The sequence below is a fragment of the Paraferrimonas sp. SM1919 genome (assembly GCF_010993985.1).
GTDB lineage: Bacteria > Pseudomonadota > Gammaproteobacteria > Enterobacterales > Shewanellaceae > SM1919.
Window position 1 is genome coordinate 1 of record NZ_WINH01000025.1, and the last position, 56,739, is coordinate 56,739.

Below are 56,739 nucleotides of genomic sequence, written 5' to 3' on the forward strand. Positions count from 1 at the left end.
CCGTTATTGGTCACTAGAAGTATTTAAGAAGACTCTCCACTATGCTTTTTCTGCCGCGAAGCGGCTTCGTTCAACAAGTTACTCAAAAGGACGCAAAACGCTTGGCTTGTGCTCCTTCGTCGCTAATTTTAGCCAAGCATTTATGCGCCCATTAGTAAGGCGTTAGGTGACTAAATGGCATTACCTCAGACTAATATGGAAGTGCAAAAGCCTTATAGAAAAAAGCCAAAAGTTGGCGATATCTTTAGGCTTAAATATTCTGGTTGTAGGTATATATTTGGTCAGGTCGTTTCCTTAACCGCAGATACGGGTGGCTTTGAAAACTGCATAAAAGTTAACGTATTCGACTTCGTAACTAGTGACCCTGAAAAAGTAAACGAAGATGAATTTAATGAGTTGATGTTTGCACCTTTATTCATTAATCGCCTAGGCTTCTCGCGCGGGTATATGCCAATTGTGGCTAACAAGCCCTTAATGAAACTCACTACAAAATATTGCTATTTTGATGTGCCTTTTAAAAAGTACATAGATCCAGATGGTGATGAAATTCCAAACCCAGTAGGGTTGGTTGGAACGTGGGGGTTAAGCAATTACTTAGTACTTGATGATCTGGTAAGTGAAAAATTGGGTATTCCTTGTATAGATGATATTTAAACGTCACCTAACAAGGCCATTATGGCAAATTGGACGCAAAACGCTTGGCTTGCGCTCCTTCGTCGCTAAGTTTAGCCAAGCATTTGTGCGCCCAATATGGCGGCGTTAGCTGTAAGAGGGACTATGGTGCAAGGATATAAAAAATTAGCTGCAACTTTGGCAATGCTTTTGGCTAGCATCACTATTCATGCAGAAAACCTTATCAAAGTTACTCTTGATGGAACTACTATTTGCTATCCAGCAAGGTATTCACCGGATACTTCTTTTACCGACGCTCTTTTAGCTCCAGTAAAAGACCAACTAGACGAATCTCATGGTGAGCAACTTGTGTATATTCCCGCTACTGACGTGGCTAAGCTGGTTCAAGGCTATGTTGAGAGTCATGCAAATAAATATAATCCAGCAGTGCCTCACGATATTAGAGGCATTGTCTATCCTAAGTCTTCTTTCTCTGATCCTCATGCTCTGGCCAAAAAGGCTTGGAACATCTATGGCGAACTCAAAAAGCCAGTCATAGAAAAAGACGAAAAAACAGGCTTATACAAAATCTATCACTTTGAAAAGGCCATAGGCCCTTGGCATTTTGTTATGAGCCCGCCTGAAAGAACCCCCAAAAATGGTTTTGAGCCATCGTGGTATGTTGGCCATTGCGGCGAGCTTGTAGGCAGCTACGATTGTCAGATAGATCTTGATTACAAAGGTATTCGTTATCAATATAAAGTCAGTGAATACAACATGGCTCTTAGGGCAAAAATCCACGATGCAGTAAAATCACAAATCCAATCATGGGAGTCCAGTTGTGGCCACAGCTAACAAGGCGCTGCTGTCGGACAAATTTTCCGCTGCGCTCCAAATTTGCCGCAGAGCGCGGCGTTACCTCTCAAATCGTAAATCATTTTTGTCCATTTCCAAGCTAGGCAGTCTAACTCGGAAGTGCCCCTTTCCGAGTTACGAGTAGCGAGTGACGAGAGCGGGCTTCGCCCTTCTAGGGATGAGTTAGAAGCATATTGGGAACAGGTCGGTATTTATACAGGTATAACCGTTCTGGCGATTACGGTGTTACAAACAGAGCCAAAATTGTCTCTTTTAAGGCTCGATAATCTTCCAAAATTTAACTAAGTCTCTGATTAACTTAAAAGTAGCCGAGGGATGTAGGGAAACCCTACATCCACGGTCTCGTTTTTGCCGATCATGATTTTCAGTTTTTCTTATCTTGGTGAGAAATTTGTACTTTATTTCAACAGTTTCAAGTGACATATTATTTGTAAGTTAAATTTTGTGTGGAAGATTATCGAGCTTCCGCTTAATAAGCTGTTATGCATGAGGAGAGTATGAGCAAACATTCAGAACATTCTTCATATCGAGAAAAACTCATCGAACATTTATTTATTGGTGAGCTACTTAAGTTGTCTTGGCAGAATGGTGACTGTCAACTTGAGGTAGGAAAGCCAGAAGTTGATAACTCAGGCTACGACGTGATAATTGAAGCTAATCGTATAGTTAGGCACGTCCAACTAAAGGCTTCTTATATTGGTGGAAAAACTTCACGTCAAAAAGTGCATGTAAAATTAGCTGACAAACCATCTGGGTGTGTGGTCTGGATTTACTTTGATGAAGAGACTTTAGAATTAGGGCCTTTTCTTTTTTTAGGTGGTGAGCCAGGTAATCCACTTCCTCCAATCCATGAAGCAAAAGTTGCTCGTCACACTAAAGGTGATCAAGATGGCTATAAAGCTGAGCGACCAAATATTAGAGAATTAAATAAAGGTGATTTCACAAAGTACGATACAGTACGTGATATTTATAAAGTGTTGTTTGGTGCAGGCAATGCATAACAAGCGGCTGCAATCTGACCTACGGCCACTGTCACCTTTTTTGCATAAACCCGCAAAAAATGCGCCAGTAGCCTCCGGCAGTTGAGCCGGGCGTTACCACCTCAATTTATAAATCGTTTTTGTCCATAAATGAGTTGAACAACACTTGATTGATAACTCCCAGCTACTCAATTTACCCCTTCATTCTGCGCTTAATTTGATTGAGTTAATAGAGTTGCTAGGCATGGATGCCTAGTAAGAACTGTTGGAGGCAGGACGCCGAAAAGTTTGTCTGGAACAAACTTTAACAGCTTTAGCTGGCCCGCAGGGTGGAGGGCAGGATGCCCGGAATAATCCGCCGTCTGCGTAATGACGATTGAGAATTAAGATAAAGCAGATTGTGGGGGCAGGAGGGGAGTCCACAAAATTGTCTGGAACAATTTTGAACCTCTTTAGCGGGCCCGGCGGGTGGAAGGCAGGATGCCTGGAATATTGGGGAAAACTGGTTTTCCCTTCTGGGTGCTGTCGGCACCCCGACAAGTCCGTGGATGTACTAGAACAGTTAAGCGCAGCTTAAACAGAATCAAATTTCAGCACCGCGACATAAAACTCAAACAGCCAAGCGCAGCTTAAAATAAAGCCCCCACTGCTGTAGTGACACTGTCACGTCCTGTAGCTGCGCAGCAGCGTGCCGTAGCAGCAGCGTGCCGTAGCGCAGCGTCCTAACCTATTAATCTTCGCCAATAAATCCGCCGGATTGGCGCTTCCATAAAGAGGCGTAAATGCCATCTTGAGCGAGTAGTTGCTGGTGGCTACCAAACTCTACTATCTGGCCTTTATCAAGCACGATCAGTTTATCCATTGCGGCAATGGTGGATAAACGGTGGGCTATGGCAATCACGGTTTTGTCTGTCATGAGTTGATTTAAGCTCTCACCGATGGCTTGTTCAATTTCGGAATCAAGGGCTGAAGTGGCTTCATCCATAATGAGTATTGGTGCGTTTTTGAGAAGAACTCTCGCGATAGCGATGCGCTGACGTTGTCCACCAGAGAGTTTAACGCCGCGTTCCCCCACCTGGGCATCGAAGCCTTTATTACCTTGTTCATCTACTAATTCTTGAATAAACTCATAGGCATGGGCATTTTTAGCAGCGTCTATTAGCTCTTGCTCACTGGCCTCAGGGCGGCCATACAGAATGTTTTCTCTAATACTTCTGTGAAGCAACGAAGTGTCCTGGGTAATCATACCAATATGTTGGCGCAGAGTTTCCTTGGGCACATGGATAAGATCTTGATCATCAATGCTAATGCTGCCATGTTGCAGAGGATAAAAGCCAAGTAGAAGGTTAACTAATGTCGATTTTCCTGCTCCCGATCGACCCACTAGACCAATTTTCTCTCCAGCGGCAATTGATAAATTCAGTCCATCAATGACTTTTGAATTAGTATCATAACCAAAGCGAATGTCTTTAAAGCTGATTTGACCGCCATTAACCGTTAATGTTTTCGGTGTTTTAGGTTCTTGGGGCAGGGGCTTGGTCAAGGTTTGCATGCCATCAGCCACAGTACCTATGTTTTCAAACAAGCTTGATACCTCCCACATGATCCAGTGAGCCATACCATTCAAACGTAGAACTAAAGCAAGTGCTGCTGCGATAACACCACTGCTGATAGCGTTATCTAGCCACAGCCAGATAGAAATGGCTCCAATAGCGAAAACTAATAAATAATTCACTAATTCAACCCAAAAGTTGAGTCCGGTGACGAGTCGCATTTGCTTGTGAACGGTGACTAAAAATCCATCCATGGCGGATTTAGCATAATCGGTTTCTCGTTGGGTGTAGGAAAACAGCTTGACGGTCATAATATTGGAATAGGTATCCACAATGCGGCCAGTCATGACAGAGCGGGCATCCGCTTGATCCATTGAGACTTTTTTAAGTTTAGGAATGTAATAAAGTTGAATACAAACATAAGCGATTAACCATAGCAGCATCGGCATCATTAAGCGCCAATCACTGCTTGCCAACACCACGATAATGGCGCTCATATAGACGATGGCATAAACCGCCACATCTAATAGCTTCATAATGGTTTCACGCACGGCGAGGGCGGTCTGCATGACTTTAGTGGCAATACGGCCTGCAAAGTCTGCCTGATAGAAGCTTAAATCTTGTTTTAATAGGTAACGGTGGGCATACCAACGGATAGACATAGGATAATTACCCAGTAAAGATTGATGGGTAATTAATGAATGTATAGCGACTAAAATGGGCACCCCAATTAACATGAGTAAACCTATGTTAATTACATCATCGAGGTGCTGCTGTTTAAAAGTCTGCACATCAGTACGACTAAGCAAATCGATTAAATGACCAACATAGTTAAATAACGACACTTCGATGATGGCTACTAGGGCACTAATGATACCCATGATGATTAATGGTAAGCCAAAACCTTTAGTAAAGGACAAGCAAAACTTGATAAGCCCCTGAGGTGGGGTAGCGGCATCGGTAGAGGGAAAGGGTTCCGTCCAACGCTCGAATAATTGATAGAGGGATTTCATAATACTCCAAAAAGAAAAAGGCGCCTTAAGGCGCCTTTAGTTTAACAGGGTTTTTACTTACTTGCTGATATGAGCAACTAAGTCTAGAACCTTATTAGAGTAACCAATTTCGTTGTCGTACCAAGAAACTAGCTTAACAAAACCATCCGTTAAGGCGATACCAGCTTTGGCATCGAATACTGAAGTTTGAGTTTCACCGATGAAGTCTTGAGATACCACTTGATCTTCTGTGTAACCAAGAACGCCTGCGAGTTCGTTTTCAGAAGCGCGCTTGATTTCAGCACAAATTTCTTCGTAGCTAGCAGGGTTCTGCAGGTTAACAGTTAAATCAACAACCGATACGTTGGCAGTAGGAACACGGAAAGCCATACCAGTGAGTTTACCGTTTAGCTCTGGGATCACTTTACCCACTGCTTTAGCCGCACCAGTAGAAGAAGGAATAATGTTTTGTGATGCACCACGACCACCGCGCCAATCTTTCGCTGAAGGACCGTCGACTGTTTTTTGAGTTGCAGTGGTAGCGTGAACAGTCGTCATTAGACCTGACTCGATACCCCACTTATCATTAAGGACTTTAGCAAGAGGGGCTAAACAGTTAGTGGTACAACTCGCGTTAGAAACAATGTCCTGGCCGGCGTATGAATCATGGTTAACACCCATTACAAACATAGGGGTATCATCTTTAGAAGGGCCAGTTAGAACGACTTTTTTAGCACCTGCAGTAATATGCTTACGTGCAGTTTCATCATTAAGGAATAAACCAGTAGCTTCAGCAACAACATCAACTTGGATGTCATCCCACTTAAGTTCCTCTGGGTTGCGCTCAGCGGTTACGCGAATAGTTTTACCATTAACCACTAGATTGCCATCAACCACTTCAACAGTGCCATCAAATCGGCCATGAGTAGAGTCATACTTAAGCATGTATGCCATGTACTCAACATCGATAAGATCGTTAATGCCTACAACTTCTATGTCGTCACGATTTTGTGCGGCACGAAATACAAAACGACCGATACGGCCAAAACCATTGATTGCTACACGAATAGTCATGTTAATTCCTTAAAGTCTAAAAATTCTTTCTAACACAGTTATGGTAGTAAAATTACCAAATATGGGTGATTAGTCAAGTTTGAATTGGGCTAAAACCCGACAATCAGTTAAATATTGAAATAAAATTACGAAATAAACAAACCAAAATAGGGTTTCACTGACTTGCTGTTTCAGCATATGTGCGGAATTATTAGTGAATGCAGTCGATTTTGCAAAGAATGGGGAGTTTACTGTTACTATTTTGTGATCAATTCGATTTTGAGGACGAATTTTGCGCAGTTGAATTTAATTCATGGCTTTTTTGCTGGTTTAAGTTTTCATTATTTTGCTTGTGAGTCTGTTACATTTGCCTTTTTGTAATCCCTTTGAAGGTTTTTTACGAAATTATCCCTCAGATGTTTAATAAAACCGCCCGAATTGCTAATTTTATTACATTTATGCTCGCTCAAAGCCCCCTAGAATCAGGGGTTTAAGTTATCTACAATAGCAACAACTGACCACTACAGGTCATCGTAAATTATTGTAATCAAGGATATCCTCTAATGAGTTCTGATAAGCACCTACAAAGTTGGCAAGAAAGATTTGAATTAGCTGAAGCGATGCAACCTTTAATTGGTAAGTTGTATCGTAATCAAGGCATCGAGTTAACTGTTTATGGTCGTCCATTACTTAATTCTTCTACTATTGAAATTGTAAAGTCGCATCGTGTTGTGCGTCATCATGAAGGTGACAAACTGCGTTTAAGACAAAGCTTTCCATTTATTATTGCATTATCTGTCCTTGATGTTCATCACGCTAAAATTGATATTGGCAAAATCGCTTATCAGTATTGGCAGACGCATAATGACGAATCAAATGTAGATCAATTCTTGAAAGAGCAACTTAGCGAATTGATTGCTGGAAGCGCCAAAGATCTTAAACCTCGAGATGTGGTACTTTATGGTTTTGGCCGTATTGGTCGTTTACTTGCACGCCTACTTATTAATAAATCAGGTGCTAACAACCTAATGCGCTTAAAAGCGATTGTTGTTCGCGGTAAAGGTAAGGAAGATTTAGAGAAGCGTGCAAGCTTATTACGCCGTGACTCTATCCATGGACCGTTTAATGGTTCGGTCTACATCGATGAAGAAAATTCCGCGCTAATTGCGAACGGTGCTTACATCCAAATTATCTATGCCAATGATCCAAGTGAAATTGATTACACGGCCTACGGTATTAAGGACGCTTTAGTTGTAGATAATACGGGTCGTTGGAGCGATGAAGAAAGTTTAAGTCGTCACTATGACGCTAAAGGGGTGGATAAAGTACTGTTAACCGCTCCAGCTAAAGGCGATATAAAGAACATCGTTTACGGTGTGAATCATCAAGATATTGTTCCAGAAGACAAAATTATTTCAGCGGCGAGTTGTACCACAAATGCGATTACCCCTTCGTTGAAAGCCATTAACGATAAATACGGCATTGAGCTTGGTCACGTTGAAACGGTGCACTCTTACACCAATGACCAAAACCTAATTGATAACTACCATAAAGCAGATCGTCGTGGTCGCAGTGCGCCTATGAACATGGTGTTGACCTCTACAGGTGCGGCTAAAGCCGTGGCCAAAGCCTACCCAGAACTTAAGGGTAAGCTAACGGGTAATGCGATTCGTGTTCCAACACCAAATGTGTCGATGGCAATCATGAATTTAACTCTGAAACAAGAAGTCAGTCGTGAAGAGCTCAATCAGTTCCTTCGTGAAACGGCGTTGTTTTCTGAGTTACAAAACCAGATTGACTTCACTGAATCTACAGAAATTGTATCAAGTGATTTGATTGGTTCGAGCTTTGCCGGTGTGATTGATTCTCAAGCGACAATCTGTCAGGGCAAGTCGGCGATTGTTTATGTATGGTATGACAATGAGTCTGGTTACTCGAACCAAGTTATTTCAGTTATGCAAAAAGTATTGGATATCGAACCTCAACACTATCCTAAATAAAGAAACTTGAGTAAACTTAAAGGCACGTTTCAGTGCCTTTTTGTATTTATGCTGAATTTAATTTTCAAAGCGCTTAAGTGGCTGGTTTTTATCTGGCTGGTAATTGAATTAGGTAGCTTTGTTAGAAGTATCCAGTCTCAACCTCAGGTTAATGATTTATCAATGCTAGAAGGGCGATGGCTGCAATATCCTAAGAAAGACTTTGAGCCGCAGGTTGTCTATTTTTTTGCACCATGGTGTCAAGTCTGTAAAGCTTCCAGTTCTAACCTCCAATTACTGCAAGAGAATGGCGTTGATATTTTGCTGGTGGCGTTAAGTTATTCTAATTTTCAAGAAGTTCAAGACTACGCCAACGAGCAACAGTTAAGCATGCCTATCCTTTTAGGGAGCCCATCATTGGCAGACAAATATGGCATAATTGGCTATCCAACCTACTATATAGTGGATGAAAATAATCAATTGGTGGCTAAACAAGTGGGCTATTCAAGTTTAGCCAGTATGTCATTACGGCTTTTTATAGTGCATATGTACGGGAAATATAATGAGAATTAATCACTTTTTTGACGGCGCCAACATCGATGTTGTTGCAATTGAAGATCCACAAAATATCCAATTAAAAATTAAGCCAGATGTAGGAAACGAATTTTTCCAGTGGTTTAACTTCCGTTTTGAAGGCCAGGTGGGAAAAAGCTACAAACTTAACATTATTAATGCTGGTGAAGCCTCTTACGTGGAAGGCTGGGATAATTATCAGGCCGTGGCTTCTTATGATCGAAATCACTGGTTCCGCTTACCAACGGTTTATGAAAATGGCGAGCTAAAAATCAATCTAGAACTTGAGTGCGATTCTATTCAGATTGCTTACTTTGCCCCTTATAGCTACGAGCGTCATCTCGATTTGATTGCCGAGGCGCAAACCCATCCGCTAGTCTCTCAAGAGTTCCTTGGTCACACCTTAGACGGTCGTGATATGACCTTACTTAAAATTGGTGATGGCGATGAGTCTAAGAAAAATCTGTGGGTGATTGCCCGTCAACATCCTGGCGAAACCATGGCCCAGTGGTGGGTTGAAGGCTTCTTAAATTCTTTGTTGGATCATAACGATGCTAATGGCCGCTCATTATTAGCAAAAGCCAACATTTATCTGGTTGCCAATATGAATCCTGATGGTTCAGTCAGAGGCCACTTAAGAACTAACGCGGCGGGCATCAACCTGAATCGTGAGTGGTTAGAGCCAAGCATGGAAAAATCACCTGAAGTATTTTTGGTACGCCAAAAAATGCTTGAGACTGGGGTTGATTGCTTTTTAGATGTTCATGGCGATGAAGCAATCCCATATAACTTCCTAGCAGGACCAGAAGGCGTGCCAAGGTACGACAGCATCATGGCAGAGCGTCAAAAAGGTTTCTCCGATGCATTATTGGCTGCCAGCTCTGATTTTCAAACCGCCTATGGCTATGATGTGGATGATCCAGGGCAAGCAAACTTAACGGTGGCAACCAACTGGGTGGCGCAGCAGTTTGGTTGTTTAGCCAATACCTTGGAAATGCCATTTAAAGATAATGACAATATGCCAGATTTTGTTTCTGGATGGTCGCCAGAGCGCAGTGCGTTATTAGGTCGCAGTTGTTTAATTGCTTTGAATAACATGATGGCAAAATGCTGATTTTTACATCAAAAAGTTGAATTAGATAAATAGATCCTTGTTGTTATAGCGGTAATTTTGTTACTGTAACTCATCATCAGCTAGATGGCACAAGCTGCCGAGTTTGTAGGTGGCCAATGACAATAACAACAAGGATATTATTTTGGAGTTTATTAATAATTTGTTGCTAACCTTAGATGGCTTTTTAGGTTCAGCAGCATACTTTCCGTTTATACTTCTTGGGGTAGGTTTATTCTTTACTTTCTACCTTGGCTTTCCTCAAATTCGCTTTTTCAAGCATGCTTGGGGAGTGATCACAGGTAAATTTACAGATAAAAACGCCCAAGGTGATACCAGTCACTTCCAAGCTTTATCGACAGCATTATCTGGCACCGTAGGCACGGGTAATATTGGTGGTGTCGCTTTTGCGATTTTCTTAGGTGGCCCCGCAGCACTGTTTTGGATGTGGATGACCGCATTTTTGGGTATGACCACTAAGTTTGTGGAAGTGACCCTATCTCATAAATATCGTACCGTAACCAAAGATGGCACCATGGCCGGCGGCCCAATGTTCTATATGGACAAAGCGCTAAATATGAAGTGGTTAGCCGTTATTTTTGCAGTCGCGACGGTGGTTTCATCATTCGGTACCGGTTCTATGCCGCAAAGTAATAATATTGCCGTTGGTTTACAAGATACTTTCGGTATTGATCCTTACGTTACTGGTGGGGTGCTATCGATTTTACTCGCACTGGTGATTTTAGGAGGGATCCGACGTATTGCTTTGGTGACCACAGCATTAGTGCCAACCATGTCGGTGCTTTATGTTATTGGCGCGTTTTCGGTGTTAGCTTTCAATTATGAAAACGTGATCCCATCTTTTATGACAGTGTTGTCTGATGCCTTTAATGGCTCAGCTGCGGTCGGTGGTTTCCTTGGGGCAACGTTTGCATATGCATTTAACCGTGGGGTTAACCGTGGCTTGTTTTCAAACGAAGCGGGTCAAGGTTCTGCACCAATTGCCCATGCTTCAGCTAAAACAAATGAGCCGGTTGCCGAGGGTATGGTATCAATTTTAGAGCCTTTTATTGATACCATCATTATTTGTACCTTGACTGGTATGGTGATCCTTAGCTCTGGTGTTTGGCATGAAAAACATGAAAATACTTTCCAAAGAGCGGATATGACCTTTGTGACAGGTCAGTACAATCAAGATTCAGAGCAGCAGACTCAAGAGCTGTTCAAACTGTTAACCAATCAACAATCGAGCGTGACCAAATTCAGTGGTGAGTTCGAGGTGGAAAATGGGGTGACGGATTCACAAGCATTTACGCTAATTGCGGCTCGCTCCATTGCTGAAGATATTAAATTTTCAATTGATGGTTATCCATATTCTGGATTAGTTCAAGTTGAAAATGGTCGTTTGGTAGAAGATGCTATTGATGTCAGTGGTTTATCGCTTATTCACTCCACTAAGTTAACCACCGAAGCCTTTACCCGTGGCTTTATGGGGGATTATGGTAAATATGTGGTATCCATTGGCCTATTGCTGTTTGCGTTTTCAACGGCGATTGCTTGGTGTTACTACGGTGATCGAGCCATTATCTACTTGTTTGGTGAACGTGGTGTGATGCCATTTAGGGTGTTCTACGTTGCAGGCTTTATGCTAGCAGCAGTGAGTGATACCACCGTAGTATGGAACCTCGCGGCGGTGGCAATTGTGATGATGACTCTGCCTAACTTATTCGGTATCGTCATGCTGGCAAAAGACATGAAGCAGTCGGTTGCCGATTACTGGCAACGCCATAATAGTAAATAATAAATTTATGCCCTCGTAATGAGGGCTTATTTGTAAGGAAATGCACAATGCTTAGGTTAGGTTTATTGTTAATCGCTGTTTTTTTTAGTGGTCAAAGCTTAGCTTGTGGCAAAGTGAGCTGGGCATTACAGGCGATTATGGCCACGGCAAAGCAGGATAAAGGTCCAATGGCGCATTTCTCAGAACAAGACCTTTATCAGTCCTTAGCAAAAGTAGGGGGAACTTGTCAGCAATTAACAGATGACCAGCCAATAGAAAATCAACAGGCGCTGTTAAAGCTGTTGCTAGACCCTAAACAACAAATTTGGTTAGAGCGTTATGGTCAGCAGCTGTTTGTCGCCTTCGATTGCTTAGACAGAGTTAAACAGCAAGTTGGCTTTCAACAGGTTTACCAACAGTACCAATCTGATCGTTGTCCAGAACAGTCTCGCCTGATTGTAATAAGTCACAATGGCGCTAATTTAAGAGCTGAACCGATAATAGCCAACAACAAACTGACCGTGTTGCCTAAGAATACGGTCTTGAAACCCATCGCTAAAAAAGGCGACTGGTATCAGGTGGAAGTGCTTAAATATAATCACTTTTTCACTCCAGAATGTAAATTTAAGACACCCTGTAAAATCGGCTATGTGCACCAAGACCTGCTGGAATGATGTGGCGAATTAGCGACTTGTCATATATGCAGAGTTTGTAATCATAAAAAAAACAGCTAACGGTAGAGTTAGCTGGTTTTTTGTATGGGCTAAATTTAGCCCTTAAAACTGCATTTCTGGGACACTCTTTGGTACCACGAGCTTGCCCGCAGTCTTTTGCTTAATTTCTTCAATACTTACCCCTGGCGCGCGTTCAATTAAGTGGAAGGCGCCGTCTTTGATCTCTAATAGGGCTAAGTCGGTGATTACGGTGGTAATACAGTTAACGCCAGTAAGGGGCAGGGTACAACTCTCTAATAGTTTAGAATTACCGTGTTTATCAGCGTGGGTCATGGTCACAATAATATTATCGGCACCGGCTACTAAATCCATAGCGCCACCCATGCCTTTTACTAGTTTGTTGGGGATCATCCACGAGGCAATGTTGCCTGACACATCCACTTCAAAAGCACCCAATACCGTTAAGTCCACATGACCACCGCGGATCATGGCAAAGCTTTCGGCGCTAGAAAAATAACTGGCACCTATGGCTTCGGTCACCGTTTGTTTACCGGCGTTAATTAAGTCGGCATCCACGGTTGCTTCCGTTGGGAATGCGCCCATGCCTAACAGACCATTTTCCGATTGCAGCATGACCTCCATATGATCAGGTACATAATTAGCCACTAGAGTAGGGATACCAATGCCTAGGTTAACGTAATAGCCATCTTTTAGTTCTAACGCAATACGCTTTGCAATTTGTTCTCTGGTTAAGGCCATGATTAAGACTCCGCTAGGGTAAGTTTTTCAATGCGCTTTTCAAAGCTGCCTTGAATAACACGATCGACATAGATCCCTGGGGTATGAATAAAATTAGGATCTAGACTGCCAACTGGCACGATTTCTTCTACTTCAACTACGGTAATTTTAGCGGCGGTAGCCATCATAGGGTTAAAGTTGGCGGCGGTTTTTCGAAAGATTAAATTGCCATAGGTATCGGCTTTCCAAGCTTTTATTAATGCAAAATCCGCCGTTAACGACTCTTCTAACACGTAGTTTTTACCATTGAATTGTTGGCAATGTTTACCTTCAGCCACTGGTGTACCGTAACCCGTAGCGGTGTAAAATGCTGGAATACCAGCGCCCCCTGCGCGAATTTTTTCCGCCAATGTACCTTGCGGGGTAAGGATAACCTCTAGTTCACCGGTTAAGAGTTGTTTTTCGAACAGGGCATTTTCGCCAACGTAGGAGGCATACATTTTGGCAATCTGATGGTTTTGTAATAGTAAGCCTAAGCCGAAATCATCGACTCCAGCATTATTAGAAATGGCGGTAAAGCCAGTGACATCCATTTGTGCAATCGCTTTTATTAAGTTTTCAGGAATGCCGCATAAACCAAACCCGCCAACCATGAGAGTCATGTTGGAATCGAGTCCAGCGAGTGCTTGATCTAGAGTGTGAACCACTTTGTTAAATCCAGCCATTAGTTATTTATCCTTTGATTTAGACCTTGTTAACCTAGGGAAATTTATGCATTTTGACATTGATCTTGCTCAATAATTAACACAAATAACAGTAATCGCAGTAGCGGCGGTTGTTGAACTATCTGCTTTGAGTTAAAGTCTAACTATCAATGGATTAGGAGTATCATAATGGGACAAAGCCTACAAAATTTGGTTGATATCCATAATTTAGAAGAACTCGATAAGGGCTTATTCAGGGGACAAAGTGTCGATTTAGGCTTTGGCCATGTTTTTGGTGGGCAGGTAATGGGTCAAGCCTTGGCTGCGGCAAGCCGAACCGTAGCCAATGATCGCAAGGTTCATAGCTTTCACAGTTATTTTTTATTGCCAGGGGATGAACACGCACCCATTATTTATAATGTTGAAATCTTACGTGATGGTGGCAGCTTTAGTTCGAGACGTGTTAAAGCCGTTCAAAAAGGGCGTCCTATTTTTTACATGACCTGTTCATTCCAAAGCGAAGAGGCGGGATTTGAACATCAATCACCAATGCCGAATGTGCCAGCACCAGAGGGCTTGTTGAACCAACAACAATTGGCTCAGGGACTGATTGGTAAGGTACCAGAGAAAGTACTGCAGCATTTCTTAAAGGATTCTCCAATAGAAATGCGCTTAGTGAGTCCCCAAAACCCATTATCCGATAAGCCACAATCGCCAATTAAACAGGTATGGTTAAGGGCTAATGGTAATTTGGCCGAAGAATGTGATTTACACCGTTCCTTATTAGCGTATGCATCAGATTTTAATTTTTTGGTGGCTTCAATTCAGCCCCACCCAATCTCATTTTTAACCCCGGGGTTGAAGATGGCCACAATTGATCATGCTATGTGGTTTCATCGACCGATTAAGTTTGATGAGTGGTTGCTGTATCATGTGGAAAGCACCAGTGCTACCGGTGGCCGCGGTTTTGTAAAAGGTCAGTTTTTTGATATTGAGGGTAAGCTAGTGGCCTCTACCACTCAAGAAGGCTTAATCCGTTTTCCACAACAGGAGCAAGTGTAAATGAAACGATTGTTGATGATGATGGCTGCAGTGATCAGTTTAAGTGGTTGTGTGACGGTAGTGAATGAAAAGCCGGTGACCGTAAGTGGTGCAGCGGGCTTCTTAGAGAAAATTAGATTACCTCAAGACGCTCGCATTACTATTGCAATTATTGATGCTAATACCCGGGGCCAAATTTTGGCGCAAAAAAGCTTTAATGTGGCGGTGAATGCGGTACCGTTTAAATTTACCCTAAAACCAGAGGTGATTGATAAGAAAGCCAATTATGTCGTGGTGAGCCACATCAGTTCAGCAGCGGGTATATTGTTTCAAACTTATGATGAATATCCTGTGATCAACAATGGTTTGTATACTACCGAAGTTATCATGAAACCAGCCCGAAAAAGATAAGGCATAAAAAAAGGTGGCTATAGCCACCTTTTTTGTTGTCTAACTGATGTGATATTGCTTAAAGGTCTTCAAGCTCAGCGAGACACATTTCAGAATAAATTTGATCACACCAAGCGTTAACTCGCTCTTCAGTTAGCTCTGGTTGACGGTCTTCGTCGATACCTAGGCCAATAAAGGTGTTGTCATCAACAAGTGCCTTTGAGGCTTCAAAGTCATAGCCTTCTGTTGAAGTATTACCAATAATGATGCCACCACGGTCGCTAACGATGTCGCCAACCATGCCCATAGCATCGAGGAAGTACTCAGCGTAGTCTTCTTGATCACCACAACCGAAGATGGCTACCAGCTTGTCTTCAAAGTTAATTTGCTCTAGCTCTGGGAAGAAATCATCCCAATCACATTGTGCTTCACCGTAGTACCAAGTTGGGATACCAAAAAGCAGCAGATCAAATTCTGCAATTTCTTCTTTGGTGCTTTTAGCAATGTCTTTCACGTCGCACAGCTTCTTGCCTAGACGCTTTTGAATCATTTTCGCTACGGCTTCGGTGTTGCCAGTATCGCTTCCGAAAAAAATACCTACGGTGGCCATTTGTTTACCTTTCAAATATCTGCTTGAGCTATTCGCAACTAAATTGCTCGGCTAAGGTTAGCTCAATTAATTGACTGCGGCTGATGTTACTTTCCTTGGCTGCTTTATTCAAGGCTTCTGCCAATTGTTGTGACACCTTTAACTCTATACGCTTAATCCCATTCGCTTTTTCTCGAATGGTTTGATTTCGTTTGTTCTGCTTAACCTGTTGAGCCCGAGAAAGGGGGTTGGTCTTAGGTCTGCCACGCCGTTTCTCGTCTTCAAATAGGTCAATGGTAGTTCTATCTGATTCTTGCTTAGCCATATGTTAACAACTTAATTAATAGCCCCGCTCTCAAACAAGAACTGGATAATGCCCTTGGCTATAAAGCCAGTACAACCGGTGAATAATACTGTCCATACCGCGATCTTACCGATTTTAGGTACATTACCTTGATCAAGCACATCTTTAATGGCCATTCCAATAAAGAAGAAAATAGCGGCAAAAAATAGGTTAAGACCTATCGTTTCAATTTGAACAAGATATTCAGACAGCATAATTGTAATACTTCAATAAACGGGTTGCGGACTATATCACAGCTAAAAACATTTCGTCAGTAGCAGTTAGTTAAAAAATCGCCAACCAGTTTATGAAATATTTTTGGCTTCTCAGCATGTAACCAGTGTCCAGTGCCATTTATGACTTTAGCTTTCGCGTTTGGAAAGTGGTTAACAACCTGTTGTTGATGTTGCGGCAGCATATATTCTGACAGCTCCCCTTTGATAAAAAGCGTTGGGCCGGAATAAGTTTCATCGCTAAAAGGCCAATCTGCAATCTGCTGATATTGTTGCTCAATAACGTCTAAATTCATGCGCCAACGGTAGCCATCTTGCTCTTTTTTTAGGTTTTTGAGTAAAAATTGAGTGGTGCCAATATCTATCTGTTGCTGTTGCATATGGGCAATAGCTTGATTACGGCTATCAAGTTGTTTTATTGGTAATGAACACAAGGCGTCAAAGACTTTAGTGTGTTTATGTTCATAACGCACCGGTGAGATGTCGACAACGGTTAGACTTTGCACCAATTGCGGTTGGGTCAAAGCCAGAGCCATAGCAGTTTTCCCCCCCATTGAATGCCCAACCACATGCAGTTGTTTAATCTTCAAGTGGCTCAGTAATTGGGCGACATCGGCGGCCATTAGATGGTAATTCATTTGATTTGACCAAAAGGATTCACCATGATTTCTTAAATCAACTTGGATCACTTGATAGTCTTGTACTAGGGTTTTCGCTAGGCCATTAAGGTTGGCTTTGTCCCCAAAAAGGCCGTGGATAAGCAGGACTTTAGGGCCTTCGCCTTGGATTTGATGGTTAAGCATGGACATGGATAAGGTTACCAATAAAAAAAGAGCCGATAAATTTTGCCAACATTTTAGTTTTTTACAAGAATAAAACACGCCAATCAGAAAGAGATAATTTACGATATCTTAATTTGGTCGATAAATTAGCCAAATAGTATTACTGCCCCCTAGAGTATGCCATTAGGGCTATGTATAATTCTTTGTAAAATAAATATTTGCCATCTTTGCTTAAATGATAATGTATTACCCAAGGTTTTACTTCAAATCAAGCTGCAGGATGTTATAAGGTTAAACCTTAAGTGGGCCATACATCAGCCAAAATTTGGTCTTTAGACCCTAGGAACAAGATATGAAATATATTGAAGTAGACGAACAGGTATATCGTTATATTGCCAGTAAAACTGAGCATATTGGTGAAAGTGCATCAGATATCCTTCGTCGTTTACTGGGAATGGAAACTCAAGCTAAAGTGCAAACCATTCCAACAGAAGTTAGCCAGCCAAGTCTTACTATGGCTGAAGAGATTCAAGAAGTGGCCAAAACAGAAGCTTTAGTAACAGAACAATCAGCGACACTGGTCCAAAGTGATGAATTCAAGCATCTTTTAGGTTTGACGGCGATTAATGATCAAAAAGGGGCCGTTGGTCGATTTTTGTTCTTGCTGTTGCAAAGCTATCATCTGTTAGGCGATAAATTTTCACTTGTTTTACAAGTGCAAGGTCGTGGAAGATTATATTTTGCGCTCACGGAGCAAGAGTTACTCAATTCGAGTAAAGCGGCAAAACCAAGAGCAATCGGTGACAGTGGCTTTTGGGTAGCCACTAATTCAAATACTGACAGAAAACGCAGAATGCTAAGTGATGTATTAATCTTAGCGGGCTGTTCAGAAGTTTTAGCAGAACAAATTGCTGAGCAAATTTAGGTAAGGAAAGAGCATGTCGTTACATGACAGAGCTGGGCAAATTGCCCAACAAAAGGATTTGGTTGATGTCAGTGATCTACTAAGTCAATATTATGTCAGTCGCCCCAATATGGAGCATCCGGCGGAACAAGTGAGCTTTGGCACTTCTGGCCATCGAGGCAGTTCATTAAATAAATCTTTTAATGAACAACACATATTAGCCATAGTGCAAGCGGTTGTTGATTATCGCACCTTAAACGGCGTTAAAGGGCCGATGATGCTGGGTGTTGATACCCATGCGCTATCACGATGTGCTTATTATTCTGCTTTAGAAGTGTTAACGGCTAACCATATCGAAGTGTGGGTAGAGAAAGATCTTGGCTTTACCCCAACTCCGGTGGTTTCCCACGCCATTATCGATTTTAACAATCACAACGCTGTGCAATGTGATGGCTTAATTTTAACGCCATCCCACAATCCACCACAAGATGGAGGTATTAAATATAACCCTCCCCATGGTGGCCCGGCGGACAGTGAGGCAACCAGTTGGATCCAAAATAAAGCTAACGAATATATTAAAAACGGTTTAACTGCAGTTAAGCGTAATAATATGCAGTTGGCAAAGTTATCGGGTTACATCAAAGAGCACGATTTTAGAGCACATTATATTAGCCAGTTGCATCAAGTCATTAATCTTGAGGCAATTAAGCAAGCCAATATTAAGCTTGCCGCCGATCCATTAGGTGGCTCAGGGGTGAGCTATTGGGCACATATTGCAGATGCTTATGGTTTAAATATTGAAACCGTAAATGATAAAGTTGACCCTAGCTTTGCTTTCATGAGCCTAGACAAAGATGGCAAAATCCGTATGGATTGTTCTTCTCCTTATGCGATGGCAAGTATGTTAGAGCGTGATTTGGATTTTGATATTGCCATTGGTAATGACCCTGATTTCGATCGCCATGGTATTGTATGCCGAGGCACAGGCTTGATGAATCCTAATCATATGCTGGCAGTCGCCATTGATTACCTATCACAACATCGCCCGAATTGGCCCGCTCAAATTAAAATTGGCAAGACCATTGTTTCAAGCTCAATGATTGACCGTGTTTGTGCGGATAAAAAATTAAACATGTATGAAGTACCTGTGGGCTTTAAATGGTTTGTTGAGGGTATGGCTCAGGGTGAGATAGGTTTTTGTGGTGAAGAAAGTGCAGGCGCTTCTTTGTTAAAGCTTGATGGAAGCACCTGGTGTACCGATAAAGATGGTATTATTCTTGGCTTATTGGCAGCAGAAATTTTAGCGGTGACAGGTAAAACTCCAGCCCAATATTATCAAGACTTAACTGCTAAACATGGTCAGGCCTTTTATCAACGACTCGATGCACCAATTAATCTTAAAGCCAAAGCCGTGTTACAGTCACTCCAACCGCAAGATATTACTGCCACTGAACTGGCAGGCGAAGCCATCACTGCTTGTGTTACTCAGGCTCCAGGTAATGGCGCCAGTTTTGGCGGAATAAAGGTGAGTACTGAAAATGGTTGGTTTGCAGCCCGTCCTTCTGGTACCGAGCCCCTTTATAAGATTTATGGTGAAAGCTTTATCAGTGAGCAGCATCTACAAACGTTACTTGAGCAAGCAAAAGACATCGTTTGGGGGGCTATTAAGTCCAAGCGCTAAGCCTCTATCAATTGACAACCTGCCTTTGGCAGGTTTTTTTTGTCCTTTTTCAATATTTGCCTAATACTTTGATAACACAAATTAGTAAAGTACTTATATGAAAGTTCTGGTCATTGAAGACAGTAAAATTGAAAGACTTAAAATTGAAGCTTTTCTAAAAAAATTAGATCACAGTGTATTTATGGCGGAAACGGGCAGTAGCGGCATAGAAACCTATAATAAAGTGAAACCTGATCTTGTGCTTTTAGATGTAGTTTTACCGGATATGTATGGCTTTGAAGTGGCCAAAAGATTGCGCCAGCAAGAGTCACAGTGGTTCCCAATCATTTTTACTTCAAGCATGGATGAGCCACAGGATATCGTAACAGGGATCTCTGCCGGGGGGGATGATTACCTATCTAAACCGATTAATATTGAAGTGCTGCAAGCCAAGATTGAAGCGATGCAACGGATCGCTTTGATGAGGCAGGATTTGGTCAGCACCAAGCAAAAGTTGTTAGATATTAACCAGCATTTGCAAGTATTGGCAAAAATTGATGGATTAACAGGTATCTCTAATCGCAGGGAATTTGATAAACGCTTAGAAATGGAAGTGATTCGTGGAAACCGAGACCATACCCCAGTGGGTTTGATGATTTGTGATATTGACCAGTTTAAGCAGTTTAACGATCATTACGGCCATCTGCAGGGGGACGATTGCATTCAAACTGTCGCAGCAGCCTTAGATTCCGTCATGAAAAGAGGCAGTGACATGGTGTGCCGCTATGGAGGCGAGGAATTTGCCATGGTGATCAGTGATGCGAGTATGCAAGGCATGAGTTTACTTGCAAAGCAGTTACTTGATGCTATTCGAGATTTGAAAATAGCCCATCAATATTCAACAGTGAAACCTTATGTAACAATAAGCATCGGCGGGGTATTTAGTGACGGTAAGGTAGCCATCACCACAAGCCAGTTAATTGAACTTGCCGATCAGCAATTATATTTAGTGAAAAATGGGGGCAGGAACCACTTCAAAATTTGTCATGTCGGTGGTTAATAAACAAAGCTAATGATGTTTTTTGCGAGATTGTTGGTATAAGCCTTTTGTCTGCCACTTGCCGGTTCGCCAACGAAAAATGTTGATGCTACCGCGTAACACTTCATCGATACACATGGCTAATGCTACGCCGATTAACCCCAATCCAAGACTTACGCCTAGTAAGTAAGAAAGCGTTAGAGCAACCCCCCACATGCTACTAAAGCCAACGATTGATGTGAATTTTGCGTCACCGCAGGCCCTTAGTGAAGCCCCTACAATTAAATTAAGCGAACGGCCAAATTCAGTCACTAAAGAAACCATTAATACTTTTTTACCCAGTGCAATGATAGCTTCATCGTAGGTAAATAAATGATAGAAAAACTCGGCAAAACTGACGACAATTAACATAAAACTGAAGACACCAATTAAACCGTAACGAACCCCAGTGAATAAGATCTTTTGCGCCTGTTCATACTCATTTGCGCCAATATAATAAGCCACTTTAATTTGCACACCCGCACTCATGGCAAAGCCGAATAAAATGGTGAGGTAAATTAAATTGAAGGTATAGATCCTGGTAGCTAATTCGATGGCACCGAAGCTGACGATGATCATCGTAATAAACAATTGTGAAATTTGCCAAGATAGCGGTTCTAGAACAGAGGGTAGGGCTAATTTGGTTATCGGTTTAGCAGCTGCTAAGGCTTGTTTAACGCTATTAGCAAAAGTTATGTGAATATTCTTTTGCTTCCAAATAACGACATAGCTAAAAATGCAACTGCTTAACCAAGCGCATACCGAAGCCAGCGCCACCCCATCGATGCCTAAAGCGGGAAAGCCGAGTTTGCCATCGACTAACAGGTAATTCAGGGCGATATTGACGATGGACATCAAGGCCGTGGAATACATATTCCATTTGGTCATACCTTGGGAAGCGAGTATGGCAGCGGCGCAATAGCGCATTGCCAGAAAAAAGGTCCCATAGCCCAAAATGTGCATATAAGACGTGGCCATTGCAAACATGGGTTGCTGTAAGCCCATGAGTCCAACTAGGTAATCAGTCTCAAGCACAAAAAAGCTGAGCATGATTAATCCAACGCAAACAAACAACAATAATAAAATGCCGTAGCTTGTCGCTAAATTTTTAAAATCATTTGCCCCTAAGCGTTGGGAGGCTATTGAACAACCGGCTTGATGTAAAGTGGAATAAAGCGCAAAAGCAATGCCTAAGATAGGCATCATAGCCCCAACGGCAGCGGCAGCCTGATCATCAATTTGACTTAAAAACCAAGCATCGGTAGCACTTATTAAGAAGATAAAAGTCAAATCAATGAAAATAGGAAGGGTGAGGCTGAATAAACTTTTTTGGCCAATAGCAGGTTTTGATTTCACGAGTCGCACAGAACAATAATTAATGCTAATGATTATGGAAGTAATCATTTAATTTTGCCTATTTTTGATCACTTTTATGTGGTCAAAATCACTAATATTTTGTTAAAAAATTTATAGGCTGTTTCAAATTACCCACAATAAATTTCTAGTTCATTGATATTAAAGGGTTTTAATTGTTGGCACAGAATTGGCAAACCTATTGGCATATATTAAAAATCAGACAAGGATATATGATGAAAACGTTTAATTTTATTGCTGCTGTTGCCCTTATATTATTTACTACCAGTGTCATGGCAACACCACAGAAAACGATTGATGCAGTCTTTGACGACAAAATTGACCAAATTAGCCTAGATGTGGGGGTTGGTCAGATCCATGTCGAGGGTACTGATTCTGATAAAATTGAAATTAAAGTGGTAATTAAAACAGCAGATGAAAAAGAAGGGTTTAGTTTTGGTTTTGATCGTAATGATCTCGATGCAATAGAATTGGTGACAAAGCTTAAGAGAGGCAAAATGCATCTGGAATTGAGTGATCAAGATGATATTCATCAACATTGGATATTATTTGTTCCTAATACCCTTGATGTGGCAATCGAAGCTGGGGTAGGAGAGGTCAGTATCACCCAAATGAGCCAAGATATTAATGTCAATGTTGGTGTCGGTACGGTTGAGATTAAGCACCCGAGTAACAATTTTTCAAAATTGGACTTTAAAGTAGGCGTTGGTGATATGGATTTGAAGCATGACTCTGCCTATGCCGAGATATCGAGTCATTTGATTGGGGAGCGTTTCTATCAAAGAGGCACCGCTGGTCCAGAATTAGCAATTAATGCCGGTGTCGGTGAAATTACCATTGCAAATTAATCTCGTAGGCTAATCAATAAATAGGGTAATGATGGGAGTTACCCTACTTTAAAAATAAACTTGCCTAAAAATTAGACATAGGTGATATTGGTTAAAACTTAAACATTAAATAAAGGGGGCAGTGAATGTTTGAGCAATTTAACTACTGGATTAATTATCCCATCTTTACATTTAATGAAAGACCGATCACCACCATTGAAGTATTAGCGCTACCATTATGGTTGTTATTCAGTCTTTGGTTAGCGCATTTTCTAATAAAGAAATTGGCCAAAAAGCTCACCATGAATCATAAAGATCCTAATATGATTCAGCTGATCACTCGTTTGCTTTATGTTATTTCATTTGCGCTGATCTTCATTACTACCCTAGCCATGCTAAATGTGCCAATTACCGCATTTGCTTTCTTATCGGGGGCAGTGGCGATTGGTTTTGGTTTTGGGGCGCAAAACATCATTAATAATTTTATTTCTGGCTGGATCTTAATGGGGGAAAAGCCAATCAGGATTGGCGATTTTCTGGAAGTCGAGGGAGTCAGAGGCGTGGTTGAAGAAATTAATACCCGGTCTACACGAGTGCGGCGTGTTGATGGCGTTCATATGCTGATCCCCAATAGTAAATTATTAGAAAATACTGTAATTAATTGGACCTTGAGGGATAAGTTGATCAGAGGCACGGTTAAAGTTGGGGTGGCTTATGGCAGTGATTGTGAGCAGGTTAAAGCGATATTGTTAGATGTCGCTAATGCCCAACAACAGACCCTTGTTGATGCTGGTAAAGAACCTCAGGTGTATTTTCAGGACTTTGGTGATAATGCTTTGGTTTTCGAAATTTACTTTTGGATTAATTCACAAGTTGAAGGAGGCCTACGTTTAGTTGCAAGCAATATTCGTTTTGCGTTAGATAAGGCATTTAATGAACATGGCATAGTGGTTGCTTTTCCACAAAGGGATATCCATCTAGATGGTAATTTAACGATAGTGAGCAGCAATAAATCGGCTTAGGCTGAGTTAAGGTATTTAGTCGACAGTTTCACTGTCTTTCTGGTCCATCTCAGGTACACTTAATACAGAAATTTGAATTATTAGCTTAACCCATGAAACAAAATAAGTATGTAAAAAGTGTCCTTTGTGTTTGTTTAGGAAATATTTGTCGTTCGCCAACTGCCGAAGCGGTGCTGGATAAGATAGCAAAAGATAATGGCCTTAAGCTAGACGTCGACTCTGCTGGCACCATGGGCTATCACCAAGGTAAACCTGCGGATCCACGTTCGAGTGAAATTGCCAGCAAGCGTGGCTATGACATGAGCACAATAAAGGCCAGACAAATTACCGTAAAAGACTTTGCCAAATTCGATATGATTTTGGCGGCTGATAGAAGTAATTTTAATGATTTATTAGCCATTTGCCCTGAACAATATCAGCATAAAATTAATATGATGCTGGACTTTGGTCAAAATATTGGGATGGAAGTACCCGACCCTTATTACCAAGGCGCAGCCAGTTTTGAAACCGTATTAGATTTAATTGAAGACTCCGCCAAGGCCCTTGTTGTGGGCCTGTTAAGTTAATTTTATCCACTTAGGTGGGGATAACTAAAGTGGGTTCTATCCACTTTGATTGTGGTTGTTAGCAAGCCGTTTCAAGTTACTTTGATTAAAGATACGAGCGAAAATATAAGGACAGAGCATGGCCGCTAAAGCACCTTCAGATCCTCCAGCTAACGCCCCAAAGCATGAATGCTGCCACTCATCTTCCAGTGTCCAAAAAGCAAAATTTGATTGGTTATTTTGGTTCAGTTTGCTGGCGGTGTTGCTGCTGTTTATTCGAGGCCAATGGTTCAATCAAGTTATCGTTGGGGATTGGTTAGACATCATGACCGATACTGTGATGCACATGCTCGGATCAATGTGGTGGGGGGTATTGATTGGAATGCTGAGCATTGGTTTGCTGGCGAAGGTGCCGCAGGTGTTCATTATCAGTTTATTAGGTCAACCAAGCAGTTATCGCGGCTTAGTCCGCGCCACGTTGGCGGGGGTGTTGCTTGATCTCTGTTCCCACGGCATTTTAATGGTTGCCAGCAAACTCTATCAAAAAGGCGCCAGTGCGGGTCAGATGGTGGCTTTTTTGTTGGCGAGCCCGTGGAACTCTTTCTCCCTTACTTTAATTTTAATTGGGTTAATCGGGCTAAAATTAACTGTAATCTTTATTGTTTTGTCGGCGGTTATCGCCTTTATTAGTGGCTGGTTATTTGATCTTTGTGTCAAACATCAACTCCTTCCCACGAATCCTAACAGCATATCAGTAAACCCAGACTTTGCATTTTTTGCACAAGCGAAGATTGCCCTTAAGGCCACCCAATTTAACTGGCAATGGTTGGGGCAAGTCATGTTAACGGGCATCAAAGATTCAAAAATGGTAGTGCGTTGGTTGTTGTTTGGAATTTTACTGGCAGGATTATTAAGACTGGTTTTGGATGAGCATCAATTTGTACAATATTTTAGTCCTACAGTGGTCGGTTTAGGAGTGAGTCTGCTGTTGGCTACGGTGTTGGAAATTTGCTCGGAAGGCTCTGCACCAATCGCAGCTGATATTATTAATCGTGCTCAAGCGCCTGGTAATGGTTTTGCCTTCCTAATGGCTGGGGTTGCGACCGATTACACTGAAATTATGGTTATTAAAGATACCAGCCAAAGCTGGAAGTTCGCCCTGTTTCTGCCGTTAATCAGTGTGCCACAAATTTTGTTTGTGGCTTGGCTAGTTAATGCTTACGGTTAGGGACGAGTGTCAGTCAGTTATTCTCTACAATGGTCTCGGTGGTCGCTGCTTAAATATCTTAAATTTTAAAAATTTCTTTATTTCAATATGTTAACTTGATATTTTTATGTTACTCGAGCTTGTATAGACTACAAAAAATTAATAAAAAGGATGTTTATGTTGCATAAGTATATTGCTATTACGTTATTGTCTACGGCTATTTTAGGCTGTAATTCTACTGCCCCTAAAGCCAAGTTAACCCCAGCCCAATTGAATCAACAGTTTGATCAAAAAGTGGTCGATATTGTTCGCCGTCATCAGACCTACAACCCTTCTTGTGCTGTGGTTACTGAGCAAATAAATCAAACGGCAGCCCTCAATAAACAAAGTGGCACAGATAAACAAAACAATATATTCAATTACACTTCAGGCATGCACGCGTTGATGTTAGGGCGTTATCCTACAGAATTTCAACTGGCTAGGTTCAAAAGGCTAAGTTCTGCCTTTTCTATGGTTGAGGCGACTTGCCGTAGTAACCCAGACATGTCATATGCCGATGCTTTGCAAGGATCATTAGCAAAACAGATCAATCTTTGATTCGCGGCTGCAAACTCAGTCCAACAAATTGCTGGTCAATAGCTCAATGATTATTTTGTGTTTAATTAATTATGCGAAAAAAAGGAGCGCTTAATTGAGCTCCTTTTATGATAACCATTAGCGGCGTTTTTTCTTTTTGTAGGCTTCTTTACGAATTTCGTCGCGGATGCGTTTTTCTTCCCTTTGCTGCTCGACAATAATTTCTTCGGCGGCAACCATTTCTGGGGTCTCTAAAGTTAGCTTGCCTAGTTTGCCAGAGCGCAGTTCATGCAGCAGGACTTCTGAGGTTTTGTGTAAGTCTACACGGCCACCACGACCTTTAAAACCACGGCTTCGGCCAATTTCTTCCAGTAATAGAATGCCTTCACTTGGGTAGTCTTCGGCATCAATGTTATAACGTTCCTGCAGGCGCTGTTGGTAATGATCAACAAAGTACTCAGCGGCATATAGGGCCACATCTTCATATTCGATGGCGGTATCACGAATCGCACCGGTAATGGCTAGGCGGTAACCTGAGTTTTCGTTCTCTACTTTAGGCCATAGGAACCCTGGGGTATCTGACAGCACAATGCCATTTTTAAGATTAATGCGTTGTTGTGACTTGGTGACTGCTGGTTCGTTGCCGGTACGGGCGATAGGGCGGCCTGCCCAAGCATTAATCAAGGAAGACTTACCTACGTTAGGAATGCCCATGATCATACAGCGAAGGGCTTTGCCATCTTGATCACGGTGCGGCGCCAGCTTCTTAGCCAGATCACCAATTTTGTTCACCAAGGTCATGTCTGAGCTTATCATAGGGAGTGCTTTGACTCCCTTTTGTTGATCGTAATACTCTAGCCATAATGCAGTCGTATCAGGATCAGCCAAATCGGCTTTGTTTAGTAGCTTAATCACAGGGGTGTCGCCCCTTAGCCCCTCAACTAAAGGGTTCTCACTAGAATAGGGGATGCGGGCGTCAACGACTTCAATAACGACGTCAACTTGGGGCATTACTTCTTCAATCTGTTTACGGGCTTTATGCATGTGCCCTGGAAACCATTGGATTGCCATGAAAAATCTCTCACTAGAACTGTTGCCGCTATTGTAGCTAAGTTGGCTTAAGTTTACTAAATAAAAAGGATTATACTCTGATCAATTGTTGCCATTTGGCGGTAATATAGATAAACAACTAACTGCTTAAGGATGGACATGAGTAACCAACCGTTAACGGACTTTGAAAAACACGTTATTTTAAACAAGGGTACAGAGCCTCCTTTTTCAGGCCAATATCACGATCATTTTGAACAGGGTGTATATTGCTGTCGTGCTTGTGATGCCCCCTTGTACTTATCTGAAGATAAATTCCAATCCCACTGTGGTTGGCCAAGTTTTGATGACGAAATCCCCTTTGCCGTTGCTAGGGAAGTAGATGCCGATGGGCGCCGTACAGAAATTTTGTGTCATAACTGTGGTGGTCACCTTGGGCATGTGTTTAATGGTGAGCGCCTCACCCCTAAAAATACTCGCCACTGCGTGAATTCAGTGTCTATGCAGTTTAAGCCTGTTAAGACCCAATTGGCGACCTTTGCGGGAGGTTGCTTTTGGTGCCTAGAAGCGTTTTTCCAGCCGATTAAAGGGGTGTTAAAGGTGACCTCTGGTTACTGCGGAGGTAATGCGGAAACGGCCAACTATCAACAGGTGTGTTGTGGCCAAACGCAGCATGCAGAGGCGGTGCAAATTATTTATGATGATAACTTAATCAGTTACCAAACTTTGCTTGAATTGTTTTTTGGCTGTCACGATCCAACCACCTTAAACCGCCAAGGTAATGATACCGGTCCACAATATCGCTCGGCGATTTTTTACCATAATGACAAACAAAAACAATTAGCTGCCGAGGCGATGGCGAACTTAGAAACGCTAGAGTACGAAGCTGAAACAATTGTTACCGAGCTGGTGGAGGCTAAGGCGTTTTACCAAGCAGAGCCTGAACACCACAATTATTATATGCAGCATCCTTACCAAGGATATTGCCAAGTGGTGATCAGTCCCAAAATGCACAAGTTGAAGCAGAATTATTCTAAGCTGGTTAAAGAACATCTACTTTAGCGCGAACCTTTAAACTTATGGGTGGGAGCTTAACTCCCCCCTTAGAGATAACCCCATTTTCAGCTGCACTTCTTCAAAACTTAGGTTTTGTGACAACAAGTAGTGCAATTTGGCTAATGCCGCTTCAATGGTCATATCAAAGCCGCTTAATACCCCAGCTTGGGCCAACGCATTACCCGTGGCATAGCCCCCCATATTGACGCGACCCTGACGACATTGGGTTAGGTTAATTACCACAATTCGTTGCTCTTGGGCTTGCTTTAATAGGGCTAACAAGTCTTTGTTTTGGGGGGCATTTCCCACGCCAAAGGTTAGTAAAATGAGAGCTTTTACTGGTTGCTGTAAAATATTACGGATCACTTCTACTGAAATCCCCGGGTAGAGGGTAACCACACCAATCGCTTGGGGAGTAATTTCGTACACCTTTAACGGTTGTGGCAGTGGATTTGGGGTGAGCACACCTGCTTTTAATTCAATTTCAATTCCAGCTTCTAATAATGCTGGATAGTTCGGGCTGGCAAAGGCATTAAAACCATCGGCATGAACTTTAGAGCTACGATTACCCCTGAATAACTGGTTATTAAAAAATAAACACACTTCAGCAATTGGGTAATTCGCTGCAAGGTACAACGCATTAAGCAAGTTTGTTTGGCCATCAGAGCGCAGCTGCGCTAAGGGAATTTGTGAGCCCGTAACAATGACAGGTTTTTGCAGTCCTTCTAGCATAAATGACAATGCAGAAGAGGTATAAGCCATGGTATCGGTGCCATGCAGAATCACAAAACCGTCATAATGGTCATAGTTGTTTTTGATGTCATTGGCAATGCGCTGCCAATCTGCTGGGGTCATATCAGAAGAATCAATCAGCGGCGAGTATTCACTGATAGTAAATTCTGGCATATCTGGGTGATAAAACTCTGGCATTTGAGTGATAGCTTCAGTTAAGAAGCCAGCAACGGGAGCAAAACCATTTTCAGTTTTTTGCATACCGATGGTACCACCGGTGTAAGCAATATAAATAGAGGGTTTAGTCATTCATCAGGTCAATAGCAGACATAGGTTGGGGCAATAATAGCAAGCATTAGCGAAGTAAAAAAACAAAAATGGCACCCAAGGTGCCATTTTTATTAATTGTACCAATCATTAGGGTTGCAATTGACACTCTTGACAGAGAACGTAAGCACCATTTGGATCATTAAATTTAGTAATAAATTCAACTTGTTGCTCCATATTATTGATGAACTTACTTAAGTTGGTCGGCGGCGCGGTTAAACTTCCTATATATGGAATTGAAGTTTCAAAAATATCATTTAAGAATTTTTCTTTAGCGGAGAGTTCTTTTTCAACCAAGCGCGTTCTAGGTTTCTTGATATTTGCTAACTCAGCGGCTTTATCAATGGCCAGTTGTAGGTCACCGAGTTCGTCGATCAAACCGAACTTTAACGCATCTTGGCCAGTCCACACTCGACCTTGTCCAATTTTGTCTACCTGTTCTGTACTCATGTTACGGGCATCAGCAACCAAAGTAATAAATTGTTGGTAACCATTTTCTATCGACATTTGGACTAATTGTTTAGCACTTTGTGGGAAAGCCCTGGTCACGCTAAATCCAGCCAGAGGGGTCGTACCAACGCCATCAGTTTGAATGCCAATGTGACCAAGCGAGTCTTCAAAGGTTGCCAATAAACCAAAAATACCGATTGAACCGGTTATGGTGCTTGGATGGGCAATAATGTAATCGGCGTCTGCTGAGATCCAGTAGCCACCGGATGCGGCCATCGACCCCATACTTACTACCACAGGTTTTCCCGTTTCTTGTAAGGCAAGCAATTGTTGCCTGATGACTTCAGAAGCAAAGGCACTGCCACCAGGACTATTCACACGTAAAACTAATGCCTTTAAGTTTTCATCGTTGCGCACTTGTTTGATAAGTTCAGCAGTTGAGTCACCACCAATAGTACCTGCAGGTTGTTTACCATTGAGAATTTGTCCATTGGCAACAATAATACCGATATTGGCTTGCTCCAGCTGCTGCATAGGATTGATATCCTGCAGCTGTTTTAAATAACTTTTAAAACCAATGGCTGGATAAGAGTCACCGTCTTTACCTAACTCATCAATTAAGCGTATTTCAATATCGTACTTGCTGGCTAATGAATCTACCCAGTTTAACTGCAGTGCCATTTTGGCGTTATCACCATTAGCGTTGGATAAGGCTGTTAACAAAGCCTCTTCTGCAAACGGTAATTGTTCATCAGTCAACTGTCTTTGCTGTCTGATATGGGTAAGGTATTGTTGCCAAAGTTGATCTAACCAAGCTTGATTCGCTTCTTTTGCGGCATCAGACATATTATTACGAATATAAGGCTCAATCGCTGATTTATAAGTGCCAACTTTAAATACATGGGCATTAACTTTTAGTTTATCAAGGGCATCTTTATAGTACATACGGTAACGAGAAAAACCCTCTAAGCCAATTGCCCCCATAGGGTTCATGATAATTTCATCGGCAAAACTGGCTAAATAGTAGCTTGATTGTGAGAACCAAGATCCATAGGCATACACCTTTTTGCCCATGGCTTTAAATTGGTTAATGCTTTGACCGATAGTATTAAGTTTATCAATGCTGGCGCCGAGCATCATGTCAGCACTAATAATCAACAGGGGAATGTTGTCGTCTTCGGCAGCATGGTTAATGGCATCAACGACTTCTGAAACTAAAGTTTCTGAAGGTTTGTCATCTTGAGTGATTTTATCTATGGGGGCTTGGTACTGTTTCTGCTCGACCAAATTACCGCTAATATTAATAATTAAAGCGGCATTGTCGGGAATGACGACTTGTTGCTCTTGTTCGCTAAGAGAAACGATCAGCATGGCTAAAAGCCCAAAAACCAACAAGTTTAAGATTAATTTACGAGTGTTGTTGATCAACGTCCAAAGAAACTTAAAAACTTTGATCACCACTGATGGCTTTCTTTGCATAACTCTTCCTTTAAAATATTTTCCACCTTCTATGCTAACTTAGAAATACAAAATGGTTAAGCGCTGATTTGTAACCCTATTTTTCGTGAGCATAAAAAAGCCGAAAAAAGTCCTAATGTTAAAATTAGAGTATTTACTCTTGAAACTTAACTGGTCAGAGGTTATGGTTTTGTAAAATGATAAAAAGGATTAACAATGAAGTATAAGGAATTGTTGGCTCCATTAGATTTGGGCCATACCAGCTTGAAAAACCGTATTATTATGGGCTCTATGCACACGGGCTTAGAGGAAGAACGTGGCGGTATTGCTAAATTGGCAAAGTTCTATGCAGAACGAGCCAAAGCAGGGGTAGCCCTGATCATTACCGGGGGAGTATCTCCAAACTTTCGTGGGCGTTTATCATTTCATAGTGATCAACTGACTTTTCCTTGGCAACTTCGTCGTCATAAGCCAGTTACGCAAGCGGTACACGATGCAGGTGGTAAAATTTGTATGCAGTTACTGCATGCGGGCAGATATGCTTACCATCCATTTAATGCCTCTTCAACGGATCAGCAAGCGCCGATCAATCCTTTTAAACCCAAAATGCTTACCACTAAACAGGTACAAAACACCATTAAAGACTTTGCTAAAAGTGCGCAACTTGCCAAGCGTGCAGGATATGATGGTGTCGAAGTGATGGGCTCAGAAGGCTATTTAATCAATCAATTTCTCTGTAGCCGCACCAATAAGCGTAAAGATCAATATGGCGGTGATATTAAATCGAGAGCCAAATTTGCCATCGAAATCGTCAAACAGATCCGTGCTGCTGTGGGGACTGACTTTATCATAGTGTTCCGTCTTTCTTTACTGGATCTTGTTGAAGGTGGTAACGAGTGGAGCGAAATTGAATATCTTGCCGTTGAATTGGAAAAAGCTGGGGTCAGTATCATTAACTCGGGTATTGGCTGGCATGAAGCAAGAGTGCCGACCATCGCCACCAGTGTTCCTCGGGGGGCTTTTGTTGAGTGGTCAGAAAAAATTAAGCAAAGCTTAACGATCCCAGTCTCTGCTTGTAACCGTATTAACAACCCCCAACAGGCGAATGACATTATTGCCTCTGGTCAAGCTGATTTAGTCTCAATGGCACGTCCATTTTTAGCCGATCCTGAATTTGTTTTGAAGGCCATGGAAGATAGAGCGGATGAAATTAACACTTGTATAGGTTGTAATCAGGCATGTTTGGATCATGTGTTTTCGCAAAAACGTGCTTCTTGTTTGGTCAATCCAACCGCATGTTATGAAACTGAACTTGCAGCGGTGGCAACCTCAAGTAAATCAGTGGCTGTGGTTGGCGCCGGTCCCGCAGGTTTATCTTCTGCAGTAACCGCAGCCAAGCAAGGGCATAAGGTGACTCTGTTTGAAGCGAGGGATAAAATTGGTGGTCAATTTAGGTTGGCCCGCATGATCCCTGGTAAAGAAGAGTTTGCCGAGACGTTGCGTTATTTTAGAGTACAACTTGAAAAACATAACGTTGAAGTAAAACTGAACCATAAAGCCAGCATGCAAGAGTTAAAAGCCTTTGATAAGGTGATTTTAGCCACAGGTGTGGTGCCCCGTAAGCCTGAAATTGAAGGGGTTGAGTTAGCCAATGTGCTGACTTACGAACAAGCCATCAATCAACCTGAGCGGATTGGCAAAAACGTTGCCATTATTGGTGGTGGCGGTATTGGTGTTGATGTGGCTCAGTTCGTGGCGCAAATTGGGGTTGAGTCGCCAAGCCTAGAGCAGTGGCAACAAAAGTGGGGAATTAAAGACACTAGCGCTGCAATTACCATCCACAATGATAAAAAGATTACCATCTTACAACGCAAGAGTTCTAAGATTGGCAAAGGTCTGGGTAAAACCACTGGTTGGATCCATAGAGCTGAAATTAAGCATCTAGGGGTTATTCAAAAGACCGGGGTCAGTTACCATAGATTCACAGAGGATGGGCTCATTATCGAGATAGACGGTGAACAACAACAGTTAAAGGCAGATACCATTATTTTGTGTGCAGGGCAAACTTCTGAGCGGAGTTTAGCTGATGCATTCGATGCAGCTGGATTGAACTATGAATTAGTCGGTGGTGCTGATGTGGCGGCAGAAATTGATGCTAAAAGAGCTATCAGGCAAGCAACAGAGGTGGCTTTAGCCATTTGATCTAAGAGTAAAAGGCTGAACCAGGAGGTTCAGCCTTTTTTGTAATTAATCAATATCTGATCGTACAGGCAGTTCAAATTCCGCTAGATATAAGGCAAGCGGATCGGCATCGTTATTGTGTTTTATCATAGATAAAGAAGACAAAAACAATGAGAACAACTCTGCTTGTGAAGTAATGTCTAATTTTCTGTGGATACGCTTACGATGTACTTTTACGGTATCAGGGCTGATCTCTAATAAGCCTGCAATGGCTTTCGAAGAGTAACCTTTAAGGATCAGTAGGATGATTTCTCTTTCCCGTTCAGAAAGCACATCTCGACCAAAGTTATTAAAGGCAATACTGAGCTGCGAATCAAAGTCATTTTCTTCTACTTCTGATTGTTGACTTAACAAATCGATATGCTTTTTCAGAAACGCAATTAAAATTGGGCGCTTTTTGCATAAGTATTGGAATTCACGAGTATTTGAATTTACCGTATGCTGTCTTAAGCCTAGTGAGATAATAATGACCTTCTCATCAGAAATACGAGCAATAATATTAATCTCATCTTTGAGGCCACTGCCTTGGTAGTAAGACAAGTAATACTCTGAAGTAAAGAAATCATCTGGCGCAAGATCTTTGAGTCGGTATAAGCCGCTTTCAATGCCTTTATCAATGGCGATGACAAAAGGATCAAGTAAATAGCCACCTTGCAAAAATACATTTAATGCCGGTTGTACATATCTTTCTTCTAGATCATGGAATAATACATTAGGTTGTTTACCCTTGATGTATTCAAAAACGACCACACTTTCATAAGAAGAAGCTTGGTGAAGGCCGATTGCTAACTCTTCAAAAAATGATTCATTACCACAAGTCTCGATTACTTTGGCCCAGTTCATTGGATCAATTTCACCATCTACATACAGCATATAATTATTCTCATGAATTCAAAAAATATCTGGATATATTGTACCAGCTTTCTGTTTTACATCTAGTGGAAATATGAGGTCAATCACACTTATTTTATGTTAAAAAACCGTGATTTAAAGAATAAAATAGTGAATTGTAAAGGAATGGTTTCTGTCGGTTAATTTGCTGTGAAAGCATGGTTGGTGGCTTGTATTTTGATCTTTGCGACAATGTTCTGGTTCAGGGTGGGCGAGACAAATTATTAAACAAAGTACTAAATTTGCGAGGTATTTAAGGCATTATATTTTTTTTATTAAATCGCATTTATCTGAAATTTAACGTTTTTTTGTATAATACCCACTAGAGGTTATGGAAATGAAGTGCTCGGATTTGTTTATATAGAGCCCGAAATCACATAACATGGTTTAATAACAATGACTCAAGAATATAATACCCAGCAACTGTGGCAACAAGATAAAGACCACATGATCCACCCATACACCGACTTTTCAACGTTCAAAGAAGACGGTTCTCAGGTGATCACAGGTGCTGAAGGCAACTATGTTGTAGACAGTGAAGGTAACCGTTTCCTAGACGGTATTGCAGGCCTATGGTGTGTAAATATCGGTCACGGTCGTAAAGAAATGGCTGATGCGATCCATAAACAAATTATGGATATGCAATACTACAACCCGTTTGGTCACACCACCAATGCTCCAGCTGCTCAACTTGCTGCGAAGCTAGCTGAAATGACTCCTGGTGACCTAAATCACGTATTCTTTACCTGTGGTGGTTCGGTTTCTAACGATACTGCACTACGTGTAATTCATTACTACCATAACCTAAATGGTAAGCCTAACAAGAAGAAGATCATTTCTCGTAACAATGGTTACCATGGTTCAACTTACTTCTCTGCTTCGCTAACCGGTATTCAAGGTTGTAAAGATCAGTTTGACGATATCGCTCAAGATCTTTTCCAATACGTATCTGCAGCAGATATGTACCGTCGTCCGGCTGGCGCAGAAAACCTATCTGAAGAAGAGTACGCACAGTACCTTGCAGATGAAATCGAAAACCGCATTCTAGCACTAGGTGCTGACAACGTTGCGGCATTCATCATGGAGCCGGTAATGGGTGCTGGTGGTGTTCTAGTTGCTCCTAAAGGCTACCACAAAAAAGTATCTGAAGTTTGTAAGAAGTACGACGTACTTGTGATTGCTGATGAAGTAGTTACTGCATTTGGTCGTTTAGGCCAGTGGTTCTCTTGTGAATCTGAATTCGACTTCGTACCTGACGTACTAGTAGTAGCTAAAGGTATTAGCTCTGGCTACATTCCACTAGGCGCGGCCATCTTCAACAAGAAGATTTACGATGTGATTTCACAACCACAATCAGAAGGTGGTGTACTGTCTCTTGGCTTTACTTACACTGGCCACGCGACAGCTTGTGCTGCAGCACTTAAGAACATCGAAATTCTAGAAAAAGAAAACATTCTAGATAACGTTAAAGAGCTTGGTCCATACCTACAAGCAGAAATGAAAGCGGCACTAATCGACAACCCAATCGTGGGTGACGTACGTGGTCAAGGCTTCATGCTAGGTATTGATTTAGTGGCTGATAAGACAACTAAAGAAAGCCTATTCGTCGCACAAAAAGTATTCGACAAGTGTTTGGCTCGCGGCGTTGTGATCCGTCCAATCGCATGTAAGATTGTTGTTTCTCCACCGTTAACACTAACGAAAGAGAACATCGACACGCTTATCTCTGTACTTAAAGAGTCTTTAGCAGAAGTTGCTGCTGAACTGTAATAAGTAACAGCAATCGTGAAAGCCAGCATTATGCTGGCTTTTTTGTTGTCTTTAAAACGTGACCACAAGCCGTGACAATGACCACCTTGCCCCCCCCAAGTGCATCACAGCCCATTGACGGCGCGGTTGACCCGTTAATTATTTATTGGCTTTGGCCTTATGGTAACTCAGCATAATATGTGAGTTGTGGTCTAATAACACATTGTGTACTTGCTGATTACCGTGCATTAAAGCAAATTCTGATAAGTAACGGCCATTACAACGAATATTTTTCTCGGCGAGTCGGTAAGCTTTTACCATTGGGCGTTTGGGCGCTAAATGCCTTAGCGAACGTTTAAATTGGCTCAAGGAACCATTCGCTGCAGCTAAACAGATTTGTGTTGTTAAGCTTTGATCTGTGCCTACAAATTTCGTATTGGCATAGCCTGTTTGGGTGTAGGCTAGAGTGCCAACAATGAGCGCAAAAATAACTCTTTTCATCATGATCTCCATCAACAAAGGTTACTTTTAAGATGGTTCAATTACAGTGAAAAGCTGTAAACAAATTGTCTTGATATGTTACAAGCAATGTCAGCACCGCACGTTAGCATGGACTGACATAGGGTTGATAATGAGTTATTGCGTTTTAAAAGACGTAACCTTGTTAAGGCATTATCAATGCTAGAGCTGATGGCTTAGCCAAGAATAAGCCACAGTCCCAGCAACAGCATCAAGCCACCACTGAAGCGGTTAAGCAATGCGAGATTGTTGCCTTGGTTCATAAATAACCTAATGCTTTTACCTGTGGATGCATAAAGCATTAAACAACTAAACTCAGTAAACATAATGATGCCTATTAAGGCACTCAGTTGGACCATAAAGGGCTTTTCTGGATTGATAAAGGGCGGTAGCAGTGCCACCATAAAAGCCCAACCTTTCGGGTTAGCAATTGCGGTAATAAGCCCTTGACTAAAAAGCTCATAATTACTGATCCTAGCAGTCACATTGTCATTAGTTAATGCCATCTTACCTTTGGCTTGCCACATTTGAGTACCAAGATAAGCCAAATATAATCCACCAACGAATTTAAAAGCAGTGAACACTTGTGGATGGTCGAACATAAAGCTTGCGACCCCGACTACTGAGGCTACCGCAACCGTTGCAACGCCAATTAACTCGCCTAACATCATCCATAATGTTCTTCGAACGCCCACGCTCATTCCTAGGGTCATGGCTAATGTCATACACATTCCAGGGGTGATAGAAACAAAGAAAAAAGTGGGTAGGAATACTGCAAATAAAGTCCAATCAAACATAATTTTTATAAACAAGATAGCAAAGGGCTAGAGTATCTTTTTCTTTTTTATTAGTCGATAAAAAAAGCCCCTGAAATTGGGGCTTTGGCTATTTAATCGGTAATGCTAGAAACTGATTTCATAGTTAACACTGAAAGTGCGACCGCGACCAGCAAAGTAGTAACTTGAATGGTTTCTAATTTGGCTAAAGTAATTAATGTATTGGGTGTCTAGTAGGTTCTCAATACCGAAGTTAAGACGGCCATTCTTCCCCATATCATAACGAACGGATAAATCGACGAGGCCATATCCTTTAAATTCTTGAGCCGCTCCGGCGCCATTGGCTTGTTTTTTACGCGAGAACAAATGGTTGTACTGCAGGTTTGCCGAAACGCTATCGCTGAAGCTATGACTTAGCATAATAAACAAGCGATCAGGAGACAGGTTTTTCAGGTCTCTATCACTGTCGACGACACCATCTTGATTGGTATCTACTTTACCTTCTACATGGGCATAGGTAGCCATGACAGAGGTGTTTTCAGTGAACTGATAGCCACCCTTGAATTCAACCCCGTCAATATCTGTGCGTTGACGACGAACATCGTAGGTGCCACCGCTATTTAAGGCTAACTCAGCATTGTTTTTAGCGATTGAAGTGTAGTAAGAACCGGCAAGATTGACTGTGCCGTTGTCATAATTTAAGCCAACTTCATAGTTGTCTGTTACTACAGGCTTAACTGCAGGCATGGTATTAAAATCAATGGGCTTGCCACCGACAGGTGCTTCGACATTGGGACCACCAATCCAGTTACCACGCAAAATACGACCTATATCAGGCAGTCCAAAGCCCTGACTAAAGCCTGCGCTAGCATTTAAATTATCGCTTAACTCATAAACGGCACCAATATTAAATACCCCTTGGCTAAATTCTTGGGTACCGCCAATAATGTTTACCTCACGGTGACCACCATTACCATAACCCCACAGAGTTTTACCATTTGATGATGATATTTTGGTATTTTCGTAGCGAACACCAGTGGAAATTCGCAAATCATCCATGGCTAGGAAGTCACCTTGAATAAATGGCGCCAATCCTTGATAACCCATATCCGGCGTCACATCACGCTTCGAGTGGATCAGAGTTTGCTTGGTATTGTCTTCAAGTCCATCGATACCGACGACCCAGTTATCATCTAAGCCTAGGATGTCTGTTTGGCTATAGCTCAGTTTAAATCCTTGCTTACCAGAAAGGATTGCGCCTTGATCTTTTTGTTGATTTGGTGCGCCCCACCAGTTTGCTTCGCCAAACAGGGCTTCATAATCTTGTTTGAATACTTTTAACTCGAGTTCACCACCATATAGGTCATAGTGGTTGTAGGTCATTGAGTAAGATTTTACATCGTTACGAGTAGGCAGCCCAGCAGGTTTTCCCTCAACAACTGTACCAGGAATACCATTGATATGATCGCCTTTAATGGCAACATAGTTGTGGTTACCCTCAAGGGCATAGCGACTGACACTGAAGCTTACTCGCTGACGAGCATCATCAAAATTATAGCCTGCTTTAACTAAAAAGTTACCAGAGGTAGAGTCTTGAGTCTCACCCTGAATAGGGTTCATGCCTACAGGGTTACCATTACCATCGTAATATAAGCCTTGACGTTGCCAAGCGCCGCCTACAAATAAGTCGTAATCTTCATCATGCTGACTGAGGTTGTAATAGACTTTGCCGCCGGTACCATCTTTTCTAAAATTAGAGTTCAGCCGCGTACCTATGGTTTGTTTCCAGTTATCGCCTTGTTTCGCAGACTTAGTCACATAGTTAATAATACCACCGGTTGCTCCCATGCCTTGAACCGCAGAGGCGCCAGGCACAACTTCAATTCGTTCTAACATCGATGAGTCAACGGTATAACCATAACGATTACCATTACGCAGAGGATTATTTTGCGGGACACCATCCACTAGGGTAAGGGCAGTACGGCCACGGAAGTTTTCCCCTTGGTTAGACAACTTTTGACGGCTTGGGGTCATTCCTGGAACTAACTTAGCGATAACACTGGTAATATCATCGCTGACACTCAATTGTCGCTCAATTTCAGCGCTTTTTAAAACACTTATACTGCCAGGGATTTTATCTGGATCCTGTTTGTAACGGGTGGCAGTGACGGTGATAGTTTCCACTTCTTGTGCGAAAATATTTGGACTTAAAATCGTGCCACAAGCAATGGCTAATAGGCTGAGTTTGTATTTTTGCATGTGTTTTAAATGTGCTCTAATTGAGAATGGTTTTCATTTTCGGCAATTTTAGACCAAAAAGACAGAGTTTCAAGGACACGGATCACAATATGAGAGGGTAATTAGCAAAACATATTTATGCTAATTAATTGATTTAAAATTTAAAAAAAATAAATAAATAAATGTAATCATTTAGTTGTAAAAAGTACCTTGAATAAACTGTATTTGCAGAGTAGGCTTAAGGGTGTTGAGAGGTTTTTCAACACGGTAAGAGCATCCTTGAAGTGCTCTACTTCTTATGATTTTTGGGTGCTCTTTGAGTATCAGTTGTTGGTCATAAGCCATGTTAGCTAGACAAAGAAGGAAAGCTTTATGAAAATAAACTTATCTGGTCACCACGTCGATTTAACAGACAACATCAAATCAGACATCGCCGAAAAGTTCGAAAAAACTGAACAAAAATTTCCAACCCTCATTTCTTTAGATGTCATCATCAGTAAAGCGCATAACAAGTTTAAAACCGAAATTAGAACCAACTACCAAGGGGCAGCAATTTCAGCAACCAGTGAGCACGATATCATGTATCCTTCTGTTTCTGGGGCAATTAAAAAACTTCATGCATCCTTGCTTCATAGGAAAGGCCATTTGAAAGCATACCTGCATCAAAAACCACAAGTAACAACCCCTGAGATTGCCCATGAAATCATACAAGGTATGCAACTCACTTAAACAAAGCTAAGCTAATAGCATGCGCCACCTTTGGGTGGCGTTTTAGTAGCTAGAATAGGTAACCTGTAAGCCCCGATAATAGAGCGTTTTGAATTGGCCTAGCAAACCAATTTGGCTGGCTAGTAAATAGCTGCTGAGCAATTGGTAGAGCATTCCCGAATATGAGTTAAGGAAAATAGCTAGGCATAGATTAACCAGGGCTGCAATTAACATTAATTTTCTCAGTGCCGTTCCATTCGCATAAAAAAGCCCAAAACTTAGAATGACTGAAGCAATTACGGCTAACCACTCGTAGTAATACTGGCAGAAGTGCCAACCTATTAGCATTGCACCAGCGGAGAAGATCCATGCCAGTAACTTATGCTTATAACTTTGACATAGGCTAAACCGGCCAAGGTTCAGTAACTGATTGAGCATGGCGACTAATGAGCCTAATAAGCCAAAGTGAATGGCGGTGATAAACGATGCAGCTAAGTTACCTTGCAGCAGTTTTGAATCGCTTGTTTGTTTGCTGGCCCATAGCCCTAAAGCTAATGAGACAAAGCCGAGGGTTTGGGCAAGGAATAGTTTTATGGTCATAAGTTTGCCTTGCACAAAAAAACCGCGATTATATCGCGGCCTTGCTTAATGTACTGTGCGCAAAGTCTATTATTTGACCAGTGTGTAGCGTGCAAACACTGAAGCGTCCTTATATCCTAGGTTTTTATCACCATTGACAGGGGCAATCTCATGGCTGCCGATAAAGCTTTCTCGTTCAGCTGAACCATCATTGTCGCAATATGCCAGCATAAAGCCGATGGTTTTGCCCTTATAAAGGGTGACTGGCTGGTGGTTGCTATCTAGGGTAAAACTGTCATCGTAGAGCTTGACTGCCGCTTCCCAGATAATTTTGTAAGGCGGCTCTGTTTGTCGTTGCCAACGATTACGCACATGGGCGTTCAAGGTAATAAAATTGACCTTCTCACCCAGCATAGGGCCGATATCAGAAACCTGATTATCTAAACCTAGGTGATAGGCAAATGCATTAAAGTTAAATTGATGCTCGCCGCCACTGGCGTCTTCATCAACAAATATTTCAAGGCAGTCGTCATCCCAGTATTTATCGGTGGGATCGGGGCGGGCATCAAACAGTACATCATCTTGAATTTCAGCCAGCACATATAAATGCTGCTTATCCCACAACAGTTTATAGCGGCCAGAGAAGTCAGTAGGGTGGGGCAATTGACCAATAATGGCTTTATCTAAAGGCGCCCAACTGGCTTTATCCCAAGTCTTATCTATCTTGCCATCAATAACAATAGCTGCAGATGCTTTTGTGATGGGGTTGAGTTGAAGGGGTTGCTCAGTAGCACTGCTAATGGTGCTGCTGGCTGCAAGGAATAGAGACAGAAGCTTGGCTATCCTTTTTAGCATGGTTTCATCCTTAAAAATTAAAAGCGCCACTAGGACGCTTTATCTTGTTGCTTTTGTTGCTCAGAAGCTTGTTGGTGGGCTTCATCAAGCTTCAGGGGATCTTTATTGATCACTGGCACCTTAAACTTGGCGCTGTATTTCAGCAGTGCAATATTGGACCAAATCACACCAAGGACCAGACCAATAATTAATAATACATCGAGGTTATCCATTAAATGTTGCACTGCAAATCTCCTAATTCTTAATCAACGGCTAAACGTTGTTCACAGTGAAGCACGTCTTGTGGCGTGTCCACCTCTGGTGAATCAAAAGCACTGATGGCAATTTTAATTTTGTGACCGTATTCTAGCGCACGCAATTGCTCAAGCTTTTCTAAATCTTCCAGCTTACCAAGTGGTAATTTACTGAATGATTTTACAAATTCGCGGGTGTAAGCGTAAATACCTAGGTGTTTGTATACCGGGTACTCATCCACATCACGGGCAAACGGAATACAGGCGCGAGAGAAGTAAATGGCGTAGTTATCGGCATCGAATACCATTTTAACGTGGCCAGGATCGCTTAACTCTTTTTTATCGACAATCTGGAAACCTAAGGTCGCCATACCAAATTCACCAGGGTGCTTATCGAAAAGCTCGATAATTTGCTCTAGCGAAAGTGGGTCAACAAGGGGTTGATCGCCCTGTAGGTTAATGATCAAATCGTCATCATTTAAGCCTAAGATATTGGCCGCATCATTAATTCTGTCGGTACCGCAGGCCGCTTCTGATGGCGTCATCACCACATTCGCACCAAAGGCTTCCACCGCTTCTTTAATGCGCTCGTCATCGGTGGCAATATAGATCTCATCAACCCCACGGGCAAGGCTTGCGCGCTCATGCACATGTTGGATCATAGGTTTGCCATTAATCGGTGCTAATGGCTTGCCCGGAAAACGGCTTGAGCCATATCGGGCAGGAATAAGTAACACTGTTTTCATGTTTTAAAAGGGCACCTGTCGGTGCCCATATCCATTACATTTTTAAGTAAAGTTCAGTCAGTAACTCATCGGTTACTTTCTCTTGCCAATCTGGGCCGTATACATTGTCCCAAAGTGGTGCCATACCCTTGGCAATTTTCACCATTTTAGCAATGGTCTCTGCTGGTAGGTCTTTACAAATGCCAGTAGGAATATCGATATTATGAATATCAACCATTTTACGGAATTCTTTTACGCCTTCAGGGTAAAAGTCTTCTAAAGCATTGAAAGCGATACAGTTACCAATACCATGCTTGTAACCTAATACATAGCCTAGGCCATATGATAATGCGTGACATGCACCCACTTGAGAGTAAGCAATACTCATACCGCCCATGTATGATGCCATCATTAGCTTGTCGTCTTTTTCAATGTGATCATCGATAAATACTTCACGACATAACTCAAGGGACTTTTCACCAAAGGCTCGGGCAAATTCATTAATGAAGGTGCCTTCTAAGGCTTCAATATTATGAATATAACAATCCATACCCGTGTAGAACCATTGGTTCTTAGGCACACCTTGGATTAGCTCAGGATCCATAATAATTTGGTCGTAAACCGTGTAATCAGAGTTCAAACCCAGTTTACGTTCAGGACCACACAGTACCGCAGTACGTGACGCTTCTGCGCCAGTACCAGAAATTGTTGGCACTGCAATGTGGTGTACCGCTGGGTTTTCGATTAGATCCCAACCTTGGTATTTAGCACTGCCGCCTTCGTTGGTTAGCATTAGTGATACCGCTTTTGCTAAATCCATGGCCGCGCCGCCACCAATACCCACTACCGATACCGCTTCACGCTCACAGTGGTTTTGAACTTGTAGGGTTAAATCATCAACCTGTTTGGTGGTGGGTTCTTCTGCTACGCTTACCCAAAGAACAATATCTTGTGGTTTAACTGGAATGCGATCTTTTAGAGGTTTATCTTGGTGAACATCATCCACTAAGAAAACCACAAAATCTTGTTCGTCTTTACGCTCAGCAGCCAATACTTCATCAAGCTGATTAAACGCACCGCGGCCAAAAATCATTTTTGGCACACATTTAAAGTTACGATAGCTCATAGGTTCTCCAATTAAGCGAAAGCTTTTTTAATGCCTTCGATGCGAGCGTCCATTTGTTCTTCTGTCCATGACAGTTTGATCAGCATCGAGATAGTACGGCTCATAATGTCATCAGACTTAGGCGTTTGAATATTAGTATAGTCAGGGCGGTCTTCAATTAGCTCGATTGGTAACTTAGCTGGAGCGGTTAGGTTCTGGATGTGCTTCCAGTTTTTAACATAGTGCCAGTTATTGCCATACCAGTAAAAACAACCATCAACGCCGTTTTCAGCGAGTTTTTTATTGATTTCTAGAGCGCGTTGTTCAGATGGCAAAATAAAGCTTAGGAAACCTGCTGAATCGCCTTCTTCACAAGGGATTTCACGGAATTGGATGTCGCTAATATCTTTAATTGCGTTCTTGATTTTGGCTTTGTTGTAGCGTTGGGTTGCGATGATTTTATCTAGCTTACGCATTTGCGCAACACCAACAGCCGCGTTCATTTCAGAAATACGGTAATTTAGACCCATGATTGGGTGATCTTCTGCACCTCGGTCCATGCCAACGTGGTCGTGACCGTGATCAGAGTACATGTGCGAATGGCCGTATACGTCATCACGGTTGGTGATCACCGCGCCACCTTCACCACAGGTGATGGTTTTTACTGAGTCAAAAGAATAGGTACCAGCATCACCAATGGTACCAAGCGCTTGACCCTTATAGCTGCCACCGATAGCCTGACAGGCATCTTCTAGAAGAAGAAGGTTGTGTTTGTCACATACGGCTTTGATCTCATCCATCTTCGCCATAGAGCCACACATGTGAACTAGGTTGACCGCTTTAGTGCGTGGAGTGATCGCTGCTTCAATGCCTTCTGGAGAAAGACATAAGGTCTCATCGATTTCTGCAAATACTGGAATGGCACCCGCGGCAATCACTGCTTCAACAGAAGCTACGAAAGTAAATGGCGGAACAATGACTTCGTCACCTGCACCAACGCCCATGGCTGCAAGGGCAACCTGCAGTGCAGCAGTACCACTTGATACAAGGTGAGCGTGTTTAACGTTCATCTGTTCTTGGATCATCTGCTCCATTTGACGGGCTTTCCATTGGTCACCACGAACGCCATCAAAGTTGTAACGGAAAGTAACGCCGTTTTCCATTACTTCATTTACTTCTTTGGTCTCTTCTGGACCGAAAAACTCAAAACCTGGCATTACACCTACTCCTAAGAATGAGAAAAATGAGCACAGGGCTCAAACATAAATTGTGCTGATTATAGCTGTAAAAACAGGGATCTGGCGATGCCTGTTTGAGCTAATAGAGTAAAAAATTAGCAAAACTGAAACTTTTTTCCCTAAAGGGGGTAGCTTCAACGATTTTTGCCGTCTAAAACACCGTTAAATTTAACCTTGCCACTGCTCTAAACCACTTGAGACTTCAAGGTCGGTGATCAGGCCATTGTTTAGACTGTATATCCAACCATGAACGTTGATGTCTTGGCCACGCTGCCAAGCATCTTGAATAATGGTTGAATTGCATACATTAGCGACTTGTTCTATTACGTTTAACTCACATAGACGATCAAATTTTTGTTGTTGAGGTAAAGTCTCTAGCACTTTGCTGTGCATACGGTAGACATCTTTGATGTGACCGAGCCAGTTGTCAATAAGACCATTTTTACCATTGTCCATTGCGGCTTTGACACCGCCACAGCCGTAATGACCAACGACCATAATGTGCTTCACCTTTAGCACGTCGACAGCATATTGTATCACTGACAGACAATTAAGATCAGAATGCACCACTTGATTGGCAATATTTCGATGGACAAAAACTTCACCAGGTATCAAACCGACGATTTGATTTGCAGGTACCCTTGAATCTGAACAACCAATCCACAGGTACTCAGGATTTTGCACGGTGGATAAATCTGCAAAAAAATTTGGATTTTGTTGTAATTTTGTCGCTGCCCAATCACGATTATTTTTAAATAAATTTGCGGGAGATAGGGATTTATTCATGCTTGTTCCAGAGGGAGAGCCACTTTGTAAAAGTAGCGCTCGCAGATATTATCTAAATTTTCTAAAATACTTTGTTTGCAGCAAATATTGTGTTCTTCGAGGACCAATGTCAGCTGCTGAATATCGAAACATTGCATAATTAATTGACTGGCAGGCCAATAGCTATAATGCCATGGCTCCGGGCCCACGCCACTTTTGCCTTCCACAAAAGGGCGATAGAAGCCAAACTTAGCGGCATTGTGCTCGAGCCAGTTGGCCATTTTGGCACAGGGCCCCGTTTGTTGATATTCAGTAGAGATCAATTGCAGCTCATCAATAGCGATTGCGCTACTATCATACAAATCCAGATCCGTCCCCCAGTGATGCCTTGAGGTACCTGGTAGCGCCGACCAAAGTAAAATGGCTTCAACTATTTGCTGCTCTGAAAGTTGCTTAAAATCGAGCGGCTGTTCCCGCTGATCAAGTAATGGTCGCTTACCAGTGGCTTTATTATTCCAGATGCTTAATTGGGTATTAAAGCTACGAAAACTGGAGGCCAAGTCAATGCATATGCCCTCATCCTTTGCCGCCTGCACCATGTTTAAAAAAGCTTGTAAGGTTTGGGCTTCAAACCAATGGCCTTGATGATTAAGCAGATGGCTGTTGTCCAGACCAAGATATTGACTAGGGGTTAGCAAAGTAATTTTTCCAGTAGGCGTTCATAGCACTGCGCTAAAAGTTCTAGGTCATCCACTTTAACACACTCGTCCACCTTGTGAATGGTGGCATTTACTGGGCCAAGTTCAATCACCTGAGCACCTGTTGGAGCAATAAAGCGGCCATCGGAGGTGCCCCCTGTAGTTTGCGGATCACAATCTACGCCGGTAACTTCTTTAATGGCTTCAACGGTAGAGCTAAGTAAATGGCCTTCACCGGTTAAAAACGGTAAGCCATTAAAAACCCAGTTGATATCATAATCAAGTTGGTGTTTATCTAAGATTGCGATCACCCGCTCAATTAAACCTTCAGCGGTTGATTCAGTTGAGTAGCGAAAGTTAAATTGCACCTCACAAGTGCCAGGAATGACATTGGATGCACCCGTTCCGGCGTTGATATTGGCAATTTGGAAACTGGTGGCAGGGAAAAATTTATTACCTTCATCCCAATGTTCATTGGCCATTTCAGCGAGAGCCAAAGCACACTCATGAACAGGATTTTTGGCCAAGTGAGGGTAGGCCACATGGCCTTGAATACCCTTGACCGTAAGGTTGCCGGTTAAACTGCCACGACGGCCATTTTTAACCACATCGCCAACTTGGAGGGTACTGGATGGCTCTCCCACCAATGCCCAAGTAATTTTCTCATTGCGGGCTTCAAGGGTATCGATCACACGGGTAGTGCCGTTAATAAATGGGCCTTCTTCGTCAGAGGTAATCAAAAAGGCAATTGAGCCCTTATGATCTGGATGATTGTTAACAAAGCGCTCGGTGGCGACAACCATCGCTGCCAATGAGCCTTTCATATCGGCGGCGCCACGGCCATATAAATAGCCATCTTTAATGGTTGGCTCAAAGGGGGGGAAGGTCCATGCGGATTCATCACCACTTGGCACCACATCGGTGTGGCCGGCAAAACAAAATACAGGGGCTTCTGTGCCGCGGCGAGCCCACATATTGGTGGTGTCTTCAAACACCATTTCTTCATTAGTAAAGCCCACGGCTTCAAGGCGTTTGGCCATTAATGGCTGACAGCCTTCGTCTACTGGGGTGACACTTTTACGGCTAATAAGATCTATGGTTAAATCTAAAACTTCAGTAGTCATTACAGCAACGCACCTTGGTAATCGGCTTCTTTAAAACCCACCATAACACCATCGGCCATTGCTAAAACGGGGCGTTTGATGAGGGTAGGGTGCTCAAGCATAAGGGCAATGGCTTTGGCTTGGTCAATGTCGGCTTTTTGCTCATCAGTTAAACCACGGAAGCTGGTGGAACGCTTATTAAATAGGGTTTCCCAAGAGGTGTGTTCTAACCAAGCTTCAATATCGGCTTGGGTTAAGCCATCCACGCGGAAATCAACAAAGGTATGTTCAATATTATTAGCTTCTAGCCATTTTTTTGCTTTACGAACAGTATCGCAATTTTTAATGCCGTACAGTTTCATTATTGTTCTCTTTATTTGTTTTGCGCCTATTGTGGCAAATTGCCTGTGTAGGCTCAACACTAACCGTAGACAAATTACTTAATTTAGGCTGAAGTGGAACTGGATTGACACTATTTATATATTTAGACCAACATGCAAGATTGTTAGCAAGGGGGAAATATTACTCGTCATTTAGTCAATACGCACTTATGGTATTGTTATAAATTGCTGATAATATGGGAGAAAGCAAGTCAGTGATGGAGAGCATAATGGATTACTTTGTGAGTGAGGAAAAAGCGTTACTCGATATAGAAATGGTACACGATTATCTAGCGAACGAGTCTTACTGGGCAAGGGGGATCCCAAAGGAAGTGGTGTTAACTTCTATTGAAAATTCAATGTGCTTTGGGGTCTACAGTGCAAATAAACAGCAGTTGGGCTTTGCACGGTTGATCACAGATAAAGCCACCTTTGGTTACCTGGCTGATGTGTTTATTTTGAAAGCCCATCGTGGCTTAGGCTTATCTAAATTAATCATGAACTTTATTGACCAACATCCACAGTTGCAAGGGTTGCGTCGTATGATGCTGGCGACCCATGATGCACATTCCCTTTATCAACAATATGGCTTTGTAGCTGCAGATGAACCCGATAAGCTAATGCAGAAAAAGCTGTTGAACCCATATAATCAAGATTAGTAATGATGACGATTTTAATAGATACCCCAAGATTGCAAATGCGCCACTTTACCGCTAATGATGCGGCGGATGTTTATCCGTTTTTAGCTGATCCTTTGGTAACAAAATATACCGGTGATGGTATAGTGGTTACTAGTGTGCAAGATGCCCTAAATGTGATCACCAATATATGGTTGAAGGAATACGCGCAATACGGTTATGGCCGTTATGCACTAATACACAAAGCTGATAATAAGGTGATTGGCTTTTGTGGGATTAAATTTGAAACTGAGATAAATGCTAATGACATTGGCTATCGCTTGCTACCTGAATATTGGGGTAAAGGCCTCGCCACTGAAGCGGTTGCCGCGCTGCTTGAGTATGTTCAAAACCAGCTTACTATTAGCCAATTAGTTGCTGAAGTCGATATGAACAACATTGCTTCACAAAAAGTGCTGCAGAAATTAGGCTTTATCCAAACCGATAATTATCTAAGGAAGGGCCACCATTTTAATGTTTACCAATGGCAGGGGTAATGGATGCCGTTAACCCTAATTAATCATGGTATTTATTCTGATTTAGCGTTGCCGGATGGCCATCGTTACCCCATTAATAAATATCAGTTGTTGTATCAGCATATTGTACAAAATGTCGAATCTAATCTTTATCAGATAGTTAAGCCTGAAGCGTTAACGATTACGCAGCTTACTCAGGTACATCAAAGTCAGTATATTGAACAGTTATGCTCGGGGCAGTTGCCAGCGGCCAAAATGCGTCGTATCGGATTCCCTTGGTCTGAAGCCTTAATTAAAAGGACCTTAGCCAGTGCTGGGGGTACAGTCACTACAGCGTTAAAGGCGATGGAAACGGGGATGGCTATTCACTTAAGTGGTGGTTATCACCATGCCCATTATGATTTTGGCAGTGGTTTTTGCTTAGTGAATGATTTGGTGCTTGCCGCTAACGAAGCGCTAAAACACAGTGATATTAACAAGGTATTGATCATTGATTCAGACGTGCACCATGGTGATGGCACAGCAGCATTGTGTGCCCAGCGTGAGGATATTATTACCTTATCTTTCCATTGTGATAAAAACTTCCCCTCAAGAAAACCCCAATCTGATTACGATGTTGGCTTTGCTAAGGGCTGTGGTGATGAGGAGTTTTTACAAAGTTTTAAGGGCAGTTGCCAGCTTGCCATTGATTTTCACCAGCCAGATATCATTATTTATGATGCCGGGGTCGACATTCATATTGATGACGAGTTGGGTTTTATGAATATTACTACAGAGGCGATTTACCAGAGGGATCTATGGCTGCTTGGCTATGCGAAACAAAGGCATATCCCAATAGGCTGTGTTGTTGGTGGCGGATATCGTACCAATGAATCAGATTTAATTCCTATTCATATGCAGCTGATCCAAGCTGGATTAAAGGTGAAGGCACAACAATGAAGATACGTCAGGCAGTTGCCTCAGATGCTAAGGCATTAACCGAATGTATGGTGCAGGCCTACAGTCCATATTTAGATAGGTTAGATAAAGACGCATTGCCGCCATTACATGTGGATTACCTTGAGGAGATCAAGCATTATCCGGTTTGGGTAGCAGAGCTTAAAGGTGAGTTGGTTGGTGGCATTATTTTAGTTTTAGAAGAACAAGCCTCAATTGCCAATATTGCCGTATCACCAAATAGCCAAGGCAAAGGTGTGGGCAAGGTATTGATTAAACACGGTATAGCCCAAGCACAACAAGCGGGCTTTGATGAACTGCATTTGGCTACCCATCAAGCTTTAGCTGAAAACCTCAGTTTATATAAACACCTTGGTTGGCAAGAAAGTGGCCGTCAAAATTCAAAAGTATTTATGGTAAGAGCTCTTTAAAAGGATTTAACAATCATGAAGTCTGTAGAAGTACTGTTTCGCCCCTTTGAGTCAGAGAAACTCAATTTAAAAAACCGCTTAGTGATGGCGCCAATGACTCGCTCATTCTCTCCTGGCCATATCGCCAATGAACAAGTCGCTGGATATTACCGCCGCCGCGCTGAAGGTGGAGTAGGATTGATCATTACCGAAGGCACCATAGTCAATCATAAAGGCGCCAATGGTTATCCGAACGTACCTGCCATCTATGGTGAAAAAGCATTGGCAGGGTGGCAGCAGGTGGTCGAGCAAGTTCACCAAGCAGGGGCCAAAATTATCCCGCAATTATGGCATGTAGGCTCAGTTCGTCGTCAAGGTATAGGTCCAGATAAACAAGCGCCTGCCTATTCGCCATCTGGTTTATACAAGCCTGGTAAAGAAAATGGGGTGGCCATGACTCAACAAGACATTAATGACGTTATTGCCGCTTTTACCCAAGCAGCAGTGGATGCCCAGCGCATCGGTTTTGACGGCATTGAAATTCATGGTGCCCATGGTTATTTGATTGACCAGTTTTTATGGGAAGGTACCAACCAAAGAACAGATAAATACGGTGGTTCATTGGTTAAGCGTGCCCAATTTGCTATCGAATTAGTGCAAAGCGTACGTAAAGCTGTGGGGGATGCTTTTCCTATTATCTTTCGTTTTTCCCAGTGGAAGTCCCAAGACTATGGGGCTAAGTTAGCGAAAACCCCTGAAGAACTCTCTACTTTGGTCAATTTGCTTGCCGATGCTGGGGTGGATATTTTCCATGCCAGTACTCGCCGTTTTTGGGAGCCTGAATTTGCGGGGTCTGACCTAAACTTAGCAGGATGGACCCAAAAATTATCAGGTAAGCCGACTATTACGGTGGGTAGTGTTGGTCTGGATGATGATTTTCTAGAAGATAAAGGCCTAGCCATGAGCGAGCAGGCGAATATCAGTGGTATTGATAACCTAATCGAACGAATGCAAAACCATGAATTTGAGTTAGCCGCAGTGGGGCGCGCCATTCTTGTGGACGCGCAATGGCCGAATAAGGTGAAAAATGGCGAGCTAGATAGCCTTAAGCCATACACTAAAGAAGCCCTAATGAGCTTGAGTTAGGGTTAATGACGACAATAAAAATAGCCATGGCGTCAGCTTTAGTTGGCCCTGTAATTGGGCTAGGGCTGCTTGGGTTCAATTGGTACAACTACCCAGATTCGACCATTTTCTATCAAATATTCGCCATATTTGGCAAGTTAAGCATGAAGCTTATCTCTGAAGAGGCGCCTTTGGCTGTGAAATACGGATTTTTCATCGCTGGGCAGATACTCGGTTATAGTGCTATCACGCTAGTTATTGTTAAAGGAATGGGCAAATATCATGAAAGTTAAAAGCATTTTATTAGGCTTACTATTTAGTTTTAGCAGCACGGTTATTGCCAATCCCTTGACTGGCATTTATGTGACAAAAGAGCACAATACTCTAATTGAAGTCAGTCAAAACAAGGAGCAATGGCAGGGAGTGATCATTGCTTCTGATAATGCTAAGGCACCAATAGGTAAAGTGATTTTATCTGAGGTGGTAGCAACTGATACTGGATTCTCAGGTCAAATCTATTCACTAAAAAGAGAAAGTTACTACGACGTTGAATTGACACCAGAAAAGGAACAGTTGCAACTTGAAGTCTCAGTAGGTTTTTTCTCTAAAACGCTAATTTGGCAGCGTCTTGATACAATAGATTAAGGCGAACCTTTTGCCATGTGCTATCATCTGGCCATCGTCGTTAATTGAGAAGTAAAATGTCAGACCAACAGCCACAAGAAATCGAAATTGAAGCCATTGGCGTTGAAGTCGCCTCTGAACCAGTAGAGCTTTATAAAATGATGAAGCTTGCCAACGTCGTTAGCGCGGGGGCAGAAGCGAAACACCTTATTGCACAAGAATATGTGGCAGTAAATGGTGAGTTAGAAACCCGTAAACGCAGAAAGATGTTTTTTGGTGACTTCTTCCAGTTTGATGAAGAGTTTTATGTGCTGGTGGAAAACCCACAGGCGGAAAACTTTGACAGCGAAGGGGCAGATGACTATGGTCAGCCGTTTGCTGAAGATGAACAGCTTGATTGGCCAGAGGACTCATGGGTAGAAGTGCCTAAAGAACAAATTACAGCTGACAAATCAGCGAGCAAACAGACTCAAGCCAAAACAGCAGGACAGCCCCAACAAGCCAAAAAAGTACGCAAAAGTAAAAAGAAACCCCAGAAAAAAGTGGAGCAGGGTGTCAAAAATAAATCCGCAGTGAGTCGCTTTAAAAAGCAAAACAACAAAAAGAAAATGCCTAAACAGGGCACCGCTCACTCTGGCAAGGCTAATCAATCTAACGCCGAAGGCAAGTCAAAAACCACCGGCCGTAAAAATATTAATTTTATTTAATCACAACCTTGCACAACTTTTCTAGGCAGGGTTGTGTGGCCATTGATGTTTATTTAAAGGGTAAAGTCAGATAAATAGTTTTTTCATTGTTCATAAAAAAGTTACTATAAGCAATTACAAGAATGAGCTTTAAGTGGTTCACAAAGCTTAAATAATTCCGCTTTTGGATGTTTATAGGAGATAACATGAATAAGTGGTTAGTGTTTATTGCTTTGCTGGTGGCGTACTTTTTTGGGGCACCAGTCGCTGTTGAGCCTAAGTATTGGCAAGCCCCTGTGAACGCTGGTTTTGTTGGTGACTTTCAATCTAATAACAAACTTTCCCAGCTCAACTATATCGATATTGGCTCTTCCACTGGCCCAGAAGATGTTGTTTCAGACAATCTTGGCCGCTTATATGTTTCAACTCATCAAGGTGAGATTTTACGCACTAATGCCGATGGGAAATTTGAGCCATGGGTCATTTCTTTGGGGCGACCTCTTGGGATGGCGATTTATAAGCAGCATCTATATGTCGCAGATGCCTATCAAGGCTTAGTACAAGTCGACCTTCATTCAAAGCTAATTCGTTTATTAACAGATCAGGTAAATTCTCGCCCAATTAATTACGCCAATAATCTTGATATTAGTGATGAAGGTATCATCTATTTTTCTGATGCTTCTACTAAGTTTGGAGCCAAGCAGTTTGGCGGTACCTATGAGGCCAGTTTACTGGATCTTCTTGAGCATGGGCAACATGGACGAATATTGCAATATGATCTCAACAGCGGCATCACCAGTGTACTGATTGCTGAACTTAATTTTGCTAATGGGGTAGCGCTTAGTCACGATCAAAGTAGTCTTTATATTGCTGAAACAGGCGGATACCAGGTATATAAGTATCATTTAAAAGGAAACAATAAAGGAAAACTCGAACCATTTATCAGCAATCTGCCTGGTTTTCCAGATAATTTAACCCGTGGGCTCGATGGGCGTTATTGGCTAGGCTTAGCTTCTCCAAGAAATGAGCTTCTTGATCTATTATCCCAATGGCCAATTTTGAGAAAAATGCTACAACGCTTACCTGAATTTATAAGGCCCAAAGCGGTACATTACGGACATGTAATGGCCTTTGATGATCAAGGGCGTATTACCAGTTTACAGGATCCCCTTGGGCATTATGGGGTCAATACAGGTGCCTATGAAACCATCAATAGAATTTATATTGCTAGTTTAACCGCAGATAAATTAGCTTATATAGATAAACAAAATGTGCCATTTGATTAATGAGTTAACAGAAGCTAATAAAAAACCTTTACTGGGTTGATATTAAGTATGCGAACCCCATATCTATGATGATTCAAAAGGAGTAATCATGGAACTTTTAGAAAAACTTAACTGGCGTTACGCATGCAAAGCGATGAATGGTCAAGCAGTAGCACAAGATAAAATTGATAATATTATTGAGGCGATATCGTTAGCACCAACTTCATCTGGATTACAACCATTTGAAGTATTTATTGTCACCAACCCAGAAATAAAGCAACAAATTCGACAAGTATCTTGGGATCAATCAGTGATCACAGATTGTTCGCATTTGTTAGTTTTTGCTGCGTGGGACCATTACACGGAAGCGCGTATTAATAAGTCATTTGATTTAGTCAATGAGGTAAGGGGTTTTACCAATGAAGGTTGGGAAAATTATCGCCAAATGCTGTTAGGTTTGTATCCTAATAAAAGTAAAGAAGAAAACTTCAATCACGCCGCTAAACAAGCTTATATCGCATTTTCTCAAGCGATTACAGCAGCAGCCTTTGAAGGGGTTGATTCGACACCAATCGAAGGTTTTGAACCGGCAAAAGTGGATGAGATTTTAGGTTTAAAACAAAAAGGCCTCGGCAGCTGCGTGATGCTTACCTTAGGCTATCGTGATGCTGACAAAGATTGGTTAGTTAATTTAACTAAAGTAAGAAAACCTAAAACGGAACTGATCACAGAAGTGAATTAGTCATTAAGTTAACAGGGTTCAGTGATGAGCCCTGTTCATAACAAGCAATTTTCCCTGACAGCCTGCCAGCATAGCCCCATCACTAGCAAATTTTTAACCTAAATTAACGGCAATCATTGTGTTGTATGCTTTAGTATTGTATTACAGTCACCCACTGTTAAGTTATGACTAGACTAAATAACCAGACTTATCCCGCTTAAGGCTTGTGAGAAAATTTGGAGTAGTTTTCAGCGACACTCTATTAAAAACCTTGTGTTTTTATCTAGCTGCTATATGCTGGGGAACACTTCTTCGTTTGGTCATCTATCACATATATCTGGCTTAGCGCTTAATAATTGAGAAAGCCGATGACAGATCTCCGTTTATGTTACCAAACCATTGAGTTTGGTAAAGTCGACATTCACCTTTGCACACTAAGAAACAAACAAGAATTTTACGATCCAGACGGCGAGGCAGAACGCCTAGGCATTAGCTCCACTGTCTGGCCAATATTTGGCCTACTATGGCCATCAGGGATCGTACTGGCTAATTATATCAACAATTTTAATACCAGCTCCAAGCGTATATTAGAAATTGGTTGTGGTACAGCCTTGACCAGTCTTTTACTCAATAAGCGCCAAGATGATATTACTGCAACCGATTATCATCCAGAAGCTGGTAAATTTTTAAATAGAAATACCGACCTTAACTGTGATGATAGAATCACTTTTGTCAGGGTCGATTGGTCAGAGCAAGATACAGATCTTGGTTTATTTGATCTTATCATTGGCAGCGACTTGCTTTATGAGGATGATCACGTTGAACTTGTTGGAAATTTTATAAACAAGCATGCCAAACAAGAGTGTGAAGTGATTATTGTCGATCCCGGGCGAGGGCGGAAAAATAAACTTACCCAAAAAATGGAAGGTTTTGGCTACCGGTCATCACATTTAAGGCCAAATGATACAGACTATCTAGCAGAAGTATTTAAAGGGTATATTTTGAACTTTGAACGAGGCAAGTGAACTATTCAACGACACAGCTCCGCGCCTTTCAATAAAGCCTGTGATTTAAATCGACCTTCCCACAAATTTATCGGGAATAAATTTGAACGCCTTTAGGCGGCCCAGAGGTGAGCGCCATGGATGGCAGCGAATACAAGTGACCTGTGCAGATGTCTTCAGCATTCGCTTTTTGGGCAATAGGTTCATTAAGACAACGCATAAACCATGAAATGTCTGACAATCTTGAACGATACTCGGAAATGGCTTTACGCAGAGTCAGTGCTTCACCATCAAAGAGCAAGTCACCTTTTGCAAAGCGCAGGCTTAACAAGGTGGTTTTAAATAGCTTGTGCAATCACTCTACAACTTCTCTATCTGACCACTCATTATCTCGATAAATATCAATGTGTAAAACCAAGTGAAGATGGTTGGATCCCAAATCTGGTAAAGCGTGCATACGCGGCAACATCAATAGAAAAAAAGCCACTGAGCTTATTAATTAAAGATTCAACCCAGGCTCGGCGATAGTCGTAGTTTCTATTTGTGTATTTATCAAAACCACAGAGGAAAGCACGGCGCACAACAATAGAAACATCGAAGCCCTGTAGTTACCGAGCTTGCCCTTGTTGCCATGAGCCTATGTTGTTTAAAGGGATATTAATGAAGAAGGTGCTCAACCGAGCTTAAGTTCAACTTGAACAACTCTAGGAAAACACTCATTTAAACAGAGGAAACACACACAAAAA

At 42.1% G+C, this 56,739-nt stretch carries 59 protein-coding genes and 1 pseudogene; 33 read left to right on the forward strand and 27 right to left on the reverse strand.

The features are described 5' to 3' along the window. Positions 1-174: 174 nt before the first annotated feature. The 3 genes from GFB48_RS14260 to GFB48_RS14270 all read left to right on the forward strand — a co-directional run bounded on the left by GFB48_RS14260 (position 175) and on the right by GFB48_RS14270 (position 2,489). Complete coding sequence (locus GFB48_RS14260; protein WP_163937152.1) at positions 175-654, forward strand: Imm26 family immunity protein; 480 nt, start codon at positions 175-177, stop codon at positions 652-654. 96 nt (positions 655-750) lie between these two features. Beyond that, the gene (locus GFB48_RS14265) at positions 751-1,467 is read left to right on the forward strand and encodes a hypothetical protein (protein ID WP_163937156.1); all 717 of its coding nucleotides are present in this window, start codon (positions 751-753) and stop codon (positions 1,465-1,467) included. 518 nt (positions 1,468-1,985) lie between these two features. Next, positions 1,986-2,489, forward strand: a complete 504-nt coding sequence (locus tag GFB48_RS14270; protein WP_163937159.1) for a hypothetical protein — start codon at positions 1,986-1,988, stop codon at positions 2,487-2,489. A gap of 709 nt (positions 2,490-3,198) precedes the next feature. Here GFB48_RS14270 and GFB48_RS14275 read toward each other — a convergent pair. Both GFB48_RS14275 and gap read right to left on the reverse strand, forming a co-directional pair. Further along, positions 3,199-5,034, reverse strand: a complete 1,836-nt coding sequence (locus GFB48_RS14275) for an ABC transporter ATP-binding protein (RefSeq protein ID WP_163937163.1) — start codon at positions 5,032-5,034, stop codon at positions 3,199-3,201. Positions 5,035-5,091: 57 nt separating this feature from the next. After that, positions 5,092-6,087 carry a type I glyceraldehyde-3-phosphate dehydrogenase gene (gene gap, locus GFB48_RS14280; protein WP_163937166.1) on the reverse strand — a complete coding sequence of 332 codons (996 nt, stop codon included), beginning with the start codon at positions 6,085-6,087 and terminating at the stop codon, positions 5,092-5,094. A 542-nt stretch (positions 6,088-6,629) separates the two neighbouring features. Here gap and GFB48_RS14285 point away from each other — a divergent pair. The 5 genes from GFB48_RS14285 (at position 6,630) to GFB48_RS14305 (ending at position 12,183) form a co-directional block, all read left to right on the forward strand. Beyond that, positions 6,630-8,066, forward strand: a complete 1,437-nt coding sequence (locus tag GFB48_RS14285) for a glyceraldehyde-3-phosphate dehydrogenase (protein ID WP_163937169.1) — start codon at positions 6,630-6,632, stop codon at positions 8,064-8,066. 48 nt (positions 8,067-8,114) lie between these two features. Beyond that, positions 8,115-8,618, forward strand: a complete 504-nt coding sequence (locus GFB48_RS14290) for a TlpA disulfide reductase family protein (RefSeq protein WP_163937172.1) — start codon at positions 8,115-8,117, stop codon at positions 8,616-8,618. Continuing rightward, positions 8,608-9,732 (forward strand): M14-type cytosolic carboxypeptidase, encoded by a 1,125-nt coding sequence (locus GFB48_RS14295; RefSeq protein WP_163937175.1) that lies wholly within the window; start codon positions 8,608-8,610, stop codon positions 9,730-9,732. The genes GFB48_RS14290 and GFB48_RS14295 overlap by 11 nt, the downstream gene beginning before the upstream one ends. Before the next feature lie 142 nt (positions 9,733-9,874). Further along, positions 9,875-11,530 (forward strand): sodium:alanine symporter family protein, encoded by a 1,656-nt coding sequence (locus tag GFB48_RS14300; RefSeq protein WP_163937178.1) that lies wholly within the window; start codon positions 9,875-9,877, stop codon positions 11,528-11,530. A gap of 47 nt (positions 11,531-11,577) precedes the next feature. Further along, positions 11,578-12,183 carry an SH3 domain-containing protein gene (locus GFB48_RS14305; protein WP_163937182.1) on the forward strand — a complete coding sequence of 202 codons (606 nt, stop codon included), beginning with the start codon at positions 11,578-11,580 and terminating at the stop codon, positions 12,181-12,183. A gap of 102 nt (positions 12,184-12,285) precedes the next feature. Here GFB48_RS14305 and GFB48_RS14310 read toward each other — a convergent pair whose 3' ends face one another. Beyond that, complete coding sequence (locus GFB48_RS14310) at positions 12,286-12,942, reverse strand: 3-oxoacid CoA-transferase subunit B (RefSeq protein WP_163937185.1); 657 nt, start codon at positions 12,940-12,942, stop codon at positions 12,286-12,288. A gap of 2 nt (positions 12,943-12,944) precedes the next feature. Continuing rightward, entirely contained in the window at positions 12,945-13,646 is a 702-nt protein-coding gene (locus GFB48_RS14315) for a CoA transferase subunit A (protein ID WP_163937188.1), read from the reverse strand. A gap of 168 nt (positions 13,647-13,814) precedes the next feature. Here GFB48_RS14315 and tesB point away from each other — a divergent pair, with 168 nt between their 5' ends. After that, positions 13,815-14,687: an acyl-CoA thioesterase II gene (tesB, locus tag GFB48_RS14320; RefSeq protein ID WP_163937191.1), complete on the forward strand. Its 873-nt coding sequence runs from the start codon at positions 13,815-13,817 to the stop codon at positions 14,685-14,687. Next, entirely contained in the window at positions 14,688-15,077 is a 390-nt protein-coding gene (locus tag GFB48_RS14325) for a YbaY family lipoprotein (protein WP_163937194.1), read from the forward strand. Positions 15,078-15,135: 58 nt separating this feature from the next. Here the strand turns inward: GFB48_RS14325 and fldA are convergent, their stop codons facing one another. Genes fldA through GFB48_RS14345 form a run of 4 tightly spaced genes read right to left on the reverse strand, consistent with a single transcriptional unit; the run spans position 15,136 to position 17,030 of the window. Further along, positions 15,136-15,666, reverse strand: coding sequence for a flavodoxin FldA (gene fldA, locus GFB48_RS14330; RefSeq protein WP_163937316.1), 531 nt, complete (start codon positions 15,664-15,666; stop codon positions 15,136-15,138). Positions 15,667-15,694: 28 nt separating this feature from the next. Further along, positions 15,695-15,970: a LexA regulated protein gene (gene ybfE, locus GFB48_RS14335; RefSeq protein ID WP_163937197.1), complete on the reverse strand. Its 276-nt coding sequence runs from the start codon at positions 15,968-15,970 to the stop codon at positions 15,695-15,697. 11 nt (positions 15,971-15,981) lie between these two features. After that, complete coding sequence (locus GFB48_RS14340) at positions 15,982-16,203, reverse strand: DUF2788 domain-containing protein (protein WP_163937199.1); 222 nt, start codon at positions 16,201-16,203, stop codon at positions 15,982-15,984. A gap of 56 nt (positions 16,204-16,259) precedes the next feature. Then, positions 16,260-17,030, reverse strand: coding sequence for an alpha/beta fold hydrolase (locus GFB48_RS14345; RefSeq protein ID WP_240464886.1), 771 nt, complete (start codon positions 17,028-17,030; stop codon positions 16,260-16,262). A 325-nt stretch (positions 17,031-17,355) separates the two neighbouring features. On the opposite strand from GFB48_RS14345, the gene seqA reads away from it, so the two are divergent. The 3 genes from seqA to GFB48_RS14360 all read left to right on the forward strand — a co-directional run bounded on the left by seqA (position 17,356) and on the right by GFB48_RS14360 (position 20,627). Further along, positions 17,356-17,928 (forward strand): replication initiation negative regulator SeqA, encoded by a 573-nt coding sequence (gene seqA / locus GFB48_RS14350; protein ID WP_163937202.1) that lies wholly within the window; start codon positions 17,356-17,358, stop codon positions 17,926-17,928. 13 nt (positions 17,929-17,941) lie between these two features. Then, positions 17,942-19,588 (forward strand): phosphoglucomutase (alpha-D-glucose-1,6-bisphosphate-dependent), encoded by a 1,647-nt coding sequence (gene pgm, locus GFB48_RS14355; RefSeq protein ID WP_163937205.1) that lies wholly within the window; start codon positions 17,942-17,944, stop codon positions 19,586-19,588. 97 nt (positions 19,589-19,685) lie between these two features. Beyond that, positions 19,686-20,627 carry a diguanylate cyclase gene (locus GFB48_RS14360; protein WP_163937209.1) on the forward strand — a complete coding sequence of 314 codons (942 nt, stop codon included), beginning with the start codon at positions 19,686-19,688 and terminating at the stop codon, positions 20,625-20,627. A gap of 9 nt (positions 20,628-20,636) precedes the next feature. On the opposite strand, the gene GFB48_RS14365 is transcribed toward GFB48_RS14360, so the two are convergent. After that, on the reverse strand, positions 20,637-22,049 hold the full coding sequence (locus GFB48_RS14365; protein ID WP_163937212.1) for an MATE family efflux transporter: 1,413 nt from the start codon (positions 22,047-22,049) through the stop codon (positions 20,637-20,639). A gap of 185 nt (positions 22,050-22,234) precedes the next feature. Between GFB48_RS14365 and GFB48_RS14370 the strand changes: the two genes are divergently transcribed. The 5 genes from GFB48_RS14370 (at position 22,235) to GFB48_RS14390 (ending at position 26,217) form a co-directional block, all read left to right on the forward strand. Then, on the forward strand, positions 22,235-22,867 hold the full coding sequence (locus tag GFB48_RS14370; RefSeq protein ID WP_163937214.1) for a hypothetical protein: 633 nt from the start codon (positions 22,235-22,237) through the stop codon (positions 22,865-22,867). Between the two features lie 125 nt (positions 22,868-22,992). After that, on the forward strand, positions 22,993-23,868 hold the full coding sequence (locus GFB48_RS14375) for a mechanosensitive ion channel family protein (protein WP_163937217.1): 876 nt from the start codon (positions 22,993-22,995) through the stop codon (positions 23,866-23,868). 92 nt (positions 23,869-23,960) lie between these two features. Next, the gene (locus GFB48_RS14380) at positions 23,961-24,434 is read left to right on the forward strand and encodes a low molecular weight protein-tyrosine-phosphatase (RefSeq protein ID WP_163937219.1); all 474 of its coding nucleotides are present in this window, start codon (positions 23,961-23,963) and stop codon (positions 24,432-24,434) included. A gap of 118 nt (positions 24,435-24,552) precedes the next feature. Further along, positions 24,553-25,641 carry a permease gene (locus GFB48_RS14385; RefSeq protein WP_163937222.1) on the forward strand — a complete coding sequence of 363 codons (1,089 nt, stop codon included), beginning with the start codon at positions 24,553-24,555 and terminating at the stop codon, positions 25,639-25,641. A 156-nt stretch (positions 25,642-25,797) separates the two neighbouring features. Next, a complete protein-coding gene (locus GFB48_RS14390; RefSeq protein WP_163937225.1) occupies positions 25,798-26,217 on the forward strand; it encodes a hypothetical protein in 420 nt (139 codons plus the stop codon). 117 nt (positions 26,218-26,334) lie between these two features. Here GFB48_RS14390 and ylqF read toward each other — a convergent pair whose 3' ends face one another. Then, positions 26,335-27,267 (reverse strand): ribosome biogenesis GTPase YlqF, encoded by a 933-nt coding sequence (gene ylqF, locus GFB48_RS14395; protein ID WP_163937227.1) that lies wholly within the window; start codon positions 27,265-27,267, stop codon positions 26,335-26,337. Between the two features lie 138 nt (positions 27,268-27,405). Here ylqF and GFB48_RS14400 point away from each other — a divergent pair, with 138 nt between their 5' ends. Beyond that, positions 27,406-28,305, forward strand: coding sequence for a bifunctional methionine sulfoxide reductase B/A protein (locus GFB48_RS14400; RefSeq protein WP_163937231.1), 900 nt, complete (start codon positions 27,406-27,408; stop codon positions 28,303-28,305). Positions 28,306-28,320: 15 nt separating this feature from the next. Here GFB48_RS14400 and ansA read toward each other — a convergent pair whose 3' ends face one another. Together ansA and sppA are read right to left on the reverse strand one after the other, a co-directional pair. Continuing rightward, the gene (gene ansA / locus GFB48_RS14405) at positions 28,321-29,340 is read right to left on the reverse strand and encodes an asparaginase (RefSeq protein ID WP_163937233.1); all 1,020 of its coding nucleotides are present in this window, start codon (positions 29,338-29,340) and stop codon (positions 28,321-28,323) included. 108 nt (positions 29,341-29,448) lie between these two features. Then, positions 29,449-31,287 (reverse strand): signal peptide peptidase SppA, encoded by a 1,839-nt coding sequence (sppA, locus tag GFB48_RS14410; RefSeq protein WP_163937236.1) that lies wholly within the window; start codon positions 31,285-31,287, stop codon positions 29,449-29,451. A 195-nt stretch (positions 31,288-31,482) separates the two neighbouring features. Between sppA and GFB48_RS14415 the strand changes: the two genes are divergently transcribed. Then, positions 31,483-33,468: an NADPH-dependent 2,4-dienoyl-CoA reductase gene (locus GFB48_RS14415; protein WP_163937239.1), complete on the forward strand. Its 1,986-nt coding sequence runs from the start codon at positions 31,483-31,485 to the stop codon at positions 33,466-33,468. A gap of 45 nt (positions 33,469-33,513) precedes the next feature. Here GFB48_RS14415 and GFB48_RS14420 read toward each other — a convergent pair whose 3' ends face one another. Next, positions 33,514-34,380: a helix-turn-helix transcriptional regulator gene (locus GFB48_RS14420; protein WP_163937242.1), complete on the reverse strand. Its 867-nt coding sequence runs from the start codon at positions 34,378-34,380 to the stop codon at positions 33,514-33,516. 414 nt (positions 34,381-34,794) lie between these two features. Between GFB48_RS14420 and GFB48_RS14425 the strand changes: the two genes are divergently transcribed. Further along, positions 34,795-36,168 carry an aminotransferase gene (locus tag GFB48_RS14425; RefSeq protein WP_163937245.1) on the forward strand — a complete coding sequence of 458 codons (1,374 nt, stop codon included), beginning with the start codon at positions 34,795-34,797 and terminating at the stop codon, positions 36,166-36,168. Positions 36,169-36,306: 138 nt separating this feature from the next. Here the strand turns inward: GFB48_RS14425 and GFB48_RS14430 are convergent, their stop codons facing one another. The 3 genes from GFB48_RS14430 to GFB48_RS14440 all read right to left on the reverse strand — a co-directional run bounded on the left by GFB48_RS14430 (position 36,307) and on the right by GFB48_RS14440 (position 39,701). Continuing rightward, complete coding sequence (locus tag GFB48_RS14430) at positions 36,307-36,648, reverse strand: DUF3718 domain-containing protein (RefSeq protein ID WP_163937248.1); 342 nt, start codon at positions 36,646-36,648, stop codon at positions 36,307-36,309. A gap of 194 nt (positions 36,649-36,842) precedes the next feature. Next, positions 36,843-37,463 carry a LysE family translocator gene (locus tag GFB48_RS14435; RefSeq protein WP_163937251.1) on the reverse strand — a complete coding sequence of 207 codons (621 nt, stop codon included), beginning with the start codon at positions 37,461-37,463 and terminating at the stop codon, positions 36,843-36,845. 105 nt (positions 37,464-37,568) lie between these two features. After that, positions 37,569-39,701, reverse strand: coding sequence for a TonB-dependent receptor (locus GFB48_RS14440; protein ID WP_163937253.1), 2,133 nt, complete (start codon positions 39,699-39,701; stop codon positions 37,569-37,571). 351 nt (positions 39,702-40,052) lie between these two features. Between GFB48_RS14440 and raiA the strand changes: the two genes are divergently transcribed. Continuing rightward, a complete protein-coding gene (gene raiA, locus GFB48_RS14445; protein ID WP_163937256.1) occupies positions 40,053-40,409 on the forward strand; it encodes a ribosome-associated translation inhibitor RaiA in 357 nt (118 codons plus the stop codon). Positions 40,410-40,451: 42 nt separating this feature from the next. Here raiA and GFB48_RS14450 read toward each other — a convergent pair whose 3' ends face one another. The 10 genes from GFB48_RS14450 to GFB48_RS14495 all read right to left on the reverse strand — a co-directional run bounded on the left by GFB48_RS14450 (position 40,452) and on the right by GFB48_RS14495 (position 48,051). Beyond that, positions 40,452-40,988, reverse strand: coding sequence for a YgjV family protein (locus tag GFB48_RS14450; protein WP_163937258.1), 537 nt, complete (start codon positions 40,986-40,988; stop codon positions 40,452-40,454). A gap of 69 nt (positions 40,989-41,057) precedes the next feature. Continuing rightward, positions 41,058-41,822 (reverse strand): CBM9 family sugar-binding protein, encoded by a 765-nt coding sequence (locus GFB48_RS14455; protein WP_163937261.1) that lies wholly within the window; start codon positions 41,820-41,822, stop codon positions 41,058-41,060. Between the two features lie 29 nt (positions 41,823-41,851). Next, positions 41,852-42,034, reverse strand: a complete 183-nt coding sequence (locus GFB48_RS14460; RefSeq protein WP_163937323.1) for a DUF2897 family protein — start codon at positions 42,032-42,034, stop codon at positions 41,852-41,854. Between the two features lie 29 nt (positions 42,035-42,063). Next, complete coding sequence (gene kdsB, locus GFB48_RS14465) at positions 42,064-42,801, reverse strand: 3-deoxy-manno-octulosonate cytidylyltransferase (RefSeq protein WP_163937264.1); 738 nt, start codon at positions 42,799-42,801, stop codon at positions 42,064-42,066. Positions 42,802-42,835: 34 nt separating this feature from the next. After that, on the reverse strand, positions 42,836-43,906 hold the full coding sequence (locus GFB48_RS14470) for an iron-containing alcohol dehydrogenase family protein (RefSeq protein WP_163937266.1): 1,071 nt from the start codon (positions 43,904-43,906) through the stop codon (positions 42,836-42,838). 11 nt (positions 43,907-43,917) lie between these two features. Next, positions 43,918-45,102 carry a DegT/DnrJ/EryC1/StrS aminotransferase family protein gene (locus tag GFB48_RS14475; RefSeq protein ID WP_163937269.1) on the reverse strand — a complete coding sequence of 395 codons (1,185 nt, stop codon included), beginning with the start codon at positions 45,100-45,102 and terminating at the stop codon, positions 43,918-43,920. Positions 45,103-45,291: 189 nt separating this feature from the next. Beyond that, the gene (gene can, locus GFB48_RS14480; protein WP_163937273.1) at positions 45,292-45,909 is read right to left on the reverse strand and encodes a carbonate dehydratase; all 618 of its coding nucleotides are present in this window, start codon (positions 45,907-45,909) and stop codon (positions 45,292-45,294) included. Beyond that, positions 45,906-46,586 carry a M15 family metallopeptidase gene (locus tag GFB48_RS14485; RefSeq protein WP_163937276.1) on the reverse strand — a complete coding sequence of 227 codons (681 nt, stop codon included), beginning with the start codon at positions 46,584-46,586 and terminating at the stop codon, positions 45,906-45,908. The genes can and GFB48_RS14485 overlap by 4 nt, the downstream gene beginning before the upstream one ends. Beyond that, on the reverse strand, positions 46,580-47,710 hold the full coding sequence (gene dapE / locus GFB48_RS14490; protein ID WP_163937279.1) for a succinyl-diaminopimelate desuccinylase: 1,131 nt from the start codon (positions 47,708-47,710) through the stop codon (positions 46,580-46,582). The genes GFB48_RS14485 and dapE overlap by 7 nt, the downstream gene beginning before the upstream one ends. Beyond that, a complete protein-coding gene (locus GFB48_RS14495; RefSeq protein WP_163937282.1) occupies positions 47,710-48,051 on the reverse strand; it encodes an ArsC family reductase in 342 nt (113 codons plus the stop codon). The genes dapE and GFB48_RS14495 overlap by 1 nt, the downstream gene beginning before the upstream one ends. A 248-nt stretch (positions 48,052-48,299) precedes the next feature. Here GFB48_RS14495 and GFB48_RS14500 point away from each other — a divergent pair, with 248 nt between their 5' ends. From GFB48_RS14500 to GFB48_RS14550, 11 genes are all read left to right on the forward strand, one after another. Continuing rightward, positions 48,300-48,728: a GNAT family N-acetyltransferase gene (locus tag GFB48_RS14500; protein WP_163937285.1), complete on the forward strand. Its 429-nt coding sequence runs from the start codon at positions 48,300-48,302 to the stop codon at positions 48,726-48,728. Between the two features lie 2 nt (positions 48,729-48,730). Then, a complete protein-coding gene (locus GFB48_RS14505) occupies positions 48,731-49,243 on the forward strand; it encodes a GNAT family N-acetyltransferase (RefSeq protein ID WP_163937287.1) in 513 nt (170 codons plus the stop codon). 3 nt (positions 49,244-49,246) lie between these two features. After that, entirely contained in the window at positions 49,247-50,161 is a 915-nt protein-coding gene (locus GFB48_RS14510) for a histone deacetylase (RefSeq protein ID WP_163937290.1), read from the forward strand. Continuing rightward, entirely contained in the window at positions 50,158-50,589 is a 432-nt protein-coding gene (locus tag GFB48_RS14515; protein WP_163937293.1) for a GNAT family N-acetyltransferase, read from the forward strand. Before GFB48_RS14510 ends, GFB48_RS14515 begins: the two co-directional genes overlap by 4 nt. A gap of 12 nt (positions 50,590-50,601) precedes the next feature. Next, the gene (locus tag GFB48_RS14520) at positions 50,602-51,714 is read left to right on the forward strand and encodes an NADH:flavin oxidoreductase (protein ID WP_163937327.1); all 1,113 of its coding nucleotides are present in this window, start codon (positions 50,602-50,604) and stop codon (positions 51,712-51,714) included. Between the two features lie 5 nt (positions 51,715-51,719). Continuing rightward, complete coding sequence (locus GFB48_RS14525) at positions 51,720-51,986, forward strand: hypothetical protein (RefSeq protein ID WP_163937296.1); 267 nt, start codon at positions 51,720-51,722, stop codon at positions 51,984-51,986. After that, entirely contained in the window at positions 51,976-52,338 is a 363-nt protein-coding gene (locus tag GFB48_RS14530) for a DUF2147 domain-containing protein (RefSeq protein WP_163937299.1), read from the forward strand. Before GFB48_RS14525 ends, GFB48_RS14530 begins: the two co-directional genes overlap by 11 nt. Positions 52,339-52,394: 56 nt before the next feature. Then, complete coding sequence (locus GFB48_RS14535) at positions 52,395-53,024, forward strand: RNA-binding S4 domain-containing protein (RefSeq protein ID WP_163937301.1); 630 nt, start codon at positions 52,395-52,397, stop codon at positions 53,022-53,024. 185 nt (positions 53,025-53,209) lie between these two features. Beyond that, positions 53,210-54,289, forward strand: coding sequence for an SMP-30/gluconolactonase/LRE family protein (locus GFB48_RS14540; RefSeq protein WP_205597745.1), 1,080 nt, complete (start codon positions 53,210-53,212; stop codon positions 54,287-54,289). Between the two features lie 88 nt (positions 54,290-54,377). Beyond that, positions 54,378-55,010: an NAD(P)H-dependent oxidoreductase gene (locus tag GFB48_RS14545; RefSeq protein ID WP_163937307.1), complete on the forward strand. Its 633-nt coding sequence runs from the start codon at positions 54,378-54,380 to the stop codon at positions 55,008-55,010. Positions 55,011-55,357: 347 nt separating this feature from the next. Next, the gene (locus GFB48_RS14550) at positions 55,358-56,014 is read left to right on the forward strand and encodes a methyltransferase (protein WP_163937310.1); all 657 of its coding nucleotides are present in this window, start codon (positions 55,358-55,360) and stop codon (positions 56,012-56,014) included. 139 nt (positions 56,015-56,153) lie between these two features. On the opposite strand, the pseudogene GFB48_RS14555 reads toward GFB48_RS14550, so the two are convergent. After that, positions 56,154-56,580 (reverse strand): annotated as a pseudogene (locus GFB48_RS14555) (transposase); the annotation flags it as partial. Between the last annotated feature and the right edge of the window lie 159 nt (positions 56,581-56,739).

Excerpts from the sequence above, each read along its gene's own strand:
- GFB48_RS14260 (WP_163937152.1), top strand. The coding sequence starts at position 175 with ATGGCATTACCTCAGACTAATATGGAAGTGCAAAAGCCTTATAGAAAA.
- GFB48_RS14265 (WP_163937156.1), top strand. The coding sequence starts at position 751 with ATGGCGGCGTTAGCTGTAAGAGGGACTATGGTGCAAGGATATAAAAAA.
- GFB48_RS14270 (WP_163937159.1), top strand. The coding sequence starts at position 1,986 with ATGAGCAAACATTCAGAACATTCTTCATATCGAGAAAAACTCATCGAA.
- GFB48_RS14275 (WP_163937163.1), bottom strand. The coding sequence starts at position 5,034 with ATGAAATCCCTCTATCAATTATTCGAGCGTTGGACGGAACCCTTTCCC.
- gap (WP_163937166.1), bottom strand. The coding sequence starts at position 6,087 with ATGACTATTCGTGTAGCAATCAATGGTTTTGGCCGTATCGGTCGTTTT.
- GFB48_RS14285 (WP_163937169.1), top strand. The coding sequence starts at position 6,630 with ATGAGTTCTGATAAGCACCTACAAAGTTGGCAAGAAAGATTTGAATTA.
- GFB48_RS14290 (WP_163937172.1), top strand. The coding sequence starts at position 8,115 with ATGCTGAATTTAATTTTCAAAGCGCTTAAGTGGCTGGTTTTTATCTGG.
- GFB48_RS14295 (WP_163937175.1), top strand. The coding sequence starts at position 8,608 with ATGAGAATTAATCACTTTTTTGACGGCGCCAACATCGATGTTGTTGCA.
- GFB48_RS14305 (WP_163937182.1), top strand. The coding sequence starts at position 11,578 with ATGCTTAGGTTAGGTTTATTGTTAATCGCTGTTTTTTTTAGTGGTCAA.
- GFB48_RS14310 (WP_163937185.1), bottom strand. The coding sequence starts at position 12,942 with ATGGCCTTAACCAGAGAACAAATTGCAAAGCGTATTGCGTTAGAACTA.
- GFB48_RS14315 (WP_163937188.1), bottom strand. The coding sequence starts at position 13,646 with ATGGCTGGATTTAACAAAGTGGTTCACACTCTAGATCAAGCACTCGCT.
- tesB (WP_163937191.1), top strand. The coding sequence starts at position 13,815 with ATGGGACAAAGCCTACAAAATTTGGTTGATATCCATAATTTAGAAGAA.
- GFB48_RS14325 (WP_163937194.1), top strand. The coding sequence starts at position 14,688 with ATGAAACGATTGTTGATGATGATGGCTGCAGTGATCAGTTTAAGTGGT.
- fldA (WP_163937316.1), bottom strand. The coding sequence starts at position 15,666 with ATGGCCACCGTAGGTATTTTTTTCGGAAGCGATACTGGCAACACCGAA.
- ybfE (WP_163937197.1), bottom strand. The coding sequence starts at position 15,970 with ATGGCTAAGCAAGAATCAGATAGAACTACCATTGACCTATTTGAAGAC.
- GFB48_RS14340 (WP_163937199.1), bottom strand. The coding sequence starts at position 16,203 with ATGCTGTCTGAATATCTTGTTCAAATTGAAACGATAGGTCTTAACCTA.
- GFB48_RS14345 (WP_240464886.1), bottom strand. The coding sequence starts at position 17,030 with ATGTCCATGCTTAACCATCAAATCCAAGGCGAAGGCCCTAAAGTCCTG.
- seqA (WP_163937202.1), top strand. The coding sequence starts at position 17,356 with ATGAAATATATTGAAGTAGACGAACAGGTATATCGTTATATTGCCAGT.
- pgm (WP_163937205.1), top strand. The coding sequence starts at position 17,942 with ATGTCGTTACATGACAGAGCTGGGCAAATTGCCCAACAAAAGGATTTG.
- GFB48_RS14360 (WP_163937209.1), top strand. The coding sequence starts at position 19,686 with ATGAAAGTTCTGGTCATTGAAGACAGTAAAATTGAAAGACTTAAAATT.
- GFB48_RS14365 (WP_163937212.1), bottom strand. The coding sequence starts at position 22,049 with ATGATTACTTCCATAATCATTAGCATTAATTATTGTTCTGTGCGACTC.
- GFB48_RS14370 (WP_163937214.1), top strand. The coding sequence starts at position 22,235 with ATGAAAACGTTTAATTTTATTGCTGCTGTTGCCCTTATATTATTTACT.
- GFB48_RS14375 (WP_163937217.1), top strand. The coding sequence starts at position 22,993 with ATGTTTGAGCAATTTAACTACTGGATTAATTATCCCATCTTTACATTT.
- GFB48_RS14380 (WP_163937219.1), top strand. The coding sequence starts at position 23,961 with ATGAAACAAAATAAGTATGTAAAAAGTGTCCTTTGTGTTTGTTTAGGA.
- GFB48_RS14385 (WP_163937222.1), top strand. The coding sequence starts at position 24,553 with ATGGCCGCTAAAGCACCTTCAGATCCTCCAGCTAACGCCCCAAAGCAT.
- GFB48_RS14390 (WP_163937225.1), top strand. The coding sequence starts at position 25,798 with ATGTTGCATAAGTATATTGCTATTACGTTATTGTCTACGGCTATTTTA.
- ylqF (WP_163937227.1), bottom strand. The coding sequence starts at position 27,267 with ATGGCAATCCAATGGTTTCCAGGGCACATGCATAAAGCCCGTAAACAG.
- GFB48_RS14400 (WP_163937231.1), top strand. The coding sequence starts at position 27,406 with ATGAGTAACCAACCGTTAACGGACTTTGAAAAACACGTTATTTTAAAC.
- ansA (WP_163937233.1), bottom strand. The coding sequence starts at position 29,340 with ATGACTAAACCCTCTATTTATATTGCTTACACCGGTGGTACCATCGGT.
- sppA (WP_163937236.1), bottom strand. The coding sequence starts at position 31,287 with ATGCAAAGAAAGCCATCAGTGGTGATCAAAGTTTTTAAGTTTCTTTGG.
- GFB48_RS14415 (WP_163937239.1), top strand. The coding sequence starts at position 31,483 with ATGAAGTATAAGGAATTGTTGGCTCCATTAGATTTGGGCCATACCAGC.
- GFB48_RS14420 (WP_163937242.1), bottom strand. The coding sequence starts at position 34,380 with ATGCTGTATGTAGATGGTGAAATTGATCCAATGAACTGGGCCAAAGTA.
- GFB48_RS14425 (WP_163937245.1), top strand. The coding sequence starts at position 34,795 with ATGACTCAAGAATATAATACCCAGCAACTGTGGCAACAAGATAAAGAC.
- GFB48_RS14430 (WP_163937248.1), bottom strand. The coding sequence starts at position 36,648 with ATGAAAAGAGTTATTTTTGCGCTCATTGTTGGCACTCTAGCCTACACC.
- GFB48_RS14435 (WP_163937251.1), bottom strand. The coding sequence starts at position 37,463 with ATGTTTGATTGGACTTTATTTGCAGTATTCCTACCCACTTTTTTCTTT.
- GFB48_RS14440 (WP_163937253.1), bottom strand. The coding sequence starts at position 39,701 with ATGCAAAAATACAAACTCAGCCTATTAGCCATTGCTTGTGGCACGATT.
- raiA (WP_163937256.1), top strand. The coding sequence starts at position 40,053 with ATGAAAATAAACTTATCTGGTCACCACGTCGATTTAACAGACAACATC.
- GFB48_RS14450 (WP_163937258.1), bottom strand. The coding sequence starts at position 40,988 with ATGACCATAAAACTATTCCTTGCCCAAACCCTCGGCTTTGTCTCATTA.
- GFB48_RS14455 (WP_163937261.1), bottom strand. The coding sequence starts at position 41,822 with ATGCTAAAAAGGATAGCCAAGCTTCTGTCTCTATTCCTTGCAGCCAGC.
- GFB48_RS14460 (WP_163937323.1), bottom strand. The coding sequence starts at position 42,034 with ATGGATAACCTCGATGTATTATTAATTATTGGTCTGGTCCTTGGTGTG.
- kdsB (WP_163937264.1), bottom strand. The coding sequence starts at position 42,801 with ATGAAAACAGTGTTACTTATTCCTGCCCGATATGGCTCAAGCCGTTTT.
- GFB48_RS14470 (WP_163937266.1), bottom strand. The coding sequence starts at position 43,906 with ATGAGCTATCGTAACTTTAAATGTGTGCCAAAAATGATTTTTGGCCGC.
- GFB48_RS14475 (WP_163937269.1), bottom strand. The coding sequence starts at position 45,102 with ATGCCAGGTTTTGAGTTTTTCGGTCCAGAAGAGACCAAAGAAGTAAAT.
- can (WP_163937273.1), bottom strand. The coding sequence starts at position 45,909 with ATGAATAAATCCCTATCTCCCGCAAATTTATTTAAAAATAATCGTGAT.
- dapE (WP_163937279.1), bottom strand. The coding sequence starts at position 47,710 with ATGACTACTGAAGTTTTAGATTTAACCATAGATCTTATTAGCCGTAAA.
- GFB48_RS14495 (WP_163937282.1), bottom strand. The coding sequence starts at position 48,051 with ATGAAACTGTACGGCATTAAAAATTGCGATACTGTTCGTAAAGCAAAA.
- GFB48_RS14500 (WP_163937285.1), top strand. The coding sequence starts at position 48,300 with ATGGATTACTTTGTGAGTGAGGAAAAAGCGTTACTCGATATAGAAATG.
- GFB48_RS14505 (WP_163937287.1), top strand. The coding sequence starts at position 48,731 with ATGATGACGATTTTAATAGATACCCCAAGATTGCAAATGCGCCACTTT.
- GFB48_RS14510 (WP_163937290.1), top strand. The coding sequence starts at position 49,247 with ATGCCGTTAACCCTAATTAATCATGGTATTTATTCTGATTTAGCGTTG.
- GFB48_RS14515 (WP_163937293.1), top strand. The coding sequence starts at position 50,158 with ATGAAGATACGTCAGGCAGTTGCCTCAGATGCTAAGGCATTAACCGAA.
- GFB48_RS14525 (WP_163937296.1), top strand. The coding sequence starts at position 51,720 with ATGACGACAATAAAAATAGCCATGGCGTCAGCTTTAGTTGGCCCTGTA.
- GFB48_RS14530 (WP_163937299.1), top strand. The coding sequence starts at position 51,976 with ATGAAAGTTAAAAGCATTTTATTAGGCTTACTATTTAGTTTTAGCAGC.
- GFB48_RS14535 (WP_163937301.1), top strand. The coding sequence starts at position 52,395 with ATGTCAGACCAACAGCCACAAGAAATCGAAATTGAAGCCATTGGCGTT.
- GFB48_RS14540 (WP_205597745.1), top strand. The coding sequence starts at position 53,210 with ATGAATAAGTGGTTAGTGTTTATTGCTTTGCTGGTGGCGTACTTTTTT.
- GFB48_RS14545 (WP_163937307.1), top strand. The coding sequence starts at position 54,378 with ATGGAACTTTTAGAAAAACTTAACTGGCGTTACGCATGCAAAGCGATG.
- GFB48_RS14550 (WP_163937310.1), top strand. The coding sequence starts at position 55,358 with ATGACAGATCTCCGTTTATGTTACCAAACCATTGAGTTTGGTAAAGTC.